Origin of the sequence: Metabacillus sp. cB07 (assembly GCF_016839225.1) — a bacterium.
Classification (GTDB): domain Bacteria; phylum Bacillota; class Bacilli; order Bacillales; family Bacillaceae; genus Bacillus_P; species Bacillus_P indicus.
Map to the genome: position 1 here is coordinate 514,417 of NZ_CP069296.1, position 57,671 is coordinate 572,087.

Here is a 57,671-nt window from a genome sequence, read left to right on the forward strand (position 1 = left end):
ATAAACAGCGGTCCTTTACTTTTCCGGAAGAAAAGGGGACGTACATCCTTGTAGTGGAGCTTGATGCTGACAGCGGTTTGGCGCAGTATGTTGGAAATATTGAAATCAAATAATGCATGTGAGAGCTCCGGTTATCAAAAGAGGGCTCTTTTTTTAGCAAGAAAAATCAAAAAAAGGAGAAGTTTTCCTGATAAACTTTCAGTAAGAGGTGAGGAAATGGATTCAGCCCTTCAAAAAACAATTGCTTACATCGAACATCATCTTCAGAAAGAGCTGCCGCTTGAGATTATTGCCCGTGAAGCCGGGTACTCCAAATTCCACTTTCACAGGCTGTTCCAGAGGGAGTTTGGCATGTCAGCGTCTGAATATGTGAGAACGAGGCGGATAGCGGATGCAGCGAAAATGCTGCTTTATACAGATGAAAAAATACTCGACATCGCTCTATCCTATCAATTTGACAGCCAGGAATCATTCACAAGGGCATTTAAAAAGATATACAAGCTGCCGCCGGGTACCTACCGGAAGATCATGGTCAGCCTGACGAAGCAGAAGGAGGAAATTTCAATGGAAAATCAAAGTGTAAAAGGGTGGGTCCTTAGCGGCAGTCATCCCTTTAATTACGAAATGGGACTGGATCGGAAAGTCTATCACTCAGGGAAAAGCTCAGGGTATTTAGCTGCCAAAAGTGTGCAGCATCCAGGTGAATTTGCAACAATGATGCAGGAAATAAAAGCGGATAAGTATAAGGGCAAACGCTATAAGTTCTCTGGGTTTATTCGTGCTGAAAATCTGGACGGCTTTTGCGGACTGTGGATGAGAGTGGACAATGCCCTTCAGGATGTTCTGCGCTTTGACAATATGGGAGACAGACCGATTACGAAGGATACAGAATGGCACTATTGCTCCATCGTCCTTGATATACCGGAAGAAGGTGCGGTCATTTCTATTGGAGCGCTGCTATCAGGAGCGGGAAGAATGTGGGTGGACGAGCTGAAATTTGAAGAAGTCGACGAAACGGTTCCTACTACAAACATCGAATTTACCTCTCACCTTCATGATGAGCCGGCAAATCTTTCTTTTGAGGAGGAATTGGAATGAGCGGATTAGCAGCACTGGGTAAAAGCCTTCTGCACCTTGGGAGCATCTGGATCGGAGGCGGGCTCCTGCTGACAGCGGTTGTCATAGGAGCCGTCTTAAAGAAAGCGAAGCTGAAAAAAAACATCTAGCGGATGATTTTGAAATCAGCGTATGCCTGGTTTTGATCTGCTTCGCGTACTTTTATTTCCTCCACCCGTGCATAGCGGTTTCCCGAACGCAGGGTATGGACGAAGGACTCCAGCTGGTTCTCTGTCCCCTGTGCTACAGCTTCGACTGTACCGTCTTCTTTATTTTTCACCCAGCCGGTTACTTTCTCTGATAGGGCTGAGGTCTGAGCGAAATAACGGAATCCGACACCCTGGACATGGCCGTAAACAATTAGATGAATGGTTTTCATATCAAAAATCGCCTCCATTACAATCACAATACCCATGAGACATCCGTTATAATCTAGTCAGATAATCGTTTAAGGAGATGGTAAAAGTGAATTGGGAAAAAGATGGATTTTTCGTATCAGACGAACAGAATCTGCTGCAAATAGACAAGATTGCCGGATGGATCGGCAGCCAGTACTGGGCAAAAGGCAGGCCCGTGCACGTGATTGAAGAAAGCGTGCGGAATTCACTAAGTTTCGGACTCTATGACAGCAGCGGAACTCAGCTTGGGTTTGCAAGAGTCATAACAGACCGCGCCGTCTTCTCCTGGCTGATGGATGTAGTCATTGACGACAACGCCAGAGGAGAAGGGCTCGGAAAATGGCTCGTACAATGCGTCCTTGATCATCCGGATTTGATCAACACAAAGTTCGGGCTTGCCACAAAGGATGCGCACGGGCTTTACAGACAGTTCGGGTTTGAGACCGATGAGTGCATGAGGCGTCCGGTGATGGGGAGCCCGCTTGGGTAGAGTTTTGGAGAAGAATTCATATGCATCTTTTTCGATTAAAGCTTTTAGAATTTTGCCCGTATTTAAGGAGCACTTCGAAGAAATTCATCTGTAAACTCTGCTATTAGAGCAAATACCATAATACTTAGAGGCAGTAAATTTACAAGCAATGCAAAAATTCTCTTAATTGCGCTCTCTTTGCTGAACATTGAAAGAATACTTAATGGAATTCCAATAAAGGTAGCAAAAAATGCAAGAAGTCCAAATACACTCAGTCCAGAGATAAAAACAGAACACGGAATAAAGATTAATGCGAAAAGAGCAATATAGAACGAAATGTCAGTGAATATTTTTAGTTTTTCTCTTTCCATCTGTATATCGCTTCTTTCACTTTAAGGTTAAAGCAAACCCTGCACAAAGTCAGATTCAGACTCTTGTGCAGGGTTTTTATTTTTCTGCCTGTTCAGGCCAAGCCGCATAGGCATTTCTGCAGTGCTCAGTTCGAGTTTCCAGTACTTTCGACAGAAGCCTCTGTCTTCATACTATGATCCCCCTTCTCAACCCCTCCGCCACAGCTTCTGCTCTGTGCCTGACGCCGAGTTTCCGGATGACGGCGCCCAGGTAGTCTCGGACGGTGTATTCGCTTATGTTCATGGAGTGCGCCATTTCTTTCATGCAAAGGCCGTTTGCGAGGTGCTGCAGGACTTCGGTTTCCCGCCTGCTGAGCCTGTGCGCAGGGCGGTGTGTGAAAAATTCCTGAAAGTAGCTGGAAAGCTGCTCGAGCTGGGTGTGAATGGACTGGCTGCAGCCCGTGTACTGATCGGCCAGAACACAGCCGATGACATGGTTGGACTGGCTGATCGGGATGACGGCGATGGTTGAGAGGTCAAATTGCTGAATATATTTTTCGGGAAAAGGGACGTTGCTTTGTGTGAGGTCAAGGAGCCGGAGCTTGTTGTTTTTGAGAGCGTGATAGACTGGCGGGATGGTTCGGACATCTTCTTTGATCCATTTGACGGAGGTGATTTTTCCTTCTTCTGCCTGGATCAGGCCTTCACCGATATTACTGAAGGCGGAGTATGTAAAGAGAGTTGCCCGCTTGAATGGGAAGAAGCGGATGCACCCGAGGACCATCCGTTCGCATTTTTTGGAAAAGTCATGGATCTTGTGCGTTTCACGTACATAATCTCTCACTTTGGAATCTATCATTCGACAATTTCCTCCCCTACTTTTTCAGGAATATGAGGGTTCCACTTCCCATTGTAAAATAGTTATGTAAGCACTTACAAACGTGAAGCCGTGTTTTTGAAAAAAAGTTTTCAGGAGGTAGCGATGAATAAGCGTGAAATCATTACCACGAGTGCGCGGGGCATTCAGGAGGACTCTCTCCCGTTCAGACTTTATCAAAAAGCGAAGCGTTTTGGGATTTGGAACCCGTCTGACATTGATTTTTCACAGGATCAGCGAGACTGGCAGGGCATGAATCAGGATCAAAGGACAGAAGTCTTGAGGCTGATTTCGCAGTTTCAGGCGGGAGAAGAGGCGGTCACACTTGATTTGCTGCCGCTGATGATGGCGATTGCCAAGGAAGGCCGTCTGGAAGAGGAGATGTATTTAACAACGTTTTTATTTGAGGAAGCAAAGCATACCGAATTTTTCAGGCTTGCTTTAAATGCTCTCGGAGAAACGGGAGATCTGTCCGTCTATCATACAGAGACATATAAAGAGATTTTTTACGAGCTTCTGCCCCGGACAATGGACAGGCTGCTCCATGATCAGTCGCAGGAAGCCATTGCTGAAGCGTCGACTGTCTACAACATGTTCGTTGAGGGAGTACTTGCTGAAACGGGCTATTTTTCATTCTACCGGTCGCTTGAGGAAGCGAATATCATGCCTGGACTATTAAAAGGTGTTGGTCTGCTGAAAAAGGATGAATCACGGCACATAGGCTACGGGACGTTTCTGCTTCAGAGGCTTATATGCGAGAATGATTCTATTTTTGATTTGGTAGCTCAAAAAATGGACGAGCTGACTCCGTATGCGATTAAGCTGAACCAGGAAGGCATAGCCGGTGAGCAGACGGCGTTCGGTCACACGATTGAAGATACCATGCACTTTACGATGAAGCAGCTGTCTGTCCGCATGGATATTTTGGCAAGGGCGCGCGGAAAAAGAATCGAAGAGATTTACAGAATGACAGAAAAAGAGGTTGGCGTACTTTAAAAAAGAGGAGGCTGAAACGAATGAGTGTGAAAGTCGATGTACTGACAATGCCGCTTTTCATTAATGGAAAGTGGGAGAGTGCTGCTTCAGGGGAGTGGTTTGATGTAAACAATCCTGCAACAGGCGAGGTAATAGCAAAAGCTGCAAAAGGAACGGCGGAGGATGTTGACCGTGCTGTGATGGCGGCAAGAGCTGCCTTTGATCAAGCGGAGTGGAGAGAGATGAATCCAAAGGACCGCTCCAAGGTAATGTATGCGATAGCCCATCAGATTATAGAGCATGCAGAAGAACTTGCTTATCTCGAATGCGTCAGCTCAGGCGGAACAATCAGGCGCATCAGCTCCAATGACATTCTGCAGATGGCCGACTTGTTCCAGACGTTTGGCAAATTCGTGCTCGAGTATCCATTCTCTGAAACACTGCCGGTCCCGCCGTTTCCGGGTCCTGCCCATAATTTCATCTGGAGAGAGCCGGTTGGAGTATGTGCAGCCATCACTCCATGGAATATGCCGATGCTGATTGCCTCGTGGAAAATAGCGCCTGCTCTTGCGATGGGAAATACGATTGTCATTAAGCCGGCGAGCTATACGCCGCTGTCGACTTTAAAATTGGCTGAAATCATCTCGAAGGTTGTCCCGCCTGGTGTCATCAATGTTGTCACAGGTCCCGGTGCTGAAACAGGTGAAGCGCTGGTGCGCCACCCCATCGTGGATAAAGTGGCTTTTACAGGATCGACAGAAGTAGGCAGAAACATCATGAAGCTTGCAGCTGATACGGTGAAAAATACGACTCTTGAGCTTGGAGGAAAGTCTCCGAACATTCTTCTTGAAGATGCGGATCTATCCCTTGCATTGCCTGGAAGTCTATTCGGCGTATTTCTCCATTCAGGACAGCTTTGTGAATCAGGAACACGTTTGTTCGTCCATGAAAGCATGCATGATGAAGTAGTGGAAGGGCTTGTGCAGCTGGCGAAAAACATAAAGCCCGGAAATCCGCTCGATCCCGCATCTGATATGGGGCCGCTTATTTCTAAACAGCAGAAAGATACCGTTCTGTCCTATATCCGGTCGGGGCTTGAAGAAGGAGCGGAGCTTGTATGCGGCGGCAAAGAAATGTCGGTGCCCGGCTGTGAAGGAGGATCCTTTATTGAACCGACGATTTTCACAAACGTGACAAACGACATGAAAATTGCCAGAGAAGAGATATTCGGTCCTGTCCTTTGCGTCATCAAATACACCAGTATGGATGAAGTCATTGCAATGGCGAACGATACCATTTACGGTCTTGCTGCAGGTGTATGGACAAGAGATGTGAATAAAGCCTATGAAGCTGCCAGAAAGCTGCAGGCAGGAGTTGTCTGGATCAACGACTGGCACATGCTGCGGAATGATGCACCGTTCGGCGGGTACAAGCAGAGCGGCATTGGCAGGGAGATGGGGAAGCATTCTCTTGATGCCTACACACAAGTAAAACATGTGCATACGTCAATGGTGACAGATCTTCATAAACGCAATTGGTACGGCATTTTGTTTTCTGAAAAAGCTGAAACGAGAGGTGAGAAGTGATGCTGACGACAACTTTTTCACAATTTATGCTGCGTTCGGGTATCTACAGCGGATCGAATACACGGGCGATGGTCCCGGATCTATTCAGGGGACTTGGCGCAAAGCGGGTCGTGCTGTTCAGTGATAAAGGCCTTGAAAAAGCGGGGGTAGTGGATAAAGTGGCGTCCATTTTCACGTTGGCAGGTCACGGAAACGGCCCTGTTCTTGCAGGTGTGTACACGGATATCAGGCAGGATGCAGAGAGCAGCTGTGTGGACCAGGCCCTGCGCTTCGCAAGGGAAACTGGTGCAGACGCACTCCTCGCGGTTGGAGGAGGCAGTGTGCTTGATACGGTTAAAGGGGTGAAATACTGTCTGCACAAAGGGTTAGCAACCATTAAGGACGCCATTCCCGGAGGATTTGTCATGGAGTCGTTTCCGGAAGCTACGCACATGCCAATCCCGCATATTGCCATTCCGACAACAGCTGGAACCGGATCGGAAGTTTCGCCGATTGCCGTTATCTACAACGAAGATCTGAAGCTGAAAACAAATATGATTAATCCGTTTATTAGTGCCGATATTGCGGTCCTGGATCCGGATCTGACGACGGGGCTGCCGCCGTTCATTACAGCATTCACAGGCTTTGATGCTCTGACCCATGCGATTGAAGCCTATGCCTCGCCTAATGCAACTGCGCTTACGGATGCATACGCCCTGCACGCCGTCCGCCTGATTGAGCAGAATCTCGTGAAAGCCGTGGAGGACGGGGAGAACCTGAAAGCAAGAATGGACATGCTCCATGCAAGCCTTATGGGAATCACAGCCTTCAGCTTTGCACTGAATGCCATTCCGGTGCACAATTTTGCCCATGCATACGGCGCCATGTACCGGATTCCGCACGGTCTTGCAAATGCTGTCTTCCTGCCTGCCGTTATGGAGACTATACCTGCTCTCTACCTGCCGAAAATCCATCAGCTTGCAGAGGCACTGAATGTGGAGAGCCGGGACAAGGACCCGGAGGCGGTGTTAGAGCGAGTTGTTGAAAAAATCAGGCTGATGCAGAAGAAAACAGGATTGCCGTCTGATTTTGGAGACTACAGTGTTTCGCCTCAAGATACAGAGAATATCGTGAAGGCTGTTGCGATGGACCCTGCTGCCGTCTCTTTCCCAATGCCGCCGGAGCTGATACAGGCGATCAGCCAGAAAGTGCTTCCTACAGGTGCGGGGGTTACGGGTTGAGGGAATGAGCAGAGAGCGCGATAAAGTTTGAGACCATCAAGCGTGTGAGAAAGAAGTTTGGTGGCACTAGAAACAGTTATAAGGGCCATCAAGCGCGTGAAAAAGAAGTTTGGTGGCACTGAATACGGTTATAAGAACCATCAAGCGCGTGAGGAAGAAGTTTGGTGGTACTAAAAACGGTTATAAGAACCATCAAGCGCGTGAGGAAGAAGTTTGGTGGTACTGGGAACGGTTATAAGAACCATCAAGCGCGTGAGGAAGAAGTTTGGTGGTACTAAAAACGGTTATAAGAACCATCAAGCGCGTGAGAAAGAAGTTTGGTGGCACTGAAAATGGTTATAGGGACCATCAAGCGTGTGAGAAAGAAGTTTGGTGGCACTAAAAACGGTTATAAGGACCATCAAGTGCGTGAGAAGAAAAGCTTGATGGCACAAAAAACGATTATAAGTACCATCAGCCGGGAAAAAAGCAAGCTTGATAGCACAAAAAAAACGAGGCGCAAAACTCCAGCGCCTCGTTTTTTTTTCATATATTCATGTCAGCTGAAAAACGGATAGCTACGATCTTTTTCCTGAACACCGATCCATTTGACGGTTGTGAATTTATCAAGCGCCCACTCGCCGCCGAAGCGGCCAAGGCCTGAATCTTTTTCCCCTCCGAAGGCTACATGTGCTTCATCGTTTACGGACTGGTCGTTTACGTGAATCATGCCGGTTTCGATTTGTTTGGCAACGGTGACGCCTCTGTGAAGGTCCTTTGTAAAGACGGATCCGCTCAAGCCGTACGGGGAACCGTTGGCAAGTTCAATGGCGTGTGCCTCGTCTTTTGCTTTTAGGATTGGGGCAACAGGTCCAAAGATTTCATTTTTGGCAATCGGCATGTCATTTGTTACGTGCGTGAGAACGACCGGCTCCATGACGTTTCCGTTCACAGCTCCGCCGGCAATCTTTTCAGCTCCTGCTTTCAGACTGTCTTCCAGGTCTGACTGAATCCGTTCAATCTGATCGCTGTTGATCAGCGGGCCGACAGCTGTTTTAGGGTCAGATGGATCACCAGCTTGAAGCTGACCGACTTTTTGTTTGAAAAGTTCAACGAAGTCATCGTGAATACTTTCTTCTACAATGATGCGGTTCAGCGCCATGCAAATCTGGCCCTGGTGAAGGAATTTCCCGAAGGCGGCGGATTCAGCAGCTTTTTCAAGATCTGCGTCTGCCAGCACGAGCATGACATTGTTGCCGCCAAGTTCAAGCGCTGTATCCTTAAGGTGCTTGCCTGCAAGCTCTCCGATGTGACGGCCGACCTCCGTTGAACCTGTAAAGGAAATCAGCTTTGGAACGCGGTGTTCAATAAAAGCATCACCAATCTCTGAGCCCCGTCCTGCGACTACGTTTACTGTGCCCTTGGGAGCTCCTGCGTTTTCAAAAAGCTCTCCAATTAAAAAACCGGACGTAATCGGCGCTTCTGATGCTGGCTTAATGACAACTGTATTGCCTGTGGCAAGTGCCGGTGCGACGGAACGCATGGCAAGATGCAGCGGGAAATTCCACGGGCCGATGACGCCGATTACCCCTTTTGCCGTCCGGTACACCCTGTTTTCTTTTCCGGGAATGTTGGAAGGGAGAATTTTGCCTTCCATCCGGTACGGGAATGTACTTGCTTCTTTGACAATCCGAAGTGTTGCCGCCCATTCCACTTCTGCTTTTACTTTTGTGCTTCCTGATTCATTTACGAGAAGATCTATGATTTCGTCTTTTCGCTCAAGAAGCGCCTTTGCCACATTGTCCATGACTTCCTGTTTCTTTTGAGGAAGAGTTTCTGCCCATTCTTTCTGTGCTTTTTCGGCAGCCAGATAGGCTCTGTCCAAATCACCTTCATCTGCAGAGCGGAATTCGTTTATCGTTTCACCGCTGAACGGATTGATGTTCTTAATTGTCTTTTCGCTCGATCCTTCAGTCCATTCACCATTGATAAATTGTTTTGTATAGTTGTTCATTTTGCATTCCTCCTGTCATCCCGTACTATTCCCGTTAAGTTATTTCTTTAAAACGTTTGGATGTGCAGAGCCCGATTTTATGGCAAAATAGGGATATATAAACAGGTAAGGGAGCGGAGGCAAGGTGAAGATAGTTTCCATCAATGTCGGAATGCCGAAAAAAGTCCTGTACAATGGCCGTGAAATTGAAACCGGCATTTATAAAGAACCGGCAGAGATGCCGATCATACTGAAAAAAACAAATTTTGAAGGGGACGGCCAGGCGGATCTGAAAAATCACGGCGGTGAAGACAAGGCGGTCTGCGCCTACTTTTACGATCACTACCCATATTGGGAGAAAACACTGGGTTTTAAGCTCCTGCCGGGTGCTTTCGGAGAAAACCTGACATTAAGCGGCATGACTGAAAAAGAAGTCTGTATAGGAGACATCTTCCGCCTCGGAGAAGCCGAGCTTGAAGTGAGCCAGCCGCGCCAGCCATGCTTCAAGCTTGCATTGAAACATGAAGTCAAGGATCTTCCTGTGCAGGTGCAAAACACCCGATATACCGGGTTTTACTTTCGGGTGAAAAAAGAGGGACTGATCAAAAAAGGGGATGCACTTGAACGGATTTCGTCCCATCCGAAGAAGGTGACCATAGAGTTTGTCAATAAGATCAAATACGAGGATAAGTTCAACGCTGAAGCGATCAAAGAGATTTTGGAAGTGAAGGAACTGGCGGGGAGCTTTAGGAGTTCGTTTGAAAAACGGCTGTAAAAAAAAGCGCATCGATCATGCGCTTTTTTCACTCCTCTTTTCATAAACCGCAAACGTCACCCAATAAAGGGCTGCACTTGCCAAAGCAAGAATCCCAAGGATGGCGAATGTCCACTGAAAGCCAAACCAGACCGTCATCGGAATGGAGAGCGGGGCAATGGTCCGTCCGACTGTATAGCGGAGACTTGCTGCCGCAAAGTACTGCCCGCGCATATGCTCTGGTGCAAGCTTTGAAACAAAGCTCTGTTGCAGGCCGGCAGTCATCAATTCGGCGAGTGTAAACAAAGCCATGGCGAAGATCAGTCCCCACAAGAAGCTGAACTGTCCGAAAAGGAAGATCGAGACTGCGTATAAGACGGAAGAAAGAATGAAGACATTCCTTTCTTTATACAGAGTCATCCATTTCGTAACAGAAATAGTCAACAGGGCGACCAGCAGTCCGTTTTCCGAAAGAAGAAAACCGAAGGCCTGCTCGCCGCCGAGTGTGAACGACCAGCTGCCGAATGAGAAAAGCTCTTCATTTTGAACGGTTTCCTTCGTATAGACGGGCATCAGCATGTCAAGCTGCATAAAGGTCTGTGCCGCAAGAACACCGGCACCAATGTACAGGAGGAAGGCCCGGTCTTTGAAGATGATTTTGTATTCTCCCAGCTGTTGAAGGAGAAAGTGATGCCACTTTGTGCTTCCCTTCCTGTTCAGCACGGATTCGGGTGCTGTTTCTCTTGTCCAGAGAAAGAGCATGCCTGAAAGCAGAAAACAGATGAACCCTGCAAAGACGAGGAGTTCAAAGAAATATTTCACATAGAAGATGGCTCCTAAGATAGGGCCGATGACGACAGCCAGATTGATTGATGTATAAAATACCGCGAACACATTGCTCCGGTCTTTTTCCTTTACCACATCCGCAATCATAGCCTGGCTTGCAGGCCAGTAAAACGAACCGAAAACCCCCGCTAAAGCGAAGCATGCAAATCCGATCAGAGGGGCGTCAAGCCATGGTGATACAGACAGAGCAAATATGAGAAATGAAACTCCCTGTCCCGCTGAAGAGAGGACGAGCATCTTTTTTCTCCCGAACCGGTCAGCGCAGTAGCCTCCCATTAAATTGGCAAGCACGGAGAAAACCTGTGAAAATACTAATAGGAATCCGGCCTGTTCCTTGCCGAACTCATCGGCAAAATAAATCGTCAAAAACGGGAAAAACATCCAGTATGTAATATTCATCAATGCTTCCCCGAACAAGCGTATCTTTAAATTCCGGTCCCAATCTCTAAGTCTCATGCTGCTGACCTCACTTTTTATGATTAAACCTCTATCATCATACCCTGCTGCACAAAAAGGGGCAAACACATTCAAGCTTGTGAACTGCAGCATGAGGGTATAGGTTTTAAACAGGCCGAAAATAAAGCCAAAGGAGCTGTCCAATGGAAATTATTTTAGATCATCTCGTACATTTTACAGACCGCCATCCGCTCCAAGCAGCAGAGTTTTTTAAAAAACAGGGACTGACTGCTGTAATGGGAGGCCGGCATGAGAAATGGGGCTCGTATAACAGCCTTTGCTATTTCAGCGATCTCGCCTATTTGGAGTTCCTCTCGATTGAAGACAGGAAAAAAGCAAATGGATCGGACAATCCGCTCATTCACCGCCTTCTGAAGCAGCGCGCAGAGGGTCTTGGCCAGATTGCCCTGAGATCAGATAACCTCGAACATGTGAAAGCAGAGCTTGAAGAGAAGGGGCTTGAAACAGGAGAAATCATTGAAGCGAGCAGAAAACGCGAGGACGGATCACTGCTTGAGTGGAGAATGCTTTTTATCGAGCAAAGCGATGACGAAGCTCCACTGCCTTTCTTTATTGAATGGAAGCAGTCTGAGGATGAACGAAAACATGACCTGTTCATGTCTGGTGCACTTCCTTCTGAAAATACCAGCGTGTCGGTTTCGAAAGTACACTATATCGTAAAGGATTTAAATGCAGCTGTTCTGAAATGGAGAAAATATTTCGACCTTCCAAAAGGCGAAGAGGCTGTTTATAATGAGTGGCGGGCAAGGATTTATACAATCTTCCTCCCGTCTTTTCAGCTGGTCTTTGCCGAGCCATCAGGAGACGGACTTGTTCAGCAGATGCTTGAACGAAAAGGGGAAGGCCCTTATCTCGCAGAGTTTGATCCGCCTGTATTTGGCTCTTATTACCAGGTGCGCGGCAGCATGTATAAATAAAAAATCAGCCTCCCGGATGTGGAGGCTGATTTTTTTAGTTTGTCATATATCTTATATAGACTGGATTCAATTTTCCCGAAGGACGGCGAAGTCTGTAATTCTTTTTCGTATGCTGTTTCAGCAGGTATTCTTCGTACTTTCGGTTCCAATGTTTAATGGACGCAAACACGAGTACCCCAGTTATTAGAACGAGGCCCGCAATCGCCGGCCAGAATGCCGCTGATACATATCCGTCCGCGTATGCAAGTCCAATCGGAGAAAAAACGATATAGGTTGCGCAAACCAGTGAAAGAAGAATAACAGATGTGGCGATTGTATATTTCCACGGCAGCATGTCCACAGATGCTTCTGTCTTATAAATATAGGCTTCTTCCCGCGGTTTTACCATTCCGATCACAAGCATCATGAACACTTCGATAAAGAAGAGAATGGCATAGATGTGAATGAAATGAATGTCAACGGTAAAGCCGAAGAGATGGTTCGTCCCCCATACGAGCATATAGTAGGTGATGACGTGGAAAATGATTACCACTTTTGCAGCTGCTGCCGGAACAAACTTAGACAAGAGACCGACAAGGACAATGGCAATAATCGGGATGTTGAAAAAGCCGGTAAATTTCCTGATTAAATCCCATAAACCATCCGGCGCATACATAAGCAATGGAGAAACAAACAATGCGACAAGCGCAAGGAAGGTTCCAAACAGTTTGCTGACGCTGATCAGTTTTTTATCATCTGCCTTCGGATTAACCTGCACCTTGTAAATATCGAGCGCAAACATCGTGGCGGCACTGTTCAGCAGAGAGTTAAACGAACTGAAGACGGCTCCAAGCAGAACAGCGAGGAAAAATCCTGACAGGTACGTCGGCAGCACGTCTGCAATCAGAGTCGGATAGGCAAGGTCAACTGATTTTAAGCCGTCACCATATTGATGAAACACAATGATGCCGGGAATCATCATGAAGAGAGGAATAAGAAGCTTATAAAAGCCTGAAAGAATGACCCCTTTTTGACCCTCGGCAAGGTTTTTAGCGCCAAGCGTTCTTTGAATAACATACTGATTGGATGCCCAGTAAAACAGATTGGCAAAAATCATACCTGTGAAAATGGTGCCGAAGGGAACAGAGTCTTCACTGGATCCGATCGCATTCAGCTTTTCGGGGTGAGTAGTTGTAATCTCTTTCATGCCATCAAGCATGTTTCCGTTGCCAAGGGCGATAAAGCCTAAAACAGGAACGAGGATTCCGATGATTAAAAGTCCGATTCCGTTCAGTGTATCTGATACAGCCACTGCTTTCAGACCGCCGAAGATGGCGTAAACAGCACCGATAATGCCGATCACCCAAATGACAAGCCAAATTGATTGCATATAAGAGATTCCGAACAGCTCCGGAACGTCAAACATTTGCAGGACAGCAAGAGCTCCGGAATAGAGCATGGAAGGAATCGTTACCAGAATATACCCGAGCATAAAAAGGATAACGGTATAACGTCTTACGCCTTCATCAAACCGCTTGCTCAAAAATTCCGGCAGAGTTGTGAAGCTTCCTCCGAGATATTTCGGAAGCAAGTAAAGAGCCATAACGACAATCGCAAAGGCGGAAGTAACCTCCCAGGCCATATTTGACAGGTTTGTGCGGTAAGCCTGTCCATTAAGTCCCACGAGCTGTTCAGCCGATAAATTTGTAAGAAGCAGTGAACCTGCTATAAAACCCCCGGTAAGTCCCCTTCCCGCAAGGAAATAACCGTTAGAATCCTCATTGCCGCCTTTTGTTTTCAGATAGGAAATCCAAGCTACAAGACCCATAAAAAAGGCGCATGATAAAAGCGTGAACCAAATTCCTCCCATATGTATGCCTCCTTCAAGATGCTAAAAATGTTTTTCAGAATAATTTCTACCCATTAAATAACCTCCTTTCTGAAAAGATAAACCTTGTTGGATCAAAAACAGGAAATAAGAACGAAATAAAAGTCTGATTTAATGGAAAAATCAGACTTTTATAGTATTTGTTATTTATTTAAAGGTTTTACCACAATCGCCTGTGAGCATTTCCGGATCACGCAGTCCTTCATTTCCTCAGCTGACAGCATGCCCAGTGTGAGCGCGGCTTGAATTTTTTCTTTATCAGGCTGTTTTACGAGAATAATACAATCTGAGAGATTTAATTCTTCAAGAATTTTAACCGTTTTATCAGGATGATAGGATTCGGACTGCCTGATTTGCCGCTGGATCTTGTAGGCTCCGATTCTTTCTTCCCCTTTGCTGTTTTTGCCGTATTCATGATCAAAATACGCGTTGAAAATCTTTTTGATTTCCGCCATTTCTTCTTCAATCTTCTTTGCCTTTTCATTCAGTGCAGCATACCGGGAGACCATTTCCTCAGGAATCTGAAAGGTGTTTGAATTGTTCATTCTGATGCCTCCAATTTATGATGTCTTTAAAGGATATGCAAGAGGGCCTGTTTGCAGAACGTCTGTTTGATTGATTGTCACGAATCATCTATATTTTTAAGAAGGAATCATGCTGCACGATGTATAAGCTAGTAAAGAGAAGTGATTACTGGACAGGAGGCTGTAAAATGGATCTGTTCACCATTCTGTCAGAGGATAAAATAAAGCAGGCCATAAAAGATGGGGAATTTAATCGGCTGCCCGGCATGGGAAAACCGCTTCAGCTTGAGGATCTTTCGCATATTTCACCAGAGCTGAGGGTGTCCTACAAGATGATGAAGAACGCAGGCATGCTTGATGAAGAAGGAGAGCTTAAAAAATCCATTCATAAGCTTGAAGACCTGGCATCGGCCTGTCAAGATGCCCTTGAAAAAGAAAAGCTTGAGATGCAACTGAGCGAAAAACGGGTAAAGCTTGAACAGATACTCAAAAAGCGCGGGACATTTTCTTCAAAGGCATCCGCTTTTTACAAAAATAAAATCAATTCGAAATGGTCATAACATGGAGTGAGTGACATGAACGTTGTCTGGTTTAAACGGGATCTGAGGACCGAAGACCACATCCCTCTTGCAGAAGCAGCACGGTTCGGGGAAGTGTTGCCTCTGTATGCTGCGGAGCCCTCGGTCTGGAAGACAGGAGGCTTGTCAGCAAGGCATTTTCAATTCGTACGGGAAAGTCTTGAAGACATGCAGCTCTCGTTTGAAAAAATGGGAGGCAGACTTTACACATTCAATGGAGAGATAGAGGATGCGCTGGAAGCAATCTATGAAACGTGCGGCGACTTTTCCCTGCATGTCTACAGCGAATCACATTCTGCAGCAGAGATGGGCAAACATGCAAGAGTCAGAGACTGGATGACTGATAGAGGTCTTGCCTTTTATGAGTACGAAGAGTACGGTGCAGCCGGAAAGAATGCAAAACAGAGGTGGGAAGCTTTTGTGAGAAGCGAAGCAGCCCGTATGCCCAGCCGTTTATTCATGCCGGAAAAGATTCCGGACCGTTTCTATTCCGGCTCAGAAAAGCTCAAATCGCTAGCTGCTTTAGGCAGCCCCATAAAATTTGGCCAGCAGGGCGGAGAAGCACAGGCGCTGGAAACGATTGAAACGTTTTTAAATGAGCGTGCCGCTTCTTATTTAGAGAATCGGTCAAACCCTCTTCAGTCCACCATTTCTTCAAGCAGGCTGTCTCCATATCTCGCTTGGGGAAACATCTCGCTGCGCACCGTTTTACAAAAAACGTCGATAAAGATAGAAAATTGTGATAATTTGTTTCCCGTGGAACAATTGACCGCTTTCATGGATCAGCTGAAGGTGAGATGGAAGCTGGTGGAAGGTGAAGTTGAAGCGATTTCAGAGCTGTGTCTTCATGATGAAACGCCACCATTATTCGACAAATGGCACGAGGGAGAAACAGGCATACCCTTTGCTGACGCATGCATGAAATGTCTGCACAAAACAGGATGGCTGCCTGCCAAGTACCGTGGCATGCTTGCTTCTTTTGGAATTGCGGTTCTCAAACTGGATCCCGCAGCATGTTCGGAAGCACTTGCGTCCCTTTTTCTTGACTATGAGCCTTCGATTCATACCGAACAGATGAAAAAGGTCTCTTCGAAAGTGGTGAATCCGGTCAAAATAGGAAAGACGGAAGATCCGGACGGAGTTTTTATCAAGAGGTATCTGCCCGTTCTGGAACGTGTACCTGTAAAATACATTCATGAACCTTGGAACTATCCCGGATTTTTTCAGCTGGACTACCAAGCTCCGGTGATTGATCTGAAAAAAGCAATTAAAAGGGTAAAAAAAGGAACGGAAGGCAAAAACAAGCCTTCTGACAGTGAACAGCTGTCATTTGATTTATAAAGGAGGGAGAAGAGTGCATGTAGTCGGAATTGATCTTGCGGGTCCTGCCAATCACAAAGAGACGGCAGTTGCTGTTTTTAAAAAAGATGCGGAAAGCCTGGTACTGAAGAGTCTTTCTTTTCATAACAGCGACCGGCTTATTCTGGATACAGTAAGCCGTTTAGCCTCAGAAGAAGGACAGGTCACCGTCGGCATTGATGCGCCGCTCTCCTATCAGGACGGCGGCGGGGACAGGCCTTCAGACAAAGCTGTCAGATCCAAGCTTCGGGAGGCGGGCCTCTACCACGGCTCCATCATGCCGCCGACCCTTAACCGCATGGTTTATCTCACTTTAAGGGGCATTCATCTGAGCAGGGCGCTTGAGAACTATACTGGTTCTATCGTTGAAGTGCACCCCGGCGGAGCAATCGGACTAAGGCTGAAACCTGAGGACCGGCATCTCGCTCTGTCCTATAAAAAATCAGAAGAAGACAGGAGAAGCCTTCTGCCGTTCTTTGAACAGTGGAGGATGAAAAATATTTCGCCGGACGCTGCAGAAACAAGCCACGGACTTGATGCATGCGCTGCGGCTCTTGCTGCCTGGCACTGGGCAGATCCCGAGCATGAGCCCGAAATATGCTTAGGGGCCGATAAGCCGTTTCATCCTTTTGATTTTTGCTGCTGAAGATCACGTTTATGCGTGGTCTTTTTTAATTTGTTTTTTCCTGCTTGTACGCCGGCAAAAAGGGTAACAACCAAGTAAAGGCCTACTGAAGGGAATGATTGTATGTATGAAAAAGCATCTACCTGAAAACGATTACGCTTTTCTGTTGACAACTTGTATATACAGGAATACAATGTGAGTGTAACTTGTATATACAGGATAATTTTCAACGAACATAGCTAGACTAATAGCAGGGAAATGAAAACGATTTCGGGAGGTTGAAATAGATGAGTGTGAACAAGCAGGAAGTCCGCGACATTGTAGAGGCGGTCGGCGGGAAAGAGAATATTGCCGCTGCTACGCACTGTGTCACTCGTCTGCGGTTTGCTTTAAAAGATGAAAGCAAAGTAGACAAAGAGAAGCTTGATCAGATTGATATGGTAAAGGGTTCCTTTTCAACGAACGGCCAGTTCCAGGTCGTTATTGGACAGGGACTTGTTGACAAGGTATATAAAGAAATGGCTGAACAGACAGGCTTGGGCGAGTCGTCCAAAGAGGATGTCAAGGAAGCCGCATCAGGCAAATTGAATCCGCTTCAGCGTGCCGTGAAGATGCTTGCGGATATTTTCATTCCGATTCTTCCGGCGATCGTGACGGCCGGTCTTCTTATGGGGATCAACAACATTCTGAGCGGAAAAGATATTTTCTTTGACGGGCAGTCTCTGATCCAGGTGTACCCGCAATGGGCGGATTTATCTTCCATTATTAACTTGATTGCCAACACCGCCTTTACCTTCCTGCCTGCTCTGATCGGGTGGTCGGCAGTAAAGCGGTTCGGCGGAAGCCCGCTGCTTGGTATTGTCCTTGGTTTGATTCTTGTGCATCCGGATCTTCTGAATGCATGGTCTTACGGGGAAGCTCAGGCCAAAGGAGAGGTGCCGGTCTGGAACCTGTTTGGTCTTGAGGTTGAAAAAATCGGCTATCAGGGACAGGTGCTTCCGGTTCTGTTTGCATCGTACCTGCTTGCCAAAGTGGAACTTTTCTTAAACAAGCGGATACCTGATTCCATCAAACTGCTTGTTGTTGCTCCAATCACTCTTTTAGTAACAGGCTTTGCAGCATTTATCCTGATCGGACCTGTAACGTTTGCAGCAGGAAATGCCATCACGGACGGCGTCATTGCCATTTTCGACAACTTTGCTGCTCTTGGCGGTCTCCTGTACGGCGGATTCTATTCGCTGCTTGTTGTAACAGGCATGCATCATACGTTCCTTGCCGTTGACCTTCAGCTTGTGGCAAGTGCAGGAGGAACGTTCCTGTGGCCGATGCTTGCACTGTCAAACATTGCTCAAGGTTCTGCTGCATTTGCGATGATGCGTATTGTGAAGGATGAAAAACAAAAAGGTCTTGCCCTGACATCCGGTATTTCCGCTTATCTCGGAATTACGGAGCCGGCCATGTTCGGTGTGAACCTCAGATACCGCTATCCATTTATCGCAGCCATGATCGGTTCTGCTATTGCCGGTATCTTTATTACAATCAACCATGTCAAAGCATTCTCAATCGGCGTCGGCGGAATTCCCGGATTCCTTTCCATCCAGTCCGAATACTGGACATCGTTCTTTATCGGAATGGCGATTTCAATTGTCGTGCCGTTTGTTCTGACATACGTGTTTGCGAAATTTAACTGGAAGAAAAAATAAAAGCAGAAGGGGACAAGCCATTGTCCTTTTTTGCGTAAATTCTAAAATGGTGGTGCATGTACAATGAAACAGCCCTGGTGGAAAAAATCAGCGGTCTATCAGATTTATCCGAAAAGCTTTAACGATACGACGGGAAACGGAGTCGGCGATATTCAGGGAATCATCGATAAACTTGATTACTTGAAAAAACTCGGCATCGATGTCGTATGGCTGACGCCGATTTACGAATCTCCGCAAAAAGATAACGGATACGACATCAGCGACTATTTTTCCATTCATGAAGAATACGGAACGATGGAAGACTTTGAACGCCTGTTAAAAGAGGCTCATGAGCGCGGAATTAAAGTCATCATGGATATTGTCGTGAACCACACGTCAACAGAGCATGCCTGGTTTAAAGAAGCCCAGTCTTCAAAAGAGAATCCTTACCGCGATTTCTACATCTGGAAAGAAGGAAAAGAGGACGGTTCTGAGCCGACAAACTGGATTTCAAAGTTCGGAGGCTCTGCATGGAAGCTGGATGAAAAAACAGGCGAATACTACCTTCACCTTTTTGACGTCACACAGGCAGATTTGAACTGGGAAAACGAAGAAGTCCGCCGGAAAGTGTACGACATGATGACGTTCTGGTTTGAAAAAGGCGTCGATGGTTTCAGGCTGGACGTCATTAACCTGATTTCAAAGGATCAGGATTTCCCTGATGATGACGGCAGCACAGCACCCGGAGACGGCCGCAAGTTTTACACAGACGGTCCGCGAGTTCATGAGTATATGAAAGAAATGAACAGAGAAGTGTTCTCTAAATATGACAGCATGACAGTCGGCGAAATGTCATCCACGACAATCGACAACTGCATCCAATATTCAAATCCGGATTCAAATGAGCTCAGCATGACGTTCAACTTCCATCATTTGAAAGTGGATTACCCGAACGGCGAGAAGTGGGCGCTCGCAGATTTTGATTTTCAGGCACTGAAGCAAATCCTTTCAAAATGGCAGGTGGAGATGCATAAGGGCGGCGGCTGGAATGCCCTGTTCTGGTGCAACCATGATCAGCCAAGGGTCGTTTCAAGATACGGAAACGACGGCAAGTACCGTGTGGAATCGGCAAAAATGCTGGCCACAACCGTCCACATGATGCAGGGCACTCCCTATATTTATCAGGGCGAGGAATTCGGCATGACAAATCCTAAGTTTGAATCAATCAATGACTACCGCGATGTTGAATCTCTGAATATGTTCAATATTTTAAAAGAAGCCGGCAAGTCAGAAGAAGAAATCCTTGAGATCTTAAAGAGCAAATCAAGAGACAATTCCCGCACCCCGGTTCAGTGGAATGACTCGAAGCATGCAGGATTTACAACAGGCACCCCATGGATCCTGCCTGCGAAAAATTATCCTGAGATCAACGCCGAGAAAGCTGTCCAGGATGAAAACTCAGTTTTCTACCACTATCAGAAACTGATTCAACTAAGAAAAGACGTTGATCTCATAACATACGGAGATTACGAACTAATCCATGACGACCATGAGCAGCTGTTTGCCTACGTCCGCAATGGAGACGGCGAAAAACTGCTCGTCATCAACAATTTCTATGAAAAAGAAACCGTCTTTACATTGCCGGAGCACATCGGTGATGAGTTTAAAGCGGAAATCCTGATCAGCAACTACCCGGACTCTAGTGAATCTGTAAAAGAAATCACTCTGCGTCCATTTGAATCCGTCGTTTATCATCTTAAAAAGTAAGATTTCATGGTAAACTGATGATGGTGGTTAAAGATGAAAACAAACAATAAATACCTGGCTATTTACCAGGAGCTTGCCGATTTAATCAAACAGGGCATCCTCGCGCCTGATGAAACCATTCCATCTGAAAACGAGCTTGCTGCAAAATACGAGACGTCAAGGGAGACAATCCGCAAGGCGCTCAATCTATTGGCGCAGAACGGGTTCATTCAGAAGGTAAAAGGAAAAGGGTCCATTGTGCTCGATGTGACGAAAATGAGCTTTCCCGTTTCCGGTCTTGTCAGTTTTAAAGAGCTGTCCCAGAACCTTGGACGCTCGTCCCGGACAAATGTAGAAAAACTGGGTCTGATCAAACCGGACCCGTTTATTGCCCAGCAGCTGAACCTGAGCGGCGGGGATGAGGTATGGGAGGTTGTCAGGTCAAGGAACATCGACGGGGAATCCATTATTCTCGATAAGGATTACCTGAACAGCCGCTTCATTCCTTCTTTAACAAAGGAAATCTGCGAGGATTCCATTTACAGGTACATCGAAGAAGAGCTTGGTCTTAAGATCAGCTTTGCGAAAAAAGAAATCGTTGTGGAAGAGTGCACGGAAGAAGACTATGCTTATCTTGATCTGCACAGCTTCACCCACATCGTTGTCGTGAAAAACCATGTTTACCTGGATGATACAAGTCTGTTTCAGTACACAGAATCAAGGCACAGGCTCGATAAGTTCAGGTTTGTGGATTTCGCCCGAAGAGGGCATTGAAAAAGTCAGGCGGCTGCCTGACTTTTTTTGTATGCTTTCAGCTGCGCAAATCCCTCAGAACAGACTGGGAAGCATGATACCCGCTGACAGATACTCCAATCGTTCCGGCTCCGGGAAACACACTGTCTCCGCACAAGTAAATTCCCGGTATGCCGGCACGGTGCGACAGACTGTTGAACAGCGAATGCTGCAGAGTTTGCGGATATCCGCCCACCATTCCTCCCGGCCTTTTTGTGAACGTTTCCCACGCTCCTGGAGCCCCCGGCATGAAATCTGTCAATCCGTCCTGCAGACGCGGAATCGCCGTCTCAATCGAGTGCAGCATCCGGTTTGTGAGCACCTCTTTATATCGGTCATACTTTTCCTTCGTATCCCACAGCTTTAAGTCCGTATGGGTGCTTGCTGTCATGGTTCTGTATCCGGCAGGTGCCCTCCGCGCGTCCTCTTTTTTTGAAACAGAGAGAAACAGGTGATGCCCTTCCGTCATATCGCCTGAGTCATTGTCCATCACCTGATGAAAAAGCGGAAAGTTCTCCGGGATGACCTCCTCTTTTACAGTAAGATAAAGCGTCATCGTGCCCCATTGCTGCAGGGGCTGCTTTTTCCTATAAGCCTTGCTCAGCTGCATTATTAAATCCTTGGAAAGGAGGCTGATAAATCCGGGCAGGGGAAGGTTGCAGATGATATAGTCCGCGTCATAGGTTTTGTTCTTCTGGTCGGTTACTCTGTAGCGGCCGTTTTCTTTATGAATGGATTTCACCCAGGATCGTTTTTTCAGAACAGCTCCGCGGTCTTTTGCGAATGCAGCAAGATGCTCGGCTATCTGATACAGGCCGCCATTCACATAAAACGCGCCGTCATGGTACACAGTCAGGGCATAGGCGCCAAGGATGGCAGAGCAGTCCGCGCTCGTTGTCTGCATCGAATCAATTAGCTGGGCATCAATCAAGTGAACAAAGTCCCGCTCATTCTGCAGTCCATGCTTTTTGAGCAGCGCCGCCATCGTGCTCTGAAAATGAGGGAGAAGGCCAAGGGTAGATGGCTTTAGTGATGTTAAAAGCTTCCCCCACTCAAAAGCAGTCTTCGGAGGAAGGACCGGCAGGGGATCAATCAGCTTCTTTACTTCAGCGCCGGTTTTCCAAATGTCTGAGTAGAATGCGCGGATTTTCGCTGTAAGATGCGGAAAGTGTTTCTCCACTTCTTTTAGATAAAGAGCCCGGTCGCGGTAATAGGAAATGGTTTTTTCCGGCAAGTGTATGTCCATGATGACATCAAGCAGGCTGTGCTCCTGAAAAGAAAGATGAAGTTCGCGGAAAAGCTTATCGTGCACGCCGCCTTGTTCAAAGCCCATGCCGAGGGTTGCACCTGCAGGATATAAAAACTTCCCGCGTTGAAACTTCCCCGCACAGCCGCCCCACTCGTTTGATGCTTCAAGAACGGTGACGTCCCTTCCTTCTTTTGAAAGAAAAGCAGCCGCTGTCAGTCCGCCGATGCCGCCGCCGATTACGATTGTCCGTTTTGCCATCGTTTTCACCTCGCTGTCATTGTACGTTTTATCCTGCTCAGCCCCCAACTTTTAATCGGCTGCCGGTATTCTTACAAAACTTTTACAGTGAATAAACGGTACCCTTACACTAATCACCTATTATGAAAACGGTAATATGATGTGGAAAAGGGAAGTGAAGGTGATACCATGTGGATTTTGCTTTGCTCCATACTTGCCGCTTTGCTAGCAATACTCGCTGTATCCTTCTTTTTCAGCACCCTTATTACGGTACCCAGAAAAGTGGAATATGAAAAAACGTACAGGCTCGGAGTGGAAAGCGGGGAAATCAATACAGAGCATTTTGAAAAAACGCCTAAAGAAGAATGGTTCATAGATTCCTACCACGGCTACAAAATTCACGGCATGTGGTTTCCTGTTGAATCCGGCAAAAAAGCGATTATTATTGCACATGGGATTACATGGTCACTGTTCGGAAGCTTCAAATACGTCGAAATGTTTCATAAACGGGGTTATCACGTTCTTTTGTGTGATCACAGATTCCACGGCCTGAGCGGTGGCACGCATACCTCATTCGGGTACTATGAAAGCGACGACCTGCACGCCTGGGTCGACCATATTTATGAAGAACTCGGATCATCCGCATTTGTAGGCATACTCGGCGAATCCTTGGGTGCGGCATCGGCCCTGCAGTATGTGAAAAAAGATCCCCGTGTTTCCTTCTGCATCGCAGACTGCGCCTTCAGCGATCTGACAGAGTTGCTTAAAACAAGACTCAGACTGGATTTTAAAGTGAAATTCTATCCGCTGATCTACTTGACCAGCATGGTCACAAAGCTCAGATACGGGTGGGGATTTGAAGAAATAAAGCCTGCGCGCGATCTTGAGAACACAAAAACGCCAATCCTCTTTATTCATGGCAAAGAAGACCCCTTTATCCCAGTCAACATGACCCTTGATATGTACAAAATGAAAAAAGGACTCAAACAGCTGTACCTGGTGCCGAAAGCCGGCCACGCACAAGCGTTTTTAACAGACCCAGAAGGCTATGAAACTAAGGTTTTGGAGTTTTTAAAAAAGATCGAGCATGACAGAGACGGAATAGCAGAAATGGGGGGACGCTGAGGCGTCTTTTTTTGTTTAGGGGGGTGGTTGATGGTACATATCCGGAGAATAGAACCATCATAAGATAGAATCCTCAGATTGATGGCACTTATCAGGAAGAATAGAACCATCAAAAGACAGAATCCACAGGTTGATGGCACTGATCCGAAAGAATAGAACCATCAAAAGACAGAATCCACAGGTTGATGGCACTTATCCGGAAGAATAGAACCATCAAAAGATAGAATCCTCAGATTGATGGCACTTATCCAGAAGAATAGAACCATCAAAAGGTAGAATCCTCAGGTTGATGGCACTTATCCGGAAGAACAGAACCATCAAAAGGTAGAATCCACAGGTTGATGGCACTTATCCGGAAGAATAGAACCATCAAAAAGAAGAATCCACAGGTTGGTGGCACTTATCAGGAAGAATAGAACCATCAAAAGATAGAATCCTCAGATTGATGGCACTTATCAGGAAGAATAGAACCATCAAAAAGAAGAATTTGCAGGTTGATGGCACTTATCCAGAAGAATAGAACCATCAAAAAGAAGAATTTACAGGTTGATGGCACTTATCTGGCAGAAAAGAACCATCAAAAGACAGAATCCTCAGGTTGATGGCACTTATCCGGAAGAATAGAACCATCAAAAGGTAGAATCTTCAGGTTGATGGCACTTATTCGGAAACATAGGACCAATAAAAGAAGAATCCTCTGGTTCACCACAGTCTGCTTAAAACCGATTATTCTGGGGAAAGTAGGGGTATAGATTCAGAAGAGATTATGAGAAAAGCAGGTGAGACAGTGTACGATGTGATCGGGATTGGGATTGGTCCATATAACCTTGGGATGGCGGCCATTTTGGAGGACCTGCCTGAGATTGAAGCGATCTTTTTTGATAAAACGGATGAGTTTATCTGGCATCCCGGCATGCTGATTGAGGGGACGGATCTGCAGGTGCCGTTTCTAGCAGATCTTGTGACGTTCTGCAATCCTAGGAGCAAATATACCTTTATAAACTATCTTCATGTACATAACAGGCTTTATCCTTTTTACTTTTTTAACCGGTTTGATATTCCTAGGAGAGAATACAGTGAATATGCGGCTTGGGCGGCAAAGGAAATCCAGTGCTGCCGGTTCGGTTCATGCGTGACACATGTTGAATACAAAAAAGGGGAAACCCCGCATTACGAAGTGCATGTGGAAAACAAAGAAGGCACTCAGGTTTATCAAACGAGGCACGTGGTCATGGGCACCGGAAGCATCCCGCTGCTGCCGTTTGAGACAGAGCCCGCGGAAGATGTGTTTCATTCATCCGACTATATGTTCAGGCAGGAGTCTTTAAAGAAGAAAAAATCCATCACAGTCATCGGTTCCGGGCAAAGCGCCGCAGAGATTTTTCTGGATCTTCTCCAATCTCAGGATCTGTTTGATTATGAGCTCAGCTGGTTTACGAGATCGGCAGGCTTCACCCAGCTGGAATCGGCCAAGCTCGGGCAGGAGGTATTTTCTCCGGATTTTGTCAGCTATTTTCATGACCTGACGTTTGAGCAAAGAAAAAAAGCGTTGCCTGAGCTTGAACAGCTGCGTAACGGCGTGGACAAAACGACGCTCGTTTCTATCTATGACCTGCTGTATCACCGTTCCATTCATGGAAAAGATGCGCGCGTGAAGATTATGCCGCTGACAGATGTGAAAGATTTAATGGCGGATGGTGAAAAATATGTGCTCAAATGCCATCAGTGGCAAAGCGATACAAGCTTTGATCACACGACAGAAGGAGTCGTATTTGCAACAGGCTTTAAGCCGAATATTCCTGAATGGATAGAGGGAATGAAGGATGAGATCATCTGGGAGGATGAAAAGTTGTTCAAAGTTGAAAAGGATTTCCGGCTTGCCTTTAAGGACGGCAGGAAAGAAGGGATCTACACTCTTACAAACCTTGAACACTCTCACGGGACTGGGGCAACAAACCTTGCGCTTTCGGTTGACCGGAACATGAAAATCATCAATTCAATCCTTGGAAAAGAGCATTTTAAAGATCAGGGCAAAAACGTCTTTCAGCAGTTTATGCCGTAAAAAGAAAGTCCCTCCCCGGACCCGGGAAGGGACTTTTTGCATCTGTGGTTACTTGCTGTTCAGCCTTCTGCGCTGAATGATGTAAAATACGCTTCCTGCAATCAAGATCGCGACACCCGTAAGAAGGATGTTGAATGAACTTGTTGCTGTATGAGGAAGGCCTTTTCCGTTGTTGTTTCCTTTATCAGCGCCTTTTCCAGGGTTTTCTCCGCTGCCCGGATTCTTTCCATTGCCCGGTTTTTCCCCTGGATTTTCGCCGGAGTCAGCTGATTCAAGAACCGTAAATTCGCTGAAGTGGTCTGTATAGCCATATACTGCACCGTATTCGTAAGATCCTTCAAGCTCAGTCACTTTTTCTTTTTTGCGGTCTACATAATAGACTCTTGGATTTTCGGCATTTTCAATAAAGAAAGCAAGACCGATTTCGTCTTTGAATTTCTTTACGGTTTTCCCGTCCTGAGTAATCCCGAAATCATAAGTGTCAGTCAGGGCGTCTTCCACTTTTTCTGTTTTTGCAAAAGAAATGATGGTTTCTTTCTCATCCAGATTTGAAAGCGGGATGTCGAGACCGATTGCCTCATTGTTAAAGGACAGGCTTTCTTCTTTTGCTTTTAGAGCGGTGATTTGATCTGCCGTAAATGTCATTTCGACTGCATCAAACTCAGATGTGCCGAAAAGATCGATCAGCACGTCATTTGTGTGCTCGATGTATGGAATAAACGTGTCATCAAACGTAACAAACGCTTTATTATCTTTTACTTCAACTGTCGGCGTGAAGTATTCCATAATGCGGCCTTCAATTTCAGGGTTGACTGAATCTTTTGCTTCAAGCTGCTCAAGGAAAACCTCGTAGTCTACGAAGAATAGATCTTCAGCATAAGTTGCTTTTTTAAAGACGTCATATCCGTCTCCGCCTGCTCCCATAAAGCCGTTTGTCGCCACTCTGTAAGTCTTGTCAAGCTCAATAGGAGAGTAAGAGCCGTCTTCGTTTTGAACTTCAACGTTCATAATGCGCTCGCCTGCAGGAAGTCCCTTAGAAAAAGCGAACGTGACGCCGGCAACTTGCGGGAACTGTCCTTTGCCTTCTTCAACGGCGCTCACGCCGTGTTCGAGTGCAGCGACAATCTGTTCACCTGTTACATCAAGGACAAACAGCGTATTTCCAAAAGGCATCACGGTCAAAACTTCGCCGAGAGTGATGTCGCCTTCGTTAATGGACTCACGGATTCCTCCGCCGTTTGTGATGGCAAGCTGCGCGCCTTTTGCTTCTTTCGCTTTAGCAAGCATGCCGTCTGCAATCAGGTTTCCGAGGTTAGTCTCTTTTGAACGGACATGTTCGCGTTTACCGTCCAGTACCGTTTTTGTATGTCCGACCACTTTATCTTTAAAGCTGTTGATCTCTTCTTTGTATCCGTCAAGCAGGGCTTTAGCTTCCGGATCTTCTTCGACTGTTTCATCAATCGCAATCAGCTCGACCGCCGATTCTTCAGGGAGAACGACTCCCTCGCCATTAAATGCAACATCAAGCTTACCTAAGAATTTTCCGTAATCCTGAACCTGTGCAACGATGGTTGGCGTCCCGTCTTCATCAACTACTTTTAACGTATCCACAAGGGTATGCGTGTGTCCGCCTATGATGACGTCGATGCCTTCCACTTTTTCGGCCAGCTCAAGGTCTTTCTCGTAGCCGAGGTGGGTCAGGGCAATAATCTTGTCCACCTTTTCGTTTTCTTCAATGGTTTTGATTGTTTTTTCAGATGTTTTCACTGCGTCTTTAAACACGATATTCTCGCCCGGGCTTGATGCTTCAGGCGTATCTTCTGTCGTCAGGCCGTAAACAGCCACTTTTTCTCCGTTTACATCAAGAATGATGTAAGGGTAAATTGCGCTTTCTTTTACCGAAGGATAGTCGCTTGGCGATTTAACGAGGTCGCTTAGTTTCGGTTCCTTGCTTACATCCACGTTCGAGCTGACAATCGGGAATTTGGCTTTTTCAATAAATGCTCTTAAAGTGTCCGGCCCTTTGTCAAACTCATGGTTTCCAAACGTCATGGCATCGTACTGCATCATGTTCATAAACTCAACGTCGGCAAGTCCGTTCCATCTTGTAAAATAGAGATCTCCTGAGAAGACATCGCCTGCATCAAGAAGAATGCTGTTTTCTTCTGCAGCGCGGACTTCTTTTACCTTTGTCACGCGGCGGGCCGCATCGTCAAGGTGAGCATGCGTGTCATTCGTATGCATGACCGTCAGTTTCCAGCTGTCTGTCGGTGGAGCTGTTGTACCGCCTTTTAAATCAATTGTATATTTGGCAAACCCGTCGGCTGCTTCACCCGCATAACGGATATTCGGAGTTTCTTCAGCAAGGTCTTTTGCAGCAGGCGTTGATTCAAATACAGCCTGTGCATTGCCTTCTACAGGCGCAATCGACCAGTTGCCGTCGGCAGAAGGGTTGATTGTTTTTTCTTCTGAAATGTAATTCATGAGAGCCTGGCGGTTTTCATCTGCAGAAACGTAGGCAATGTTTTCAGCCTTCATGTTCGGGAAGCCGCCTCCGCCTGAAGCGCGGTAGTTATTTGTGACAATTAAAAATTCCTGCTCCGGATTTACATCTTTGCCTTCATATTTGAAGTTGATGATTCTGCTTGAATCCGGATTGACAATCTTTCCGTCTGCATTGTATTTAGCAGGCTTTGTTACATCAATCTGATACGTAACACCATCGATCACATCAAAATTATAAGATCTGAAGTTCGTGTCTAAAAGAGGCTGTTCGCCTTCTTTAGCAGGATCAATACGGTTGAACTGGCCGGCTGACATTTCGAGCCATTCTTTTACTTGTGATCCTTTGAGCTTCACAATCTGTACCGTATTGTCGTAGAGATAGAGGTCGCCGATGTTCTTGATGGCAAGGCTTCCTTTTGCAATATTCGTATAGTAGTCAACGCCGTTTCGGCCGCCTGATTTAAACGGTGCAGCTGCTGAGAGAATCGGCAGGTTCTGAAGGTCCGGATTTTGCTCGGCAACCTTTTTGGCATACCACATTTGGGCATCGTTGACGATTTGGACAGACGGGTCGTCCTGAACAAGCGCAAAGAAGCTGTTAATCGGGGCTTCTGTTGTTCCGACCGGCTTTCTTACGTATTCAAGCGTTTTTTCGTGGACATCTTTAATGGATGCGGAAATCGTTTGGTCTTTTGCTGTGACCGTTGTGATCGGCACGGCTTTTGACTGTGAGTCGGCTACCGACCAGTCGCCGTTTTGCTCAGTCAGCTTCAGGTCGATGACCCCTAAGTGACTGCCCCAGTTTTTAGGCATGACAACAGGCACGCCGTTCACCGTTCCTTTAACATTATCGATGGCAGCGATGCCGTCATATTTTTTGTCGCCTGGGAAGATGCCGTGCTGATGGCCTGATACGATGGCGTCAATGTCTTTCACTTCTTTAGCCAGGTCGAACACCATGTTTTCAGAGCCTGAAGAACTTGAAGCTGTTTCAATCCCGGAGTGAGCCATGACAACGATCAGGTCAGCGCCCTGGGCTTTCATTTCAGGAATGACTTTGTTTGCTGTTTCGACAATATCCTTCGTCACAACTTTTCCCTCAAGATGCTTTTTGTCCCATACGTTTATCTGCGGGGGAACAAAGCCTGTGTAGCCGATCTTCACAAGATGTTTATTGCCGTTTGCATCGATCAGTTCTTTTTCCTGGATATCGTACTGCTTAAAATACGGCTCATTTGTTGCAGCATCGTAAACGTTCGCGCTTACTACAGGAAAATTCGTATTCTTAAGCGATCCTTTCAGATACTCAAGACCGTAGTTGAATTCATGATTTCCGAGTGTCCCCGCATCATAGTCAAGTGTGCCAAGTGCATCGAATATCGGATTTGTTTTCGTGCCGGCCGCAATCTCTGCGCCAAGGTTTTTGAAAACATATTCCCCGAGCGGATTTCCCTGGATCAGATCTCCGTTATCGACAAGGATGCTGTTTTTGGCAGAGCTTCTGTACTGATCAATCAGGACTGCTGTTCTGGCGAGCCCGTACGAAGCTGTTTCTTTATCAGAATAATAGTCATAATCCATAATGTGTGCGTGAATATCAGTTGTTTCAATCAGGCGAAGATCGACTGCAGCCGTTACCGCGGCTGAAGCTTTTGGGGCAGAAAAAGGAAGAATACTTAAAAAAACAAGAGAAGCAGCAAATGAGTGCAGGAATTTCTTACTGACTGTTTTCGGTTTACTTTTCACAAACATCCACCTTTCGGAAATTTTCGCAACAGTTAAATTTTATAAATAATCTGTCTATAATGCTATGAGTATTTTGTCTAATATTGTTAAAAAATCGTAAATGATAGGAGAACAAAAGATTTACAATTGGCAGAGTTTTGCAGGAGGATGGACCTGTTTGAAGAGGGGATGACCGTATTTTTCAAAAGAAGGCAGGTCATTAGTCTTAGACGCGGAGATGATTCTGCTCCATCAATCGACAAAAGCATCGTGTGTTTTATTTTTGGGGCAAAAGGGTAATTTATACATTGTCAATCAAATAGGAGGGTTCTAATCGATGAGTAAAAAAATCGCAGTAGTTATGACCGATCATTTTGAGGACTCTGAATACACAGAACCTGCAAAAGCGTTCAAAGAAGCAGGACATTCGCTGACAGTTATTGAGAATGAAAAAGGAAAAACCGTTAAAGGGAAACAGGGACAGGAATCTGTCAAGGTGGATGCGTCCATTGATGACGTAAAGCCGGAAGACTTTGATGCACTGTTCATTCCAGGAGGCTTCTCGCCGGATATCCTCCGCGCAGACGATAAATTTGTAACGTTCGCCAAAGCGTTCATGGATGAGAAAAAGCCGGTGTTTGCCATCTGCCACGGCCCGCAGCTTCTCATTACAGCAGAGACGCTTAACGGACGCGATGCAACAGGCTACACGTCGATTGCCGTTGATCTTAAAAATGCAGGTGCAAACTTCCATGACAAAGAGGTTGTCGTTTGCGGCAATCAGCTTGTCACAAGCCGTACGCCGGATGATCTGCCGGCATTCACACGTGAATCGCTTACCCTTTTAAAATAAAAAAAAGAGCCCGGGCGTAAAAACGCACCGGGTTACTTCTTGTCTTCAGCTTCCTCTTTTTCAGGCGGATCTTCTTCAGCATTTTCTTCCGAATTCTCCGCTTCAGGCAGCGGATCAATCGTGACAGCATCCTCTGTATGAATAGCCGATTTTAAGGCGTAAATGACAAAAACGATACAGACGACCAATAATAAGAACAGCACAAGTGTTGCAAACCACCACATTACAGCCATGATTTCAGCCCCCTTTTTACACATATATGCAAAAGGGGACTGGCTTTAGAATCTTTTTCTTTGCCGGAGCTTATACTTTGCGGAGGTTGCCTAGCTCTTCAACGATCGCCTGCATTTCATTAGGCGAGAACGTGTTCTTTTTCATCACATGATCATAAATGTCTTTCAGTTCTTCATACATTTCCTCGTCAAAATGAGAAGGCTTGATGGCGCCGATATTGATGACGCGAAGCTTTTCTTTAATTTGCTCAATCATAAATTCTACGTTTTCAACCGATTTTTCAGACAGATTATTCAAACGGATTCATCCTTTCAGCTTGCCAATGTAAGTATGATTTATTGTAACATGTTTTATATGGATGAAAGATGCTAATTCTTGAATCACTTATGAAAGAATAGAGAAAAGTACCATAAAGGCGGCATGTACTCTCATACATATAAAATAACGTGCGGTTTATGGACATCACCCGGGAGGATATTGATGATTAAAGTAGTATTTGTTTGTTTAGGGAATATATGCCGTTCACCGATGGCAGAAGGCATCATGAGACATTTAATTGAAAAAGAAGGCTTGAGCGGGCTAATTTCCGCTGATTCAGCAGGGACCGGAAACTGGCACATCGGGAAAGGCCCCCATGAAGGCACAAGGCGGATGCTTGAAGAAAACCAGATCAGCTTTGAAGGAATCACGGCAAGACAGGTTTCAATGGGAGACCTAACAGAAAGTGATTATATTATCGCAATGGATAATGAAAATCTGGGTTTTCTCAGAAGGCTTGCGGGTTATTCAAAGACAGGATATGTCGGCCGTTTAATGGATTTTGTGCCGGATTCGGATATAGCGGATGTACCTGACCCGTATTACACCGACAATTTTGAAGAAGTATATGACATGGTTTATAACGGCTGCAGGCTTTTGTTAAACCGGATTATGGAAGATCATCATTTAAAAGAAGCGGGGGATATTGATGAGTGAATCAAGCAGTTTGTTTTTAAAAGGTGTTTTTGCAGGTGCAGCAATCGGAGGGGCCATCACTCTTTTGCACAAGCCGACAAGAGACCAGTTTGTCCGGCAGGGAATCGCTCTGAAGGATAAAACAGCTGTCTACATTGAAAACCCGTCGCTTCTGACTGAAGAGATTAAAGATCAGATCGACAAGGCGAGGGCCGTTGTGCAGGAAGCGAAAGATGATATTGATTTTATTAATGAAAAAATCAATGAACTGAAGGAAACAACTCCGCAGGTGCTCCAAATGATCGAAGAAACAAAAGAAAGGTTTCTGACGGATAAATAAGCGGAGGAGCGTGCAGCATGTGAAGGAATCCATCATCAGAAGTCTGATCAGGCGTTTTTCAAAAGACGAGCTGATCGGGCTCTCAGCAGAGCTTGCGTACTTTTTTCTGCTGTCTCTCTTTCCGTTTTTAATCTTTTTAATTACATTGATTGCTTTTCTGCCTCTGTCCCAGGATGATCTGCTCAATTTCCTCGCGCAGTATGCACCGGGGGAATCCATTAAACTGATTAAGAGGACTCTGACGGAAATTGTAGCTGGATCAAGCGGGGGACTGCTCTCCTTTGGAATCCTGGCAACCCTCTGGTCGGCGTCAAATGGCATCAATGCCATCGTCCGCGCATTCAACCGTGCCTATGAGGTGGAAGAAAGCAGGTCATTCATCGTGGCACGGGGGATGGCGGTCCTTTTAACGATTGCGATGGTGTTTGTCATTCTTGTTGCCCTTTTACTGCCTGTTTTCGGAAAAGAGCTCGGTGTTTTTCTGTTTTCCGTATTTGGACTGTCAGATGCCTTTCTGGCGTTCTGGAACATGGCAAGATGGCTTGTGAGTGCCGTCATTCTGTTCATCGTGTTTACCGCCTTGTACTTTTTTGCGCCGAATAAACGGCTGCATATCAAGGATGTTTTTCCGGGTGCTGTGTTTGCAACAGTCGGATGGGCTGCGGTCTCGTTTGCTTTCTCTTATTATGTTTCAAGCTTCGGAAACTACAGCGCCGCTTACGGGAGCCTCGGCGGGATCATCGTCCTGATGATCTGGTTTTACTTGTCCGGCATGATCATTATGCTTGGCGGTGAGCTCAATGCGGTTCTTTATTCGCGGAAAAAACAAACGTAGCTTTCCAGTGATTGTGACTCATACTCACCGGCCGCCTGTGAGACAGTAATGGAGAAGACCCAGGTCTTCAAACTACAGCCGGGATGGTGACCAATCATGACAAAGCATACGAAAAAGGGCGGAAGCCACACAAAACAAAGCTCGAAAAGCAAGCCGCAGAACAAGACAAGCGGAAGCGCCAACGGGCAGAACGGCTACCATTAAATATAAAAAAGCAAACCGTTTGTGGCGGTTTGCTTTTTTGGTGTGTTTTGCTTTTTCTCACTGTCCAGCTCCGCCTCCCAGCCCTTCCGTCAGAACAAAATCGCCTGTCAGGGCTAAGCGGTCGGCTCCGCTTTTCTTTATTCACTCCATTGAATGTAAGAGTGATAAGCCGATGTGTAGATATGCTCGATGTCCTCATCTGTCATGTACATAAGCGTTTCTGACTCGATATCCTTCATTTTAGCGATAAACTCGATCATATTTTTGCGTTCCTGTCTTTTCATTTCACTCATCCTCCTGTTATTGTTTGTTATGATACAGTTTGTATTTGTTAATGCTATTATATAACAGATAATTCAAAATGTTCAACCTATATTTTAAAAAAACCGCCAATTTTTTTGATTGGCGGTTTGATTTATGAGCTGACAGGTTCAAGCTTCTTTTGCCTGTAAAAAGCGAGTGTAATAAAAATAAGAAGCAGGATAAAGCTGACGACGTGCAGGAAATTGGCTGAATCCACGGCTTCGATGTAGAGTCCGCCAAGGAACGGGCCTGATATGCTGCCGATGCTGAAGAAGATTCCGCAGAGCAGATTGCCCGCCGGCAAAAGGTTTTTAGGCAGAAGGTCAGCCATGAAGCTGATGCCGAGAGAAAACGTCGATCCGACCATCATGCCTGCTGTGAAAAAGCAGATCATAAGCGGGACAAGGGTTTCCGCAAAGCTTGCTGCCATAAATGCAGCGAAGCCGGAGAGCATGACAAACAAAAGGGTGTTTCTTCTGCCGTACCTGTCGCTGATGATGCCGAGCGGCAGCTGAAAAAGGATGGCGCCGACAGCGAATGAAGTCAGGATAATAGAGACAGATGCGACATCTATGCCGGTTCTGAGAGCATAAACAGGGTAGTTGCCGTTCAGGGAAGCTTCAAGGAATCCGTACCCGAAAGTCGGAAGGAAGGCAACCCAAGCAAGACGCGATGCTTTGGCAAACCGCTTTGCTGTTCCAAAGAAAGAGGTGGACCCTGTATCATGTTCAGGAAAGTCGTTTCTAAGGAAAAACACGAATGCCCAGGCAATCAGACTGATGCTTCCCGATACGATAAACGGCAGGGACGTATTTATTTCTGCGAGAGGGACCATCAGCGGCCCGGCAGCAAATCCAAGTCCGAAAAACAGACCGTAGAGCGAAATGTTCCGTCCTCTCCGCTCTTCAGATGAAATCGATGTAATCCATGTCTGGGTGGAGAAATGGAGCATGTGGTCTCCAACGCCAATTAAAAGCCTCAGCAAAAACCAGAACCAGAAGGACTGAAACCATAAAAAGCCGAACAGGCTCAGCGCCACCATGAGTCCGCCGACTAGGATCAGCGGCTTAAAACCGAATTTTTTCAGCGGGCCTTCCATGAACGGGGACGCAAGCAGAACCCCAATATAAAGTCCCGTTGCATGAAGTCCGTTTACAGAAGAGGAATATCCTTCTTTTTCAAAAATAACGGCAATCAGGGGCAGAAGCATACCCTGGGAAAAGCCTGAGATGGCAACAATGCTGACTAAAATCGCAAATTTGAATTTTGACATGAATATGACTCCTAACTTGATTTTCCATCCTGAATGTTACACGCATCTTTCCATGCAGACAAGCACATTTCTTTTTCCCTTTAAGAAAGTTGGGGTATGATGGCAAAAAAGAGAGGATGATTCAAATGGAATTTAAAATGAGGGAAGTTGGCTTTTCTGCTGATTTTGAATACGGGGAACTGCATGTTGCAGGGAACGAAGAATACGGATTCCGTCCGTATCAGCTGATGGTCTCATCCATTGCTGTCTGCAGCGGAGGAGTCTTACGCGGAATTCTTGAGAAGAAAAGGCTTGAGGTTGAGGATATAACAATTCAGGCATCCGTGAAACGAAATGAAGAGGAAGCGAACCGCATTGAGAGCATTGCCATTCATTACGTCATCACAGGAAATGATTTAAAGGAAGAAAAAGTGGATGGGGCCGTGAAGCTTGCAAGAAAAAACTGCCCGATGGTGCGTTCAGTTGAGGGGAGTATTGAAGTGACGGAAACATTTGAAATCAAAAACTAAGACCGTGCGCAGGCACGGTCTTTTTGTTTACATATTGATGACTTCAGGCTCGCTTCCCGCCTTTTGATAATACCTGATTGATGAAGGCTGAATCTTCAGCAGCACGTAGTTTGGATCATCCGGTCCTGAAATCCACTCTTTCAAATCCTCCTGCCAGAATTTCTTTTTCAATTCGGGAGATTCTTCAAAAGATGCTGTTCCCTCAACTTCTGCGTATTCATTGTTCCATCCGCTGCCTTCAAGCCCCAGGAGAACATGGACATTCGGATTGCTTTCAATGTCATCCGCTTTATGCGTTTCTTTATTGGTTGCCGTGTATAACGTCAGATTTTCGTGGGAAAACAGCATGAATCTCGAGAATGGCTTGTTCTCGCGAATGGTCGCAAGTGTTCCGATTTTATGGTCTTTGAGCATCTGCTGGACTCTTTGTTTTGTATCGCTCATCATCATCCACTCCTTTCATATCTATCATTAATCTGCATCAATTTACCCGTTTCATACGCAGGAAAAGGGTGTGGTTTATTTTTTTGCAAAATAGAGAAAGAATAAGACATAGAAAGGGTGGGATATGAGTGAATCGAATCTTTTTCATCGTCGTTATGGCCGGTGTGCCGCTTTCAGTGATCGGAAGACTGCTTCACTGGCCTGAAGTGATCATGTTTGCCGTATACTGCCTGACGATTATTGCTCTTGCAGGCTATATGGGGCGGGCAACAGAGAGTCTTGCTGTTGTGGCGGGCCCGAGAGTCGGGGGGCTGCTTAATGCTACGTTTGGAAATGCCGTTGAGCTGATCATTTCAATATTTGCCTTAAAGGCTGGTCTAATCGGGGTTGTGCTGGCATCCCTTACTGGCTCAGTACTTGGGAACCTGCTGCTTGTCGCCGGTCTTTCTTTTTTTGTAGGAGGATTAAAATACAAACGGCAGGAATTCAGCGTATATGATGCGAGACATAATTCAGGGCTGCTGATCTTTGCAGTCGTTGTTGCTTTTGTCATTCCGGAAATTTTTTCGATGGACATGGACGAGACAAAGACGTTAAACTTGAGCATAGGAATATCTGTCATTTTAATTCTTTTATATCTTGCCGCACTGTTCTTTAAGCTTGTGACCCACCGCGGTGTTTATAAGCACAAGACAGATGAAGCCGGACATGACGAAGAAGCGGAATGGTCGGCGAAAAAGGCGCTGCTGATTCTCCTGCTTGCAACCGCTGCTGTTGCCTATGTGTCTGAAAGCCTTGTACATACATTTGAAGCAGTGGGAGAGAGATTCGGCTGGAGCGAATTGTTTATCGGGGTCATCATCGTAGCCATCGTCGGAAATGCTGCAGAGCATGCTTCCGCGATCATTATGGCTTATAAAAATAAAATGAATGTTGCAGTCGAAATTGCGGTCGGGTCAACGCTTCAGGTGGCCATGTTCGTGGCGCCTGTTCTCGTCCTGATTTCACTGCTGTTTACAAAGAAAATGCCTCTTGTCTTTACAGTGCCGGAACTGATCTCCATGATTACAGCTGTTCTTCTGACGATATCCATCACCAATGACGGTGATACGAACTGGTTTGAAGGGGCGACGCTGCTTGCAGCTTACCTGATTATGGGCATCGGGTTTTATCTACTGTAAAAAAAGAGACTCTGTGCTGGCAGCACAGAGTCTTTTATGTGTAGGACGAAACAATTTGTAACGATTACCTCTAAGGTAACATATTGGTTGAACTTTGTAAATATTCAGTTATTTAGAGCGGCTGCGTGGACATACATATAGAACATAAAGGAGTTGGGGGAACATGATGTTTCGGTTGATTTTTTTCGCGGCCGGTCTATTTATTCTGGCCTTTGGGGTGACATTAACGATTAAAGCAAACCTTGGCGCCGGCGCCTGGGATGCGCTGAATGTAGGACTGACAGATCAAATTGGGCTGACGGTCGGAAGCTGGATCTTCATCGTCGGCATTCTGATTATTATCCTTAATGCCCTGATCATGCGGGAGACTCCTAAAGTGCTTGGCATCATCACGATTTTGCTGATCGGCTTTTTTGTCGACTTCTGGATGCTTCGCGTTTTTCAGGATTTTGAGATGCAGAGCTTTGCAGGCAGAGCGGGTATCCTGCTCTCAGGAATTTTACTGATCGCGATTGGCGTTTCCATCTATCTTCAAACGAATTTCCCGGCTAATCCGATTGATCAGCTCATGCTCACACTGCACGAGAGATTCGGGCTCAGCCTGATGGCGGCAAAAACGATCGGTGAAGTAGCTGCTTTGCTGCTTGCCCTCCTGTTCGCGGGACCGATCGGCCTTGGCACCATCATTATTACATTTGCAATCGGACCGCTTATTCAGCTCTGCAATCCAAGGGTACATGCGGTGCTTGGAAAATGGATCGCAAAAACGTAATGAAAGTGTGGATAAAGACATAAGGGCTTGAAAACAATAAGGGAAAGCAACCGAAAGGGGTTTAAGAAATGAGAAAATGGATGCTCGTTTCAATGGCTTTGCTCTTATCAATCAGTTTTTCAGGCTCTGTGTCTGCAGCACCGAAAGCAAAAGTCCCGAGTTCGGTTTTGGATATCTCAAAAGAAAACACTTATCCGAATCCCACACAGGACCTTCCGTATCTGCAGCCTAGCGAGTTTACACAAGGGTTAATCGATACATCAAAAATAGCGATTGAAAATCCGAATCTGATTCGTCTCTTAAACGAATCATCAATTCCGGACAATAAGCTTGCAATCGGCTACAGAGCAACAATTTTTCTCGGCCAGTGGGCACTGAACTATGAGTCGTCCGAAACAGCAGTAAACTGGGAATACCAAAAGATCAACACAAACTTTTTCGACAACAGGGGCGGAAAAGCAGCCGTTCAGATCCATTACAAGCAGGAATCTCAAAAGCAGGTCAAAGGCGGACTGACAGCGCGGATCCCGAACGAAGAAGATGTGAAAAAAATGATGCTGTTAAAAGCCATGAAGAAAACAAATCTTCCACTGTCTTTTCAAACCATCATCGGGACAGGCTCGAAAAAAGACCAGGTCTATAATGTCCCGGTTAAGCGCCTTGGGTATTTAAACGCCTACGCACCTGCCGTCAGTGAAAAAGGCAAGGTGACTTACGGCGAAGTGTACTTAGTGCTGAAAGGCAGCAAGCGCAAAATCGTTGTCCAAAACGTAACATCACAGGGAATTGGAGCCTGGATTCCTGTACAGGATCACGCTTCCTTCGGATTTACCGTTTCTGAACAGCCACGATAAAAAGCGAGCCATTTGAAATGCACCCCAAATGTTAGACACACAATCTAACATTTGGAGGTGCATTTTTGTGGCTCGCTTTTTGGGTTTAAATCACTGATTTTCTCGTCATGAAATCTACATCAGGGTAGTAGGCGTTTTTAACAAGCAGGTTAGGTCCAAGACAGGATACGGCCGGGCAGTGGCAGTTCAGACCGCGCGCAAGCTCTGTATCATTCCAGCGGTCGTAGGCAGACTGGAGGGTGTCGCGCTGAATGTTCCCAAGCTCAGGCGTATCCCCGAAATCCGTCACAATGATATCGCCGTTAAAAATGTTGACATTCAGTCTTGAACGGCCGTCGGGATCATTCCTTACTGTCACGTTTTTGGAAGCGCGAAGCCTTTTAATCAGTTCTGTATCCTCAACATTCGTGCTGCACGCGTAAAACGGCAGCGTGCCGAACAGCATCCAGACATCCTCGTTCCGAATATCAAGCAGGTGATGAATGGCAGCTCTCGTTTCTTCGAGAGACAGCGTTTCGAGCGTGCTGGCAAAGTCAGATGGGTACATAGGGTGCACCTCATGCCGCTGGCACTTCATATCCTCCGTAATCTGCTTATGTATCTTTTCCATATGAGGAAGCGTCCGCTTGTTCAGCATCGTTTCTGCCGAGACCATGATGCCGGCATCAACAAGCGCCCGGCTGTTTTCAACAATCCGGTCAAAATACGCCGTGCGCTGCACGTAAGATGGCTTTTTCTCCATCATCGCAAAGCCGCCTTCGGCAAAATCATCGAGTGTTCCCCAGTTATGGGAGATATGCAGCACATCAAGGTACGGGGCAATCTTTTCATACCTGGCCAGATCAAGCGTCAAATTCGAATTTATTTGCGTACGCACCCCGCGTTCCCGGGCATACTTTAAAAGAGGAAGCACATACTGATCAACGGATTTTCTTGAAAGCATCGGTTCTCCGCCTGTAATACTGATCGAACGGAGCGTCTCAACCTCTTCAAGCCGTTTCAAGATAAGCTCGAGCGGAAGTGCCTGGGGATCCTTTGGAGAAAGGGTGTATCCCACGGCGCAATGCTCACACCGCATATTGCAAAGTGTCGTCGTTGTAAACTCCACGTTTGTAAGGGTCATTTTTCCATATTGTTTAACATCTAAATAAGCCTCCCACAGGTCGTGAGAAGGGGTGATAGGCAGCAGATTCACAGCTGATGCATTCATTCATAAAACTCCTTTTTCAAGTTCACATAAAGAACATTCTAACATGAACCCGTCAGTTTGGAACACCTCGCGTTCAGGAGCGGTTGTCAAAGTTCCCTGAATGAGCTACGATAACTGTAACAGTGAAAGGAGAGATACATCTTGGGCAACGCCGTTCATGATAAAGACTCACAACTACAATATTTAAAATCACGGCTGAATATGTTCATGAATGTGATTGATTCCATGGATCCCGAATCAACCGACCTTGAAGATATCGACCGTTTAATAAACATGCTGGACGAACTTGAAATCAAGCAGGAGCAGTTTAAAAAAGACTGGAACAAAGAATAGATGACGTGAGAGCACCTGATGAGGGTGTTCTTTTTGTTTGTTTTTTTTTCGAAAACACTGTTGATGGTTCCGTTCTTCTTGATAAGTGCAATTGATCAAGAGAAAAACAATGGAAGGGGCACAAAAGCAGTTAGATTGTGCCTTTCAGCAAGCGGAAATCCGATCGAAGGTCACAAAAGCGTTAGGATTGTTTCCTTCAGTAAGCGGCAACCAGAGGGAAGGTCACAAAAGCGTTAGGATTGTGCCCTTCAGCAAGCGTCAACCAGAGGGAAGGTCACAAAAGCGTTAGGATTGTGCCCTTCAGTAAGCGGCAACCAGAGGGAAGGTCACAAAAGCAGTTAGATTGTGCCCTTCAGCAAGCGTCAACCAGAGGGAAGGTCACAAAAGCGTTAGGATTGTGCCCTTCAGTAAGCGGCAACCAGAGGGAAGGTCACAAAAGCGATTGGATTGCTCCCTTCAGCGAGCGGCAACCAGTGGGAAGGTCACAAAAGCGGTTGGATTGTTCCCTTCATCAAGTGGTAACCAGTGGGAAGGTCACAAAAGCAGTTAGATTGTGCCCTTCAGCGAGCGGAAATCGGTGCGAAGGGCACAAAAGCAGTTAGATTGTTCCCTTCAGCGAGCGGAAATCGGTGCGAAGGTCACAAAAGCAGATGAAATGTTCCCCTCAGCAAGCGGCAACCAGCGCGAAGGGCACAAAAACTTCTGGATTGTTCCCCTCCCTACCCGCAGGAAAGGAACGGGTGCCGACTGCCAAAAAAGAAAAAGGTACGATAGAAACAAAAAACAAAACAGCCTCCATCCTTTGCCAACCGAAAGACCTGAATCAAATGTAATTTTCTTCTATTACATCTAGTCCATAAATCCCTCCTTTACACAAAATCTACACTCACCGGTACTTTTAGCCCTAAAAAATTTACAAGCATTAAAAAAAATACCAAATCCTATCAACAATTACCTTCTAGAATAGAGGAGTACAAACTACTATCCGGAGGTGCAAGATGAAAGGGAAAAACAAGCTTGCCGTCATGCTGATGGCCTGCACGCTGCTGATTCAGCCGGTTTCTGTTCTTGGAGAAGAGACCGTGCCGTCAGAAAACAGCACAGTGTTAAAAGCGGAGCAGATTTCTTCAGGCATTACACACACTGAGAAGCAAATCGAGAATTTTGGGGGAACAGCGGGAAACAGCCAGAGAGTGAACGTTATTGAGGCAGATCTTTCAAATCCAAATGTATCCGTGGTCACATCCAAAGCACTTGAACGAGTTGTTGCAGCAGAGACCCTCCCATCACAGGCTGCCAGAGAAGAATTCAAAGGAAAAGATATTGTGGCAGGCGTGAACGCGGATATGTTCAACATGCAGACAGGCATCAATATGACGCTCCAGGTGCAAAACCGCAATCTTCTTATTAATCACAGCTATCCTTCAGGCGTTGCTCTTCATCCTGTTTTTGCAATTGACCAAAACAAGAAACCTTTTATCGGAGAAGTTGAAATGAGAGGCTCGCTGACCTACAGCGGCAAAGATGTAAAAGTGGATACACTGAACCGCAATGAAAACGCGGGAGAAAAGCTCGGCATTTTTACACCAAAGCTAAATCAGAAAGGGACTTTAACCTTCGATGACCGCAATGAGGCATTCATTAAGAATGGAGCCATGGCAGTCGTAAGAGAGGTAAAGGACGCCTTTGCCATAAAAGCGGGACAGGCCTATACCGGAAAAATTGAGAAAATCTACTCTTCCTATGAGAGCATTGATATTCCGTCAGACAGTGTCATCATCGCCGGATTCGGGTCAAAAGCGGACATGATCCGGAATGAGTTAAAAGAAGGCATGGACATCTCCTTCCAGTTTGATCTTTTCACTGGAGAAGACAGAGTACTCAAAAATGATATCACCGAGGCTACAGGCGGCTACAACTGGCTTGTTAAGGACGGAAAGGCCCTTACAAAAGACGAGCTCCAGTCCAAATACGGCAGCCACGTGAATCTTAAGAGTGCCAGAACCGCCATCGGAATTACAGCAGAGCAAAAGATCATCACGATGACCATTGATAAACCTAGCACACTTTTTGATAAAAGCCAGGGGGTAACGCTTGTTGAAATGGCTGAGATCATGGAAGAACACGGGGCAGTTGCAGCACTTGGCCTTGACGGGGGAGGATCGACAGAAATGATCGTTCAGCCAAAAGGCAAAAGCGCGCTTGAAACGGCCAATCACCCGAGTGACGGGCAGTCAAGATCAATCACAAACGGCCTACTCTTTGTCAATCATTCAGTGAAAACAGGTGAAATTGGCGAAGTCATCGTAGAAAAAAATCTGACCATTTTCAAGAATGCAGCTTTTCCATTCGGGGTTAAAGCGACTGACAGCAACGGCAACCCCGTCATGATTGCCAGCCGCTCCATCCAGTGGAAAGCTTTAAAGGGCACCATCGACAAAACAGGTCTATACAAGGCGCCTGCTCAGGCAGGGACAGATACGGTGGAAGCTGTCATTAACGGAGTAAGCGGGCAGGCATCTGTCACCGTTATCGACCAGGTGGACGACTTCAAATTTGCTGATCAGGGACCGGTCATTCTTCAGCCTGGTGAAGAAAAGAAACTGGAAGCTGAAGCCGTGAAAGCCGGAAAAGAAGTCATCCTCACAGGAGACGCGATCGACTGGGAGATGGAGGAGCAGTTTGGTGAAATCACTCCAGACGGCACCATCCAAATAAAAGAGGATGTGCCAGAAGGAACAAGAACAACCGTTACTGCAAAACTTGGTTCCATTGAAAAGCAGATTGAGTTATTAATAGGCCTGAAAGAACAAGTCATCGATGATTATGAAACGTATCCAAAAGAAGGCTATGAAGTATCCGGCTTCATGGGCGGAACCCATCAGCTTTCCGGTGACGAAGCGAAATTCGGAGAGCGCAGCCTGCGTGTGGATTACGATTCGAAAAAGTGGGAACGCAAATACAATGGCACGATCAATGTCATCCCGCACTGGTACAAATCAGCATCTGAGGCATGGCCGGATGAGCTTGCTGATTCCATGTATGAAACCTATAAAACAGATATCCGACCGAAGAAGTTCGGCGTATGGGTGTACGGTGACGGAAAAGCGCCGTGGGCACGCCTGATTTTCAAAGCAAACGGTGTCAACAAAACACTGGACCTTGCACCGAAAGTAGACTGGACGGGCTGGAAATACCTTGAGGTTGAGCTTCCGCAGGACTGGGCCCTTCCGATCGTATTCAACTATCTCTATTTTGTAGAAACGAACAAAAGCATCCCTGACTACAGCGGCAGTGTTTACATCGATCACATGAGATATATATACACGAACGAAACAGAAGACTTTAATGGACCGGAATTCAAAGAGATCACACCTGCCGGAAATACTGTGTATGAAAATAGAATCGCGTTTTCTTCCCTCGTGATTGACGAAGAATCAGGCGTGGATGCTGATTCAATCGAAGTCAAACTAAACGGGGAAGAGCTTCCGCACACCTATGATGCTGAATCAGGAAAAGTGGAAGCAGCAGCTGAAAATCTGACAGAGGGCACCTATCATCTGACAGCTTCAGCACGCGACACAAACGGAAATACATCTGTTCCGTCTGTGGATAAAACGATTAAAGTAGACTTAAGCGATGATACAGAAAAACCTGTACTATCTAATGTGACACCTACAGGAAAAGCAGTTGAAAAAACGCCAGAACCTCGCATCACGTTTAAATTGAAAGATGAAAAAAGCGGAGTGAAGAAAAACAGTGTTGCCGTAAAGATTGACGGCAAACCTGCATCTGTCCATTACGACGAAAAAACGGGCTGGGCATACGCCGTCCCTGAAAAACCGCTCCAAAACGGCCAGCATTCTTTTATCATTGAAGCAAAAGACAATAGCGGAAATGTCATGACGCCGTTTGTGAAAGAATTCCAAACAAAGCAGCTTCAGCAGCCGGAAAAGGCCAATCAATTCGCCATATCTGTCCTGCCTGATACACAAGGGTTTATGTACTCAAAACGCCTGTTTGACCGGGCTGCAAAAGAAGAAACAGACTTTGTGATGCATGTCGGCGACATCGTGGATACGTCTTCACAGGCAGAATGGGACAGAGCCGTAAGCGACCTTGCCCTGCTTGGAGAAAAACCGTTTTTCGCAACGCCTGGAAACCACGAATCGTTCCAGGGCAACATTGATTTCTACTCAGACATCATTGGATCGCCAACCTATCATTTTGAATATGGAAACACGCTGATCATCAGCTTGAACAGTGCGTTTGGACAGAGTATTTCAGCATCAGACTCTACCCAGTTCCATTACCTTCAAGAGCTCCTGAAGGAAAATAAAAAGAAGAATGTCCTTGTCGTGACACACAACACGACAAATGACGATTTCGGCACAAAGCATGAAATGAATCCAACAGATGCCAAGCAATTTGAAGACATTCTCGGAGCCTATAAAAAGAAAAACAGCGGCGTGAACGTTCAAGTATTGTTCGGTCACCTTCACCTCCTGCAGTCATGGGAAAAAGACGGCGTCAACTACACAATTACAGGCAACGGCGCGAGCAAAGGATATGTCTCAAACGACAAAGGAAATATCCTTGGAAGCGGAGTGCTCCAAGTGACGAAATCAGGAATGGACTATCAGTTCAACCCGTTGCTGACGGAAGTATCCATCGTCGATGATGCCCTAAGCGAACAGCGGGAAATGAAAATGGCAGCAGGTGCAGAACGCACACTCAACCTTTTCGGCGATTTTAGAGAAATCTATGGAAACTATCTCGTCAATCTGAGCTCGTTCGAAGACGTTCATACAGTCTGGACCTCTGATAATGAAAAAGCAGTTAAAGTACTTGAGGACGGAACCATTCAGACGATCAAGCCAGGGACGGCAAACATCACAGCCGTTTCAGGAGGAAAAAGCAGCACCATTAAAGTGACAGTTGTTGACCCGAACACAATCAAGCCTGTCAACGTTGAACTCAATCCAAATAACGAAACAGTCATAGAAGGAAAGAACATCCGCCTGACAGCAACCGCCATCGACAAAGACGGCAACCGATTTGCCATGGACCCGGACAAGCTCTTCATAGAGCTTTCGCCTCCAGACCTCGCAGAATGGAAAAACGGCAAAATCAAAACAAAGAAAAGCGGAACCCTGACCATTTCCTATCAGTACCTGGAAATCAAGAAAAGCCTTGAGATTAATATTCTCCCTAAAAAACAGAACTAACAGAAGCCGCCCGGTCATTGACCGGGCGTTTTTTTATAAAATAAAACTCCAGTGGATTGCAGCGGAAGGAACTTGACTCCTGCGGGAAATAGAGCGAACGGGAGACCCCGCAAGCGAAGCGAGGAGGCTCCAGGCGCTCCCCGCGGAAAGCAAGTTCCTGGAGCGGAAAGGAACGGGTAGGAAGTGGTACATTTCCTGAAAAGACAATCATGCAGAGAATGAAAAGGCATTCAAGATGAAAGCCTTTCCAACCAAACTTCAAAGGAGTATAATAAAAATTGAATAAAATTGACCGAATTCTATAGACAATAAGGGGAGAAACAGGATGGATCGTTTTTATGAGAGCATGTATGAACTGATCGTGGAAACATCAACAAAGCTTCCGAAGGATGTGCGCCGCGCGATTTTAAGAGCGAAGCAGCAGGAGAACGCAGGCACGCGCGCTGCGATGTCCCTTGCGACAATATCTGAGAATATCAAAATGGCGGACGAGAACGTATCGCCAATCTGCCAGGATACAGGACTGCCGACATTTAAACTGAAGGTTCCAGTCGGAGCCAATCAGCTCAATATGAAAGAAGACATCTACCGTGCGATTGCACAGGCGACAAAGGACGGAAAGCTGCGCCCGAATTCAGTTGACTCGCTGACTGGCGACAACAGCGGGGACAACCTTGGCTTCGGCACGCCTGTCATCAAATTCGAGCAATGGGAAAAAGACTACATCGACGCACGCCTTATTTTAAAAGGCGGCGGCTGTGAAAATAAAAACATCCAGTACAGCCTTCCATGCGAGCTTGACGGACTAGGCAAAGCCGGACGCGACCTTGACGGCATCCGCAAATGCATCCTTCACTCCGTGTACCAGGCACAGGGGCAGGGCTGCAGCGCAGGCTTCATCGGCGTCGGCATCGGCGGAGACCGGACTTCAGGCTACGAGCTTGCTAAGGATCAGCTTTTCAGAAGCGCTGATGATACAAATCCGAATCAAGATCTGCAACGACTTGAAGAATATATTGTGGACAAAGCCAACAAGCTCGGCATCGGCACAATGGGCTTTGGCGGGGAAGCTACTCTTCTCGGCTGTAAAGTCGGCGTGATGAACCGAATTCCGGCAAGCTTTTTCGTTTCTGTTGCTTACAACTGCTGGGCATACCGCCGTTTAGGCGTCACGATTGATGCCGGAAGCGGAGCGATTCAGGACTGGCTGTACCAGGAAGGCGACATGCCAAACCTCCAGGACGAAGAGCCTGCAGAGGCGCCGGCAGAAAGCCCGCGTGAAGTGGTGCTTGAAGCGCCGATTACAGAAGAAAAAATCCGCGAGCTGAGAGTCGGAGATGTTGTGCGCATCAACGGCATGATGTACACAGGACGCGACGCTATCCACAAGTACCTTTCAACGAACGACTCACCTGTGGATTTGAACGGCCAAATCATTTATCACTGCGGACCTGTTATGCTCAAGGATGAGGATGAAAACTGGCATGTAAAAGCAGCCGGACCGACAACAAGCATCCGCGAAGAGCCTTACCAGGGCGACATCATGAAAAAATTCGGCATCCGCGCTGTGATCGGAAAAGGCGGTATGGGCCCGAAAACACTGAAAGCACTGAACGAGCATGGCGGTGTTTACTTGAATGCCATCGGCGGAGCTGCCCAGTACTATGCAGACTGCATTAAATCAGTTGAAGGCGTTGACCTTATGCAGTTCGGGATTCCTGAAGCAATGTGGCACCTGAAGGTTGAAGGCTTTACAGCCGTTGTAACAATGGATTCCCACGGAAACAGCCTTCATGCGGACGTTGACCAATCTTCTCTTGAAAAGCTTTCACAATTTAAAGAACCAGTTTTCATTTAATGAAGAGCCGGAGAAATCCGGCTTTTTGTATTCCATTTATTACATAATTATTCCCAGTATGTAATTCCCACACTTCCCGACACTATAAGTAGAACAATGTCAGGGGAGTGAAGAAGTTGAAATACTGGACACTTGCAACATGCCTATTGCTGTTTTTCCTGTCAGGCATTCAGCCCGCAGCAGCTGTTTCCAACCAGCCAATCAACTGGGGCTTTGAGAAAAGCAGAAACCATAAATCCGCGAACCCCGGTGAACCGCTTGTGAAGCTGCTGAATAAATATGATGCTTTTTTTATGGGAGACCCAAGCCAAAAATACATTTATCTTACCTTCGACAACGGCTATGAAAATGGCTACACAGAAGGAGTTCTGGATGTTTTGAAAAAACAAAAGGTGCCCGCAGCATTCTTTGTGACTGGACACTACCTTCTTGACCAGCCAAACCTTGTAAAACGCATGGCAGATGAGGGGCACATTGTCGGAAACCACTCGTGGCACCATCCCGATCTGACAAAAGTCACGGACGAAAGACTGAAAAAAGAGCTGGATTCCGTGAAAGAAAAGACGGAAAAGCTGACAGGTTATCAGGGAATTCAGTATCTCCGTCCGCCGAGGGGTGTTTTCAGCGAGCGGGTGCTGGCCAAGTCAAAAGAGCTAGGGTACCAGCCGGTTTTCTGGTCGCTTGCTTTTGTCGACTGGCATACGAATGCACAAAAGGGCTGGAGGTATTCCTATGATCAGATGATGAGCCAGATCCATCCCGGCAGCATCCTTCTGCTTCATACTGTTTCAAAAGACAATGCGGAGGCGCTTGACAGAGCGATTACTGATCTTCGAAAAGAGGGCTATATCTTCAAGAGCCTGGACGATCTCATGATAGACCGAACTTTTCATCAGCCTTACTTTTTCTCCCTCTGACACACGTCACAGGGAGTTTTCTCTTTTCCCCGGGCGTTTCATGATATAATAGTCAGTATCAAAATTAAGGGGTTTGAGAACGAATGTGGGAAGAGCGAGTGAAAATAGATCCTCCATATGATTTTGACCGTGTCCTTGACCGTTTATCCATGGATCCGCTGCATCACGTGAAGATGGCTGAACGCGAGGTATCCATTCCGATGAGGGACGGGGATAAAAAGCCGTTTGTTGTAAAGGTGAAGGCTCTTGGAACGAAGGATGCACCTGTGTTTTTAGTGAGCGGAAGCGGGAACCGCGAGGCTGCGCTCCAAGAAACGATGCGCATTTTTCAGTGGGATACGTCCCTTCTTGACGTTCAAACCCACTTTCGTTCCTCAAACATCGCCGGTATTTTTCAGGAGCATGACGGCACGCCGCTCGTGCTGGAATTTGGCCTGTATGAGTGCCTGATGAAATGCATCATCCACCAGCAGCTGAACCTGAAGTTCGCCCATACACTGACAGAACGGTTCGTCCATACATTCGGCGAGCAGGTGGACGGAGTCTGGTTTTATTCGCTTCCTGAAAAAGTGGCGGCACTCGACTACAGCGACCTGCGGGAGCTGCAGTTCAGCGGACGCAAATCAGAGTACGTCATTGATACATCAAAGCTCATTGCAGAAGGCAAAATAAACCTGGAAGAATTGAAGGATCAGCCGGACGAGGACATCCTGAAGGAGCTCGTGAAAATCCGCGGAGTAGGGCCATGGACGGTCCAGAACCTGCTCCTGTTCGGACTTGGACGGCCCAACCTGTTCCCGGTTGCCGATATCGGCATTCAAAACGCGATGAAAAAGCATTTTGGACTCGACCGCAAGCCCACCTTGGAAGAAATGCAGGAGCTGAGCAGGGAGTGGGACCCTTATTTAAGCTATGCTTCCCTTTATTTATGGAGAAGCATCGAATAGAAATGGAGCGTCAAACATGAAGACCAATGAACAAAAGAACAAAGGTGTGCCCCTTGAAAAGGGACAAACCTTTCCATTAACCATAAAAAGACTCGGAATCAACGGAGAAGGAGTCGGCTATTTCAAAAAGCAGGTCGTATTTGTGCCTGGTGCCCTGCCTAACGAAGAAGTGGTCGTGGAAGCAACGAACATCAGCCCGAAATTCGCCGAGGGCAAAGTGAAGAAAATCAGGAAGGCGTCCCCGCACAGAGTGGACCCGCCATGCCCGATTTACCACGAATGCGGCGGCTGCCAGCTTCAGCACCTTTCCTACGAAAAACAGCTGCATGAAAAAAGAGACATTGTCGTACAGGCGATGGAGCGTTTTTCAGGACTCGATCTTGGTAAAACTGATATCAGACAGACGATCGGCATGGAGGACCCGTGGAACTATCGCAACAAGAGCCAGTTCCAGACAGGACTCAGAAACGGGAAAGTCATTGCGGGACTGTACAGCAAGAACTCCCACCACCTTGTAAACATTGATCACTGCATCGTGCAGCACGATGCTACAAATAAAGCTGTTCAGACAGTGAAGCAAATTCTGCAGGACCTGAAAGTATCGATCTACGATGAGCGAAAACGCAAAGGCATCGTCCGGACCATCGTCAGCAGAGTCGGCTTCAAAAGCGGGCAAGTGCAGATTGTCCTCATCACCGCACAGGAAAACCTGCCGCGCAAGGACCTGATCGTCAGCGAAATCAACAAGCGTCTCCCTGAAGTCAAATCCATCATGCAAAACATAAATGGCGAAAAAACATCCCTGATCTTCGGCGAAAAAACCGTCCACTTAGACGGAGAAGAAGTCATCCAGGAACAGCTAGGAGATTTGACATTTGACCTCTCGGCACGGGCCTTCTTTCAGCTAAACCCTGTCCAGACCGTCAAACTCTACGACGAAGTCAAAAAAGCCGCCCAGCTCACCGGCAAAGAAAAAATCGTCGACGCTTACTGCGGCGTAGGCACCATCGGCATGTGGCTCGCAGACGGCGCCAAAGAAATCAGAGGCATGGACACCATCGCCGACTCCGTCGAAGACGCCAAAAAGAACGCCAAAAAACACGGCTTCAAAAACGCCACCTACGTAAAAGGCACAGCCGAACACTGGCTCCCAAAATGGCTCGGCGAAGGCTGGCGCCCGGACGCTGTAGTAGTGGATCCGCCAAGAACAGGCTGCGATCAAAAGCTGCTTGGTGCGATATTGAAGGTTAAACCGAAGAAATTTATTTATGTGTCGTGTAACCCATCTACATTGGCGAAGGATATAAAGACACTTTCGAAAGCATATAAGGTTGAGTATATTCAGCCTGTGGATATGTTTCCGCATACTGCGCATGTGGAGTGTGTGGTGAGGTTTGTATTAAAAGGAGGCAACTAACCCTTGGGGGAGTTGTCTTTTTTATGTTTCTTTAAATAGATTAACAAAGCTGCACTGGATACAAATGCTACGATCTGGTTTGCAGGTCTTGGTAGTTCTAGATAGCTTTCATAGATAAGTGGGGAAAGGGATCCGCCTGCAAAGATTGATCTATTTGTTTGATTTTAGTAGGGGCCTTTTCCATAGGGCATAGCTACTAGTTTTCAACTTGCGCAAACGGGCTTAGGTATTGGTACATATAGGTGAAAGGGAAGTTTTTTATTATTGCTCTTACTTAAGCTAGCCTCCAAATTTCTTAATTTTCATTCGGTACTTCGTCTACCACAGAGTTAAAATAACCATTCCGGGGAGTAAGTCAATAAGAAAATGAAAAACTCGAAAAAGTACCTTTAACCTGTAATTAAGCACACCAACTTTTCTACTTCCTTAGATTAAGAAAGTGGTATAATTAATTAAAATTGGAAAGTAAAGGTGGAACTAAATTGCAACATTTGAATTTAAGTACTAGAGTTTTAATGTTTTCTATTTGTACATCTTTGGAGTTTGATTTAAGAGGTTTTATTATAAGTTCGGGCTCTGAAATTCCCATTTCTGAAAAACTAGTCCAAAAAGCCAACAATAGAGCAAAAGGTACTTTAAATATTGATACTCCAAATAGTATTTTAGTTGAACTCGACTTAGGAGATTATGTAGAGATTATTTTATCAAACCCATATTTCTTTAAAATAAATAATCAAAAGGCTACCGAACTCAATGAATATTTCACTAAAGTTATTCCTATACGCAATCGGGTAATGCATACACGGCCCTTGGAGATAGGTGATAGAGCCACACTTGTTGAAGTGTTGGATACAATAACAGACTCTCTTCCTTGGATAACATGGAAAGAAACAAAAAATACTAAAGATACTATAGAAACAAACCCTCAAAAATTAATCGCGAGAGAATATAACAGAATTGTAGACTTTGAATCTAATACTTATCATAATCTGCCTGAACCAGAATTTGATGATACTGGATATATAGGGAGAACAACCGATATAAGAGAAATTAAGGAATTAATCAAAGATAAAAAGAATCAGATAATAACTATAGTAGGTAATGGTGGTATTGGTAAAACTGCTATCGCAGTAAAAACACTTTATGATCTGATAGATGATCCTGATAACCCCTTTGAAGCAATAATTTGGATTTCATTAAAAACTAAGACTTTATCTCAAGGAGAATTTACAAATATTAAAGGTGCAATAACAGACATCAAAATGCTTTTCCAAATCGGTGAAGGTTTAACAATAAAAGAAGAAAATAAGCCATCTGAAGAAAATATTATTAACTTCATGTCAGAATTTAAAACTTTACTAGTATTAGATAATTTGGAAACAATAAACTCTGAGGAAATCATTTACTTTATGAAGGAAATCCCTGAAACTTCAAAGGTCCTGATTACCTCTAGACATGGATTAGGCGAATTAGAGAGAAGATACAAATTAGAAGGATTAAATCAAAGAGATGCAATTACTTATTTTAGAGAGTTATCGCAGTATTTTGGATTAAATCTTCATCAGAGAAGCGACAAAGATATAAAGGAACTAGTTTCTAGTCATCTATATTCTAGCCCTCTTTCTATAAAGTGGTTTATTACAAGTGTGTACAATGGGGTAAATGAAACAACTATAATAGCAAATAAAGAAAATTTGATTAAATTTTGTATGTCCAATGTAGTTGAGAAATTAGGAAAAGAAGAAAAAGAAATTTTACAATTATTTCTTATCGAAGGTCAAAGACTTAGTTACGGTGAAATAGATTATTTTATGGAACACAGTGAAGAAGATTTAATTAAATATATAAATACCTTAATTTCCACTAGCTTATTGATAACCTTACGAGGAGAATATGAATTGAACCAAATGGCTCGTGATTATTTATCAATTGATCATAAGCCTAATAATGACTTTTTGAAAAAAATATTAATAAAAAGAAAAAGATTGAATGCAATACTACAAGATATAAGGGTTAAAAATGAAAACGATCCTTTTTCACCCCACGCGCTATTTAAGAATTTAGAGAATAAAAACAGAAAATTAGCTTCATATTATTTGTTAAAAGCTTTGGAGTACAGTGCTCAAAGGAATTGGGCTGAAGCTTATAATTTTATTTCTAAGGCCTCTAATATTGCACCTGATTATTTTGAAGTGTATAAAATTAAAGCATTTATAGCTGCTGAAAATGATGAGCAATTTGAGGCTATTACCAACTATCGTACAGCGCTAGAATCATGTGAAGACAAGTTTGAGGAGGCCACAATATTATATCTTTTCAGTGTATTCTACACTATAAAAATGCAGGATTTACACCAAGCAGAGGAATTAATAAACAGAGCTGAAGAAATTGCTCCTGATGAACCAATAATTTTATTAGAAAAGGCTAGAGTTCTAACTTATCTAGGGAAATATAATGAAGCAGAAGTATTACTTGAAAAACTCGAAAAAAACAGAGGTAATTTCGCAGGGAAACTGGAGAACCAATTTATCTCAAGATTTGCTGATTTGTATAGAAGGAAGTCTCAGAATTTTCAGAATAGAGATAGTGCTAAAAAGGTTGAATTACTAGAAAAAGCTATAACAATTATTGAAACCCTTAAAAATATTGATAGCAAAACATATGTTATTATGGCGAAAATTTTAACGGATTTATCCTATTTGAATTTTGATGAAGCTGCTATGAAATTAATCCACTCCAGCTTAAAAAACCACTTCAGTCCCTTGAAATCTTTAAAAGGCAATCATTTAAATAAATTACGAGCTAACCTTGAGAATTATGAACATCAGTTGCCTACTGAATTAAATTTACTACTTAAAAAGTTAACACATAATTATGTTAAGGATGCTAGAGAAATAACAGAACAGAATGTAGGAATAGTTGTTCATATCAAAGATCACTTTGGTTTTATTGCTAACTATCATAATACAGGAATTTACTTCAATTTAAATCGAGTTGAATTTCCTGATATAGAAATAGGTGACGTAGTTAGCTTCAACGTTGTAAAAGTACCAAAAGGCTTGGTTGCAGTTGATATTCAATTAAAAGAGAAAGGACACTTAAAAAAGTCAAATATATAGTTTTTATTGGACTCTATTAGACATAACCAATCGAGAAAGCTATAGATAGAAGGACGGCTACAGAACATACTCAAAACAAAAAGCAACCTCGATCAATGGGCCCACTGATCGAGGTTGCTTTTTGTATGTTGATTTTCAAGCCAATTGAAGTGTTTGAGCTTAAAATATAAAAAGCGGGACATTGAAATAAAGAGGCAGACACAAATATCCTGCTTCTTGTTTAAAACATAGATAGATATTCTTTTAAACCTGCAAGATATCAAGACATATGCCTGCCAATACTGGCCGGCATATCCTTCTTTATCAGTTTAGGTTGCAACTTATAAAACGATTTGAAATAATTGGAATAGGGCTTAGGTAAGTGTTTATTAGGAGAGTAGAAGTTAGAGAGGCATTAGGCAATCAATTTATATAAGAAATGATGAGACTAACACAACATAAGAAAATATAAAAATTAAATAGCTATGTTTAGTAGAAATATATTCAAGAATTTCTGGGCGGTTAAATAAAAATGCAGGTTTACGTAGTAGTTATTAATCACTAAGGAGAAATAAATAAATGATTAACCCACTAGAGTCAGCTCTTTTTCTAAATAATTATAGTGTCAATTATAATGGATTTGAAAATAATAACATAATATTATCAATGTTATACTCCAAAGACAATATCATTTTACATTATTTGTTACTTAAACATAAAAACAAAGAAAAATATATGATATGTGGTTTTGATTTCATTAGAGGATCAATTATTCCTGTAGAGATTAGAAGTATAGGTAATGTTCTAAGAAATCTTAGGGATTTCTTAAATAGTGAATATAATACTATGAAAATAGCTGTTGAATTTATTGACGAAATTGTAGAACATTTTGAGAAGAAGAAAATAAAGAAAGGAATTGATACATACAAAGCGTTATCAATTCTGACATCAATACAGCGAAATATAATAAGTGGGAGATGTGAGGCATACAGTAATGGAAAATTATTAAGACCGCATAAATCTTTACTTATATTAAATAGAAATGGATTAGTTTTTGGGGAATTTGAATTTGCAACTAAACAAGATATTATAAAGGATTTGAAAAATATACATCTTTCTGAAGACTTGGTAATTAATTACAGGATAAAAGGTAATTCTATAGAATCAGCAGGTACAATTTATGAAGTGAAAAAAGGTACAAATCGAATTAATATTTTTCTAAGCTCATTTATGCATGAACTAAGTAAAAAGAAGTTAGGTTTCTTTTCTTTTCATAGTCCAGATCCACATTCACCATTTCAGGCAATTCTGAGGAGTTCGGGAATATTAAAAGAACAAATTAATATAGAGGGTTTCGCAAAAAAATATGGTCCATACCTTGTATTGCTTCCCATAGAAAATCTAGTGTTAAGCAATCCTGAATTTGGCTTTGGAGATGTAACCTTTTTAACTAAAGATCAAGCCTTTGATATGTATAAGGGATTTAAGGAGAACTATAATGACAATTTACTTGGTAAGTTTGATACTTTCGCTCAATCAATTGTCGAATCAGATAACGCATATGACGCCTATTTATTAGGTAGAAGCAAAGTACAAGATGCGATTGAAATGGTAATTTTGCTGTCTAAAAATGAAAGAGTGTTTAATTATTACAACTTAGGATTAGAACCAAATGAATGGAATAGATCACGATTATATCAGAATCCTAAATGCTCCTCAGTATATTATGTAGAAAATATCATAGGCTTAGAAAACGTTTTGGGCGATTCTAAAGATACGTGGGAAGATAATTCATTAGGTCTCAATTCTAAGTTAAATAAAATATTTAAAGAATTGGACTGGTTTGAAGAAAAACTGTATAAAAAACATACCGGACAGCATTCAAATTTAGACAAGCAGCTGTTTAATGCATTAAAGTGGTTGAACAGAAGTTGGAAAGCAGAAGATATAGAAGATAAGGTTATATATAGTAATATATCCATGGAATTTTTGGTTGATAAAGTAGAAACTGACCCTTTTTTGCCTGATGATGTTATCAGGGAGTTCAAAAAACTGTTGAAGCAATTACTAAAAGAACAAAGTGATATTTTTACAGAAGAGTATTCAAAAAAAATAAAAGATAAGAGCTTAAGCAAACTAAAAGATCCACCTTTAAAAGTCAAGGTACAAGCCTTGATTCACCAATTGGCTATCCCTATAACTGATGAGGATTTTAGTAAGTTATGGAAGGTCAGAGACTATCGAAATGACCTGGTACATGGAAAGGATGAATTAGAAATAAATCCGGATAATATTTTGATCGCAAATATCCTTTTAGGTGAGTTTATCATTTATAGATTAAAAAGCATGAAAGACGGTGATTAAAATAAATACTTTATTAGCAGCCTATAATTTTGGAAAAAAATTTTCAAAAACCTCTTTTGGAAGGACGTTTTTTCTAAGATATAAAGATATAAAAAGTGAATTATCACCAGAAACATGGTCACTATATCAAAACGCAATGAGGACATGTTCATTTCAGCACTATTTTTGTTTTGGACTTGCCTATAAAAAAATTGAGGCTGCGTGCTCAGAAGATTATAAAGAAAGTTTTGCTGAATTAGAAAATTGTAGCGAGGTACATTCGTTAATTGAGGAAGGGGATAAAATTGGAAGGGATCTGGAGAATTATCTAATTCAAATGTTTGCAAAGCTACCTTTAAGGGATGCTTCGGTCCCCTACCACTCTTTAGATTTATATAGAGATTGGATGAAGATTTTTTATCAATTGCACAGTACCAAATTATTTAGTTACCTGCATCAACATAAAGCTAATATAGAAAATAAACAAGAAAATGTTCAAAAATTTATAGAAACAAAAGAAATAACCCCTTTTTCAAAACATAACAGAGAAATTATTCGAAAATTAGCAATAAATGAAACGGATAAAGATAGCATGTACTCTTTTGAATTCTTTGAAAGTATTAGAAATTTAGTTCTTCAAGTTATTTTTGAAACCCATTTTAATCTCAATTTTCATTTGAACAGGAATGAGATAGTTCATTATAGAGAAAAGGTACGAAATAAATTTCGGGTTTTTTCAACAAAGGTATTTGGTACGGGGGTTTTTAGATATCAAGGAAATTTTATATTATTACTTGAAAACAATGAACTACAAGATATCGGTTTAATTAAAAGAAAAGTAGGAAGAAACATGGATTTGGGTAAAAAATCTGTTTTAACGATTGAGGGCCTATTATATCCAAAAAACGATTATAATCTTTTTGTCCCAGATCTCCCAAATTGATGAATGTCCTTCATCGAAATGCAAGAAAAAATTTGATATGACTTCTCCATCCTTAAATTCAAATCACTCACCAACATTTCATGTATTACCACATACAGTCCAGACATGTGGAATGTGTAGTGCAGCTTACATTAAAAGGACGCCACTAACCCTTAAGGAGTTGTCTCTTTTTTTATTATAATCTTAAAAATGTTATACCTGTATTAAAAAAATGCTGAACAAAATTTAAAATCTTCACTTTTTTATCAGGTAAACATCTTTTAGACATTAAAATCCGTTTTGATATAAATTCTTTCAATAAGTTACTTTTTAATCATAATGTATATCACAAATACACATTGTAAATCCTCTTTTTCTTCTGACTTCCCTTAATCCGAATCAAATTGAATCATTTGAGGATTACAAACGATTTTCCCTTCAGCTAAAGCCACTGGTGAAAAAGCACGTTCAAAACATATTATGTGTCGGTACTGATGTAGTTATGGACTTTCCGGCCAACACTCAAAAGCTGCGAAAATGGTTTTTAAATATGGCTGAAGAGGTTCATGCAGATCATCAGCTGATTTATCTCAACCTGAGTGACGAACA

General features: G+C 44.6%; 51 protein-coding genes (2 of these 51 only partly in view). 36 read left to right on the top strand and 15 right to left on the bottom strand.

Going from position 1 to position 57,671, the window contains the following annotated elements:
* The 3 genes from JOJ89_RS02715 to JOJ89_RS21225 form a co-directional block, all read left to right on the top strand.
* Positions 1-113, top strand: partial view of a hypothetical protein gene (locus JOJ89_RS02715; RefSeq protein ID WP_203289510.1) — the final stretch only. It extends 343 nt beyond the left edge of the window; 113 of the gene's 456 nt are visible here — the last part of the coding sequence; its start codon lies beyond the left edge, outside the window; it ends in the stop codon at positions 111-113.
* 103 nt (positions 114-216) lie between these two features.
* Entirely contained in the window at positions 217-1,098 is an 882-nt protein-coding gene (locus JOJ89_RS02720) for a helix-turn-helix transcriptional regulator (protein ID WP_203289511.1), read from the top strand.
* The gene (locus JOJ89_RS21225) at positions 1,095-1,226 is read left to right on the top strand and encodes a hypothetical protein (protein WP_277987848.1); all 132 of its coding nucleotides are present in this window, start codon (positions 1,095-1,097) and stop codon (positions 1,224-1,226) included. The genes JOJ89_RS02720 and JOJ89_RS21225 overlap by 4 nt, the downstream gene beginning before the upstream one ends.
* On the opposite strand, the gene JOJ89_RS02725 is transcribed toward JOJ89_RS21225, so the two are convergent.
* Positions 1,223-1,495 (bottom strand): acylphosphatase, encoded by a 273-nt coding sequence (locus JOJ89_RS02725; protein ID WP_203290237.1) that lies wholly within the window; start codon positions 1,493-1,495, stop codon positions 1,223-1,225. The genes JOJ89_RS21225 and JOJ89_RS02725 overlap by 4 nt on opposite strands.
* A gap of 86 nt (positions 1,496-1,581) precedes the next feature.
* On the opposite strand from JOJ89_RS02725, the gene JOJ89_RS02730 reads away from it, so the two are divergent.
* The gene (locus JOJ89_RS02730) at positions 1,582-2,004 is read left to right on the top strand and encodes a GNAT family N-acetyltransferase (protein WP_203289512.1); all 423 of its coding nucleotides are present in this window, start codon (positions 1,582-1,584) and stop codon (positions 2,002-2,004) included.
* Positions 2,005-2,066: 62 nt separating this feature from the next.
* Here JOJ89_RS02730 and JOJ89_RS02735 read toward each other — a convergent pair whose 3' ends face one another.
* Positions 2,067-2,354, bottom strand: a complete 288-nt coding sequence (locus JOJ89_RS02735; RefSeq protein WP_203289513.1) for a 2-acyl-glycerophospho-ethanolamine acyltransferase — start codon at positions 2,352-2,354, stop codon at positions 2,067-2,069.
* Between the two features lie 166 nt (positions 2,355-2,520).
* Positions 2,521-3,192 (bottom strand): response regulator transcription factor, encoded by a 672-nt coding sequence (locus JOJ89_RS02740; protein ID WP_203289514.1) that lies wholly within the window; start codon positions 3,190-3,192, stop codon positions 2,521-2,523.
* A 123-nt stretch (positions 3,193-3,315) separates the two neighbouring features.
* Here JOJ89_RS02740 and JOJ89_RS02745 point away from each other — a divergent pair, with 123 nt between their 5' ends.
* Genes JOJ89_RS02745 through JOJ89_RS02755 form a run of 3 tightly spaced genes read left to right on the top strand, consistent with a single transcriptional unit; the run spans position 3,316 to position 6,991 of the window.
* Positions 3,316-4,206 carry a R2-like ligand-binding oxidase gene (locus JOJ89_RS02745; RefSeq protein ID WP_029285830.1) on the top strand — a complete coding sequence of 297 codons (891 nt, stop codon included), beginning with the start codon at positions 3,316-3,318 and terminating at the stop codon, positions 4,204-4,206.
* A 20-nt stretch (positions 4,207-4,226) separates the two neighbouring features.
* Positions 4,227-5,771, top strand: a complete 1,545-nt coding sequence (locus JOJ89_RS02750) for an aldehyde dehydrogenase family protein (RefSeq protein ID WP_029567129.1) — start codon at positions 4,227-4,229, stop codon at positions 5,769-5,771.
* Positions 5,771-6,991 carry an iron-containing alcohol dehydrogenase gene (locus JOJ89_RS02755; protein ID WP_203289515.1) on the top strand — a complete coding sequence of 407 codons (1,221 nt, stop codon included), beginning with the start codon at positions 5,771-5,773 and terminating at the stop codon, positions 6,989-6,991. The genes JOJ89_RS02750 and JOJ89_RS02755 overlap by 1 nt, the downstream gene beginning before the upstream one ends.
* Positions 6,992-7,529: 538 nt before the next feature.
* Here the strand turns inward: JOJ89_RS02755 and JOJ89_RS02760 are convergent.
* Positions 7,530-8,984 (bottom strand): aldehyde dehydrogenase family protein, encoded by a 1,455-nt coding sequence (locus JOJ89_RS02760; protein ID WP_203289516.1) that lies wholly within the window; start codon positions 8,982-8,984, stop codon positions 7,530-7,532.
* 151 nt (positions 8,985-9,135) lie between these two features.
* Between JOJ89_RS02760 and JOJ89_RS02765 the strand changes: the two genes are divergently transcribed.
* On the top strand, positions 9,136-9,738 hold the full coding sequence (locus tag JOJ89_RS02765) for an MOSC domain-containing protein (protein WP_035207695.1): 603 nt from the start codon (positions 9,136-9,138) through the stop codon (positions 9,736-9,738).
* A 15-nt stretch (positions 9,739-9,753) separates the two neighbouring features.
* Here the strand turns inward: JOJ89_RS02765 and JOJ89_RS02770 are convergent, their stop codons facing one another.
* Positions 9,754-11,019, bottom strand: coding sequence for an MDR family MFS transporter (locus JOJ89_RS02770; RefSeq protein ID WP_203289517.1), 1,266 nt, complete (start codon positions 11,017-11,019; stop codon positions 9,754-9,756).
* A 143-nt stretch (positions 11,020-11,162) separates the two neighbouring features.
* Here JOJ89_RS02770 and JOJ89_RS02775 point away from each other — a divergent pair, with 143 nt between their 5' ends.
* The gene (locus JOJ89_RS02775; RefSeq protein ID WP_203289518.1) at positions 11,163-11,957 is read left to right on the top strand and encodes a VOC family protein; all 795 of its coding nucleotides are present in this window, start codon (positions 11,163-11,165) and stop codon (positions 11,955-11,957) included.
* Positions 11,958-11,991: 34 nt separating this feature from the next.
* On the opposite strand, the gene JOJ89_RS02780 is transcribed toward JOJ89_RS02775, so the two are convergent.
* Together JOJ89_RS02780 and JOJ89_RS02785 are read right to left on the bottom strand one after the other, a co-directional pair.
* A complete protein-coding gene (locus JOJ89_RS02780) occupies positions 11,992-13,806 on the bottom strand; it encodes a solute:sodium symporter family transporter (protein ID WP_203289519.1) in 1,815 nt (604 codons plus the stop codon).
* Positions 13,807-13,967: 161 nt separating this feature from the next.
* Positions 13,968-14,369, bottom strand: coding sequence for a hypothetical protein (locus JOJ89_RS02785; RefSeq protein ID WP_029567122.1), 402 nt, complete (start codon positions 14,367-14,369; stop codon positions 13,968-13,970).
* A 167-nt stretch (positions 14,370-14,536) separates the two neighbouring features.
* On the opposite strand from JOJ89_RS02785, the gene JOJ89_RS02790 reads away from it, so the two are divergent.
* From JOJ89_RS02790 to treR, 6 genes are all read left to right on the top strand, one after another.
* Entirely contained in the window at positions 14,537-14,908 is a 372-nt protein-coding gene (locus JOJ89_RS02790; RefSeq protein WP_203289520.1) for a DnaJ family domain-containing protein, read from the top strand.
* Between the two features lie 15 nt (positions 14,909-14,923).
* Positions 14,924-16,267, top strand: coding sequence for an FAD-binding domain-containing protein (locus tag JOJ89_RS02795; RefSeq protein ID WP_203289521.1), 1,344 nt, complete (start codon positions 14,924-14,926; stop codon positions 16,265-16,267).
* A 13-nt stretch (positions 16,268-16,280) separates the two neighbouring features.
* Positions 16,281-16,931 carry a DUF429 domain-containing protein gene (locus JOJ89_RS02800; RefSeq protein ID WP_035207674.1) on the top strand — a complete coding sequence of 217 codons (651 nt, stop codon included), beginning with the start codon at positions 16,281-16,283 and terminating at the stop codon, positions 16,929-16,931.
* Positions 16,932-17,197: 266 nt separating this feature from the next.
* Positions 17,198-18,613: a PTS system trehalose-specific EIIBC component gene (treP, locus tag JOJ89_RS02805; RefSeq protein ID WP_203289522.1), complete on the top strand. Its 1,416-nt coding sequence runs from the start codon at positions 17,198-17,200 to the stop codon at positions 18,611-18,613.
* A 63-nt stretch (positions 18,614-18,676) separates the two neighbouring features.
* Positions 18,677-20,359, top strand: coding sequence for an alpha,alpha-phosphotrehalase (treC, locus tag JOJ89_RS02810; RefSeq protein ID WP_029567117.1), 1,683 nt, complete (start codon positions 18,677-18,679; stop codon positions 20,357-20,359).
* Positions 20,360-20,392: 33 nt separating this feature from the next.
* Positions 20,393-21,112, top strand: coding sequence for a trehalose operon repressor (treR, locus tag JOJ89_RS02815; protein WP_029285856.1), 720 nt, complete (start codon positions 20,393-20,395; stop codon positions 21,110-21,112).
* 37 nt (positions 21,113-21,149) lie between these two features.
* Here the strand turns inward: treR and JOJ89_RS02820 are convergent, their stop codons facing one another.
* Complete coding sequence (locus JOJ89_RS02820; protein WP_242524653.1) at positions 21,150-22,685, bottom strand: phytoene desaturase family protein; 1,536 nt, start codon at positions 22,683-22,685, stop codon at positions 21,150-21,152.
* A gap of 120 nt (positions 22,686-22,805) precedes the next feature.
* Between JOJ89_RS02820 and JOJ89_RS02825 the strand changes: the two genes are divergently transcribed.
* Both JOJ89_RS02825 and JOJ89_RS02830 read left to right on the top strand, forming a co-directional pair.
* Complete coding sequence (locus tag JOJ89_RS02825; RefSeq protein WP_203289523.1) at positions 22,806-23,741, top strand: alpha/beta hydrolase; 936 nt, start codon at positions 22,806-22,808, stop codon at positions 23,739-23,741.
* Between the two features lie 787 nt (positions 23,742-24,528).
* A complete protein-coding gene (locus JOJ89_RS02830; protein ID WP_029285861.1) occupies positions 24,529-25,803 on the top strand; it encodes a lysine N(6)-hydroxylase/L-ornithine N(5)-oxygenase family protein in 1,275 nt (424 codons plus the stop codon).
* Positions 25,804-25,851: 48 nt separating this feature from the next.
* On the opposite strand, the gene JOJ89_RS02835 is transcribed toward JOJ89_RS02830, so the two are convergent.
* On the bottom strand, positions 25,852-30,060 hold the full coding sequence (locus tag JOJ89_RS02835; protein ID WP_203289524.1) for a bifunctional 2',3'-cyclic-nucleotide 2'-phosphodiesterase/3'-nucleotidase: 4,209 nt from the start codon (positions 30,058-30,060) through the stop codon (positions 25,852-25,854).
* A 141-nt stretch (positions 30,061-30,201) separates the two neighbouring features.
* On the opposite strand from JOJ89_RS02835, the gene JOJ89_RS21230 reads away from it, so the two are divergent.
* Both JOJ89_RS21230 and JOJ89_RS02840 read left to right on the top strand, forming a co-directional pair.
* Positions 30,202-30,333 carry a hypothetical protein gene (locus JOJ89_RS21230; protein ID WP_277987849.1) on the top strand — a complete coding sequence of 44 codons (132 nt, stop codon included), beginning with the start codon at positions 30,202-30,204 and terminating at the stop codon, positions 30,331-30,333.
* Positions 30,334-30,370: 37 nt separating this feature from the next.
* A complete protein-coding gene (locus JOJ89_RS02840; protein WP_203289525.1) occupies positions 30,371-30,886 on the top strand; it encodes a type 1 glutamine amidotransferase domain-containing protein in 516 nt (171 codons plus the stop codon).
* Between the two features lie 32 nt (positions 30,887-30,918).
* On the opposite strand, the gene JOJ89_RS02845 is transcribed toward JOJ89_RS02840, so the two are convergent.
* Together JOJ89_RS02845 and JOJ89_RS02850 are read right to left on the bottom strand one after the other, a co-directional pair.
* Positions 30,919-31,119: a hypothetical protein gene (locus JOJ89_RS02845; protein WP_029285867.1), complete on the bottom strand. Its 201-nt coding sequence runs from the start codon at positions 31,117-31,119 to the stop codon at positions 30,919-30,921.
* Positions 31,120-31,189: 70 nt separating this feature from the next.
* The gene (locus tag JOJ89_RS02850; protein ID WP_029285869.1) at positions 31,190-31,417 is read right to left on the bottom strand and encodes a DUF1128 domain-containing protein; all 228 of its coding nucleotides are present in this window, start codon (positions 31,415-31,417) and stop codon (positions 31,190-31,192) included.
* 183 nt (positions 31,418-31,600) lie between these two features.
* On the opposite strand from JOJ89_RS02850, the gene JOJ89_RS02855 reads away from it, so the two are divergent.
* From JOJ89_RS02855 to JOJ89_RS02865, 3 genes are read left to right on the top strand one after another with little or no spacing between them, the layout of a single operon-like run.
* Positions 31,601-32,095 carry a low molecular weight protein-tyrosine-phosphatase gene (locus tag JOJ89_RS02855; protein ID WP_203289526.1) on the top strand — a complete coding sequence of 165 codons (495 nt, stop codon included), beginning with the start codon at positions 31,601-31,603 and terminating at the stop codon, positions 32,093-32,095.
* Entirely contained in the window at positions 32,088-32,414 is a 327-nt protein-coding gene (locus JOJ89_RS02860) for a YtxH domain-containing protein (protein ID WP_203289527.1), read from the top strand. Before JOJ89_RS02855 ends, JOJ89_RS02860 begins: the two co-directional genes overlap by 8 nt.
* A 10-nt stretch (positions 32,415-32,424) precedes the next feature.
* Positions 32,425-33,249: a YihY/virulence factor BrkB family protein gene (locus JOJ89_RS02865; RefSeq protein ID WP_406817988.1), complete on the top strand. Its 825-nt coding sequence runs from the start codon at positions 32,425-32,427 to the stop codon at positions 33,247-33,249.
* Between the two features lie 341 nt (positions 33,250-33,590).
* Here JOJ89_RS02865 and JOJ89_RS02870 read toward each other — a convergent pair whose 3' ends face one another.
* Together JOJ89_RS02870 and JOJ89_RS02875 are read right to left on the bottom strand one after the other, a co-directional pair.
* Positions 33,591-33,737: a BH0509 family protein gene (locus tag JOJ89_RS02870; RefSeq protein WP_035207669.1), complete on the bottom strand. Its 147-nt coding sequence runs from the start codon at positions 33,735-33,737 to the stop codon at positions 33,591-33,593.
* Positions 33,738-33,868: 131 nt separating this feature from the next.
* On the bottom strand, positions 33,869-35,029 hold the full coding sequence (locus JOJ89_RS02875) for an MFS transporter (protein ID WP_203289529.1): 1,161 nt from the start codon (positions 35,027-35,029) through the stop codon (positions 33,869-33,871).
* Between the two features lie 125 nt (positions 35,030-35,154).
* On the opposite strand from JOJ89_RS02875, the gene JOJ89_RS02880 reads away from it, so the two are divergent.
* Positions 35,155-35,538, top strand: coding sequence for an OsmC family protein (locus tag JOJ89_RS02880; RefSeq protein ID WP_203289530.1), 384 nt, complete (start codon positions 35,155-35,157; stop codon positions 35,536-35,538).
* Between the two features lie 27 nt (positions 35,539-35,565).
* On the opposite strand, the gene JOJ89_RS02885 is transcribed toward JOJ89_RS02880, so the two are convergent.
* Complete coding sequence (locus JOJ89_RS02885; RefSeq protein ID WP_347401515.1) at positions 35,566-35,982, bottom strand: pyridoxamine 5'-phosphate oxidase family protein; 417 nt, start codon at positions 35,980-35,982, stop codon at positions 35,566-35,568.
* A gap of 128 nt (positions 35,983-36,110) precedes the next feature.
* On the opposite strand from JOJ89_RS02885, the gene cax reads away from it, so the two are divergent.
* The 3 genes from cax (at position 36,111) to JOJ89_RS02900 (ending at position 38,789) form a co-directional block, all read left to right on the top strand.
* Positions 36,111-37,163 (top strand): calcium/proton exchanger, encoded by a 1,053-nt coding sequence (gene cax / locus JOJ89_RS02890; RefSeq protein WP_277987850.1) that lies wholly within the window; start codon positions 36,111-36,113, stop codon positions 37,161-37,163.
* 163 nt (positions 37,164-37,326) lie between these two features.
* Positions 37,327-37,935 (top strand): YczE/YyaS/YitT family protein, encoded by a 609-nt coding sequence (locus tag JOJ89_RS02895; RefSeq protein ID WP_029285883.1) that lies wholly within the window; start codon positions 37,327-37,329, stop codon positions 37,933-37,935.
* A 68-nt stretch (positions 37,936-38,003) separates the two neighbouring features.
* Positions 38,004-38,789, top strand: a complete 786-nt coding sequence (locus tag JOJ89_RS02900) for a YfkD famly protein (RefSeq protein WP_029285885.1) — start codon at positions 38,004-38,006, stop codon at positions 38,787-38,789.
* An 85-nt stretch (positions 38,790-38,874) separates the two neighbouring features.
* Here the strand turns inward: JOJ89_RS02900 and yfkAB are convergent, their stop codons facing one another.
* The gene (yfkAB, locus tag JOJ89_RS02905) at positions 38,875-39,999 is read right to left on the bottom strand and encodes a radical SAM/CxCxxxxC motif protein YfkAB (RefSeq protein WP_203289532.1); all 1,125 of its coding nucleotides are present in this window, start codon (positions 39,997-39,999) and stop codon (positions 38,875-38,877) included.
* A gap of 141 nt (positions 40,000-40,140) precedes the next feature.
* On the opposite strand from yfkAB, the gene JOJ89_RS02910 reads away from it, so the two are divergent.
* The 10 genes from JOJ89_RS02910 to JOJ89_RS02955 form a co-directional block, all read left to right on the top strand.
* Complete coding sequence (locus JOJ89_RS02910) at positions 40,141-40,332, top strand: SE1561 family protein (RefSeq protein ID WP_029285889.1); 192 nt, start codon at positions 40,141-40,143, stop codon at positions 40,330-40,332.
* 998 nt (positions 40,333-41,330) lie between these two features.
* A complete protein-coding gene (locus tag JOJ89_RS02915; protein ID WP_203289533.1) occupies positions 41,331-45,560 on the top strand; it encodes a phosphodiester glycosidase family protein in 4,230 nt (1,409 codons plus the stop codon).
* Between the two features lie 325 nt (positions 45,561-45,885).
* On the top strand, positions 45,886-47,418 hold the full coding sequence (locus JOJ89_RS02920) for a fumarate hydratase (RefSeq protein WP_029567100.1): 1,533 nt from the start codon (positions 45,886-45,888) through the stop codon (positions 47,416-47,418).
* Positions 47,419-47,525: 107 nt separating this feature from the next.
* Positions 47,526-48,335, top strand: a complete 810-nt coding sequence (gene pdaA, locus JOJ89_RS02925) for a delta-lactam-biosynthetic de-N-acetylase (RefSeq protein WP_481825264.1) — start codon at positions 47,526-47,528, stop codon at positions 48,333-48,335.
* Positions 48,336-48,418: 83 nt separating this feature from the next.
* The gene (locus JOJ89_RS02930) at positions 48,419-49,282 is read left to right on the top strand and encodes a DNA-3-methyladenine glycosylase family protein (protein WP_203289535.1); all 864 of its coding nucleotides are present in this window, start codon (positions 48,419-48,421) and stop codon (positions 49,280-49,282) included.
* A gap of 16 nt (positions 49,283-49,298) precedes the next feature.
* Positions 49,299-50,699 carry a 23S rRNA (uracil(1939)-C(5))-methyltransferase RlmD gene (gene rlmD / locus JOJ89_RS02935; RefSeq protein WP_203289536.1) on the top strand — a complete coding sequence of 467 codons (1,401 nt, stop codon included), beginning with the start codon at positions 49,299-49,301 and terminating at the stop codon, positions 50,697-50,699.
* Between the two features lie 482 nt (positions 50,700-51,181).
* A complete protein-coding gene (locus JOJ89_RS02940) occupies positions 51,182-53,818 on the top strand; it encodes an NB-ARC domain-containing protein (protein ID WP_203289537.1) in 2,637 nt (878 codons plus the stop codon).
* Between the two features lie 558 nt (positions 53,819-54,376).
* Complete coding sequence (locus JOJ89_RS02945) at positions 54,377-56,161, top strand: hypothetical protein (RefSeq protein ID WP_203289538.1); 1,785 nt, start codon at positions 54,377-54,379, stop codon at positions 56,159-56,161.
* Positions 56,154-57,083 (top strand): hypothetical protein, encoded by a 930-nt coding sequence (locus JOJ89_RS02950; protein WP_203289539.1) that lies wholly within the window; start codon positions 56,154-56,156, stop codon positions 57,081-57,083. The genes JOJ89_RS02945 and JOJ89_RS02950 overlap by 8 nt, the downstream gene beginning before the upstream one ends.
* A gap of 358 nt (positions 57,084-57,441) precedes the next feature.
* A protein-coding gene (locus JOJ89_RS02955; RefSeq protein ID WP_277987881.1) for a P-loop nucleotide/nucleoside kinase family protein crosses the window boundary here: on the top strand, positions 57,442-57,671 show its 5' portion. 157 nt of this gene lie beyond the right edge of the window; 230 of the gene's 387 nt are visible here — the first part of the coding sequence; it begins with the start codon at positions 57,442-57,444; its stop codon lies beyond the right edge, outside the window.

What these genes read in the sequence shown, in the direction of transcription:
- JOJ89_RS02930 (WP_203289535.1), top strand. Translation starts at nt 48,419, where the DNA reads ATGTGGGAAGAGCGAGTGAAAATAGATCCTCCATATGATTTTGACCGT.
- JOJ89_RS02720 (WP_203289511.1), top strand. Translation starts at nt 217, where the DNA reads ATGGATTCAGCCCTTCAAAAAACAATTGCTTACATCGAACATCATCTT.
- JOJ89_RS02870 (WP_035207669.1), bottom strand. Translation starts at nt 33,737, where the DNA reads ATGAAAAGACAGGAACGCAAAAATATGATCGAGTTTATCGCTAAAATG.
- JOJ89_RS02785 (WP_029567122.1), bottom strand. Translation starts at nt 14,369, where the DNA reads ATGAACAATTCAAACACCTTTCAGATTCCTGAGGAAATGGTCTCCCGG.
- JOJ89_RS02750 (WP_029567129.1), top strand. Translation starts at nt 4,227, where the DNA reads ATGAGTGTGAAAGTCGATGTACTGACAATGCCGCTTTTCATTAATGGA.
- JOJ89_RS02900 (WP_029285885.1), top strand. Translation starts at nt 38,004, where the DNA reads ATGAGAAAATGGATGCTCGTTTCAATGGCTTTGCTCTTATCAATCAGT.
- JOJ89_RS02770 (WP_203289517.1), bottom strand. Translation starts at nt 11,019, where the DNA reads ATGAGACTTAGAGATTGGGACCGGAATTTAAAGATACGCTTGTTCGGG.
- JOJ89_RS02725 (WP_203290237.1), bottom strand. Translation starts at nt 1,495, where the DNA reads ATGAAAACCATTCATCTAATTGTTTACGGCCATGTCCAGGGTGTCGGA.
- JOJ89_RS02795 (WP_203289521.1), top strand. Translation starts at nt 14,924, where the DNA reads ATGAACGTTGTCTGGTTTAAACGGGATCTGAGGACCGAAGACCACATC.
- JOJ89_RS02875 (WP_203289529.1), bottom strand. Translation starts at nt 35,029, where the DNA reads ATGTCAAAATTCAAATTTGCGATTTTAGTCAGCATTGTTGCCATCTCA.
- JOJ89_RS02915 (WP_203289533.1), top strand. Translation starts at nt 41,331, where the DNA reads ATGAAAGGGAAAAACAAGCTTGCCGTCATGCTGATGGCCTGCACGCTG.
- JOJ89_RS02880 (WP_203289530.1), top strand. Translation starts at nt 35,155, where the DNA reads ATGGAATTTAAAATGAGGGAAGTTGGCTTTTCTGCTGATTTTGAATAC.
- JOJ89_RS02945 (WP_203289538.1), top strand. Translation starts at nt 54,377, where the DNA reads ATGATTAACCCACTAGAGTCAGCTCTTTTTCTAAATAATTATAGTGTC.
- rlmD (WP_203289536.1), top strand. Translation starts at nt 49,299, where the DNA reads ATGAAGACCAATGAACAAAAGAACAAAGGTGTGCCCCTTGAAAAGGGA.
- JOJ89_RS02790 (WP_203289520.1), top strand. Translation starts at nt 14,537, where the DNA reads ATGGATCTGTTCACCATTCTGTCAGAGGATAAAATAAAGCAGGCCATA.
- treC (WP_029567117.1), top strand. Translation starts at nt 18,677, where the DNA reads ATGAAACAGCCCTGGTGGAAAAAATCAGCGGTCTATCAGATTTATCCG.
- JOJ89_RS02855 (WP_203289526.1), top strand. Translation starts at nt 31,601, where the DNA reads ATGATTAAAGTAGTATTTGTTTGTTTAGGGAATATATGCCGTTCACCG.
- JOJ89_RS02780 (WP_203289519.1), bottom strand. Translation starts at nt 13,806, where the DNA reads ATGGGAGGAATTTGGTTCACGCTTTTATCATGCGCCTTTTTTATGGGT.
- JOJ89_RS02885 (WP_347401515.1), bottom strand. Translation starts at nt 35,982, where the DNA reads ATGAGCGATACAAAACAAAGAGTCCAGCAGATGCTCAAAGACCATAAA.
- JOJ89_RS21225 (WP_277987848.1), top strand. Translation starts at nt 1,095, where the DNA reads ATGAGCGGATTAGCAGCACTGGGTAAAAGCCTTCTGCACCTTGGGAGC.
- treP (WP_203289522.1), top strand. Translation starts at nt 17,198, where the DNA reads ATGAGTGTGAACAAGCAGGAAGTCCGCGACATTGTAGAGGCGGTCGGC.
- JOJ89_RS02745 (WP_029285830.1), top strand. Translation starts at nt 3,316, where the DNA reads ATGAATAAGCGTGAAATCATTACCACGAGTGCGCGGGGCATTCAGGAG.
- JOJ89_RS02775 (WP_203289518.1), top strand. Translation starts at nt 11,163, where the DNA reads ATGGAAATTATTTTAGATCATCTCGTACATTTTACAGACCGCCATCCG.
- JOJ89_RS02845 (WP_029285867.1), bottom strand. Translation starts at nt 31,119, where the DNA reads ATGGCTGTAATGTGGTGGTTTGCAACACTTGTGCTGTTCTTATTATTG.
- JOJ89_RS02760 (WP_203289516.1), bottom strand. Translation starts at nt 8,984, where the DNA reads ATGAACAACTATACAAAACAATTTATCAATGGTGAATGGACTGAAGGA.
- yfkAB (WP_203289532.1), bottom strand. Translation starts at nt 39,999, where the DNA reads ATGAATGCATCAGCTGTGAATCTGCTGCCTATCACCCCTTCTCACGAC.
- JOJ89_RS02740 (WP_203289514.1), bottom strand. Translation starts at nt 3,192, where the DNA reads ATGATAGATTCCAAAGTGAGAGATTATGTACGTGAAACGCACAAGATC.
- JOJ89_RS02920 (WP_029567100.1), top strand. Translation starts at nt 45,886, where the DNA reads ATGGATCGTTTTTATGAGAGCATGTATGAACTGATCGTGGAAACATCA.
- treR (WP_029285856.1), top strand. Translation starts at nt 20,393, where the DNA reads ATGAAAACAAACAATAAATACCTGGCTATTTACCAGGAGCTTGCCGAT.
- JOJ89_RS02895 (WP_029285883.1), top strand. Translation starts at nt 37,327, where the DNA reads ATGATGTTTCGGTTGATTTTTTTCGCGGCCGGTCTATTTATTCTGGCC.
- JOJ89_RS02755 (WP_203289515.1), top strand. Translation starts at nt 5,771, where the DNA reads ATGCTGACGACAACTTTTTCACAATTTATGCTGCGTTCGGGTATCTAC.
- JOJ89_RS02840 (WP_203289525.1), top strand. Translation starts at nt 30,371, where the DNA reads ATGAGTAAAAAAATCGCAGTAGTTATGACCGATCATTTTGAGGACTCT.
- JOJ89_RS02860 (WP_203289527.1), top strand. Translation starts at nt 32,088, where the DNA reads ATGAGTGAATCAAGCAGTTTGTTTTTAAAAGGTGTTTTTGCAGGTGCA.
- JOJ89_RS02735 (WP_203289513.1), bottom strand. Translation starts at nt 2,354, where the DNA reads ATGGAAAGAGAAAAACTAAAAATATTCACTGACATTTCGTTCTATATT.
- JOJ89_RS21230 (WP_277987849.1), top strand. Translation starts at nt 30,202, where the DNA reads ATGGACCTGTTTGAAGAGGGGATGACCGTATTTTTCAAAAGAAGGCAG.
- JOJ89_RS02835 (WP_203289524.1), bottom strand. Translation starts at nt 30,060, where the DNA reads ATGTTTGTGAAAAGTAAACCGAAAACAGTCAGTAAGAAATTCCTGCAC.
- JOJ89_RS02765 (WP_035207695.1), top strand. Translation starts at nt 9,136, where the DNA reads ATGCCGAAAAAAGTCCTGTACAATGGCCGTGAAATTGAAACCGGCATT.
- JOJ89_RS02825 (WP_203289523.1), top strand. Translation starts at nt 22,806, where the DNA reads ATGTGGATTTTGCTTTGCTCCATACTTGCCGCTTTGCTAGCAATACTC.